The sequence below is a fragment of the Bradyrhizobium sp. LB14.3 genome, assembly GCF_040547985.1.
Lineage (GTDB): Bacteria > Pseudomonadota > Alphaproteobacteria > Rhizobiales > Xanthobacteraceae > Bradyrhizobium.
Map to the genome: position 1 here is coordinate 1 of NZ_JBEPQT010000024.1, position 56,705 is coordinate 56,705.

General features: G+C 63.6%; 51 protein-coding genes, 1 tRNA gene and 2 pseudogenes (1 of these 54 running past the window's edge). 24 read left to right on the forward strand and 30 right to left on the reverse strand.

Translation table 11 applies throughout. The features are described from left to right. Positions 1-132: 132 nt before the first annotated feature. The 4 genes from ABIB00_RS30440 to mobB form a co-directional block, all read right to left on the reverse strand. Positions 133-1,785 (reverse strand): OFA family MFS transporter, encoded by a 1,653-nt coding sequence (locus ABIB00_RS30440; protein WP_247347353.1) that lies wholly within the window; start codon positions 1,783-1,785, stop codon positions 133-135. A 317-nt stretch (positions 1,786-2,102) separates the two neighbouring features. After that, on the reverse strand, positions 2,103-2,366 hold the full coding sequence (locus tag ABIB00_RS30445; protein WP_354106901.1) for a sulfurtransferase TusA family protein: 264 nt from the start codon (positions 2,364-2,366) through the stop codon (positions 2,103-2,105). Positions 2,367-2,443: 77 nt separating this feature from the next. Further along, positions 2,444-3,700: a molybdopterin molybdotransferase MoeA gene (locus ABIB00_RS30450; RefSeq protein ID WP_354106902.1), complete on the reverse strand. Its 1,257-nt coding sequence runs from the start codon at positions 3,698-3,700 to the stop codon at positions 2,444-2,446. A gap of 9 nt (positions 3,701-3,709) precedes the next feature. Further along, positions 3,710-4,237, reverse strand: a complete 528-nt coding sequence (gene mobB, locus ABIB00_RS30455) for a molybdopterin-guanine dinucleotide biosynthesis protein B (protein ID WP_247347475.1) — start codon at positions 4,235-4,237, stop codon at positions 3,710-3,712. A 116-nt stretch (positions 4,238-4,353) separates the two neighbouring features. Here mobB and fdhD point away from each other — a divergent pair, with 116 nt between their 5' ends. Beyond that, the gene (gene fdhD / locus ABIB00_RS30460) at positions 4,354-5,244 is read left to right on the forward strand and encodes a formate dehydrogenase accessory sulfurtransferase FdhD (RefSeq protein ID WP_354047446.1); all 891 of its coding nucleotides are present in this window, start codon (positions 4,354-4,356) and stop codon (positions 5,242-5,244) included. Further along, complete coding sequence (gene mobA / locus ABIB00_RS30465) at positions 5,231-5,866, forward strand: molybdenum cofactor guanylyltransferase MobA (RefSeq protein ID WP_247347357.1); 636 nt, start codon at positions 5,231-5,233, stop codon at positions 5,864-5,866. Before fdhD ends, mobA begins: the two co-directional genes overlap by 14 nt. Before the next feature lie 7 nt (positions 5,867-5,873). On the opposite strand, the gene ABIB00_RS30470 is transcribed toward mobA, so the two are convergent. The 3 genes from ABIB00_RS30470 to ABIB00_RS30480 are packed head-to-tail and all read right to left on the reverse strand — an operon-like array spanning position 5,874 to position 9,831. Next, entirely contained in the window at positions 5,874-7,823 is a 1,950-nt protein-coding gene (locus ABIB00_RS30470; RefSeq protein ID WP_354106903.1) for a molybdopterin biosynthesis protein, read from the reverse strand. A 13-nt stretch (positions 7,824-7,836) separates the two neighbouring features. Continuing rightward, positions 7,837-8,943 (reverse strand): molybdopterin-binding protein, encoded by a 1,107-nt coding sequence (locus tag ABIB00_RS30475; protein ID WP_354106904.1) that lies wholly within the window; start codon positions 8,941-8,943, stop codon positions 7,837-7,839. A 54-nt stretch (positions 8,944-8,997) separates the two neighbouring features. Beyond that, positions 8,998-9,831 (reverse strand): ABC transporter substrate-binding protein, encoded by an 834-nt coding sequence (locus ABIB00_RS30480; protein WP_354106905.1) that lies wholly within the window; start codon positions 9,829-9,831, stop codon positions 8,998-9,000. A 95-nt stretch (positions 9,832-9,926) separates the two neighbouring features. On the opposite strand from ABIB00_RS30480, the pseudogene ABIB00_RS30485 reads away from it, so the two are divergent. Next, a pseudogene (locus tag ABIB00_RS30485) lies at positions 9,927-10,469 on the forward strand (substrate-binding domain-containing protein); the annotation flags it as partial. A gap of 101 nt (positions 10,470-10,570) precedes the next feature. Next, positions 10,571-11,800 carry an ABC transporter substrate-binding protein gene (locus ABIB00_RS30490; RefSeq protein WP_354106906.1) on the forward strand — a complete coding sequence of 410 codons (1,230 nt, stop codon included), beginning with the start codon at positions 10,571-10,573 and terminating at the stop codon, positions 11,798-11,800. Positions 11,801-11,908: 108 nt separating this feature from the next. Here the strand turns inward: ABIB00_RS30490 and ABIB00_RS30495 are convergent, their stop codons facing one another. Then, positions 11,909-12,886 carry a TAXI family TRAP transporter solute-binding subunit gene (locus tag ABIB00_RS30495; RefSeq protein ID WP_354106907.1) on the reverse strand — a complete coding sequence of 326 codons (978 nt, stop codon included), beginning with the start codon at positions 12,884-12,886 and terminating at the stop codon, positions 11,909-11,911. Positions 12,887-12,993: 107 nt separating this feature from the next. Between ABIB00_RS30495 and ABIB00_RS30500 the strand changes: the two genes are divergently transcribed. From ABIB00_RS30500 to ABIB00_RS30520, 5 genes are all read left to right on the forward strand, one after another. After that, positions 12,994-13,971 carry a Bug family tripartite tricarboxylate transporter substrate binding protein gene (locus ABIB00_RS30500; protein WP_354106908.1) on the forward strand — a complete coding sequence of 326 codons (978 nt, stop codon included), beginning with the start codon at positions 12,994-12,996 and terminating at the stop codon, positions 13,969-13,971. A gap of 350 nt (positions 13,972-14,321) precedes the next feature. Further along, positions 14,322-14,397 (forward strand) — tRNA-Ile (locus ABIB00_RS30505). Positions 14,398-14,547: 150 nt separating this feature from the next. After that, entirely contained in the window at positions 14,548-15,285 is a 738-nt protein-coding gene (locus ABIB00_RS30510; RefSeq protein WP_354106909.1) for a hypothetical protein, read from the forward strand. Positions 15,286-15,580: 295 nt separating this feature from the next. After that, entirely contained in the window at positions 15,581-15,904 is a 324-nt protein-coding gene (locus ABIB00_RS30515) for a hypothetical protein (protein WP_354106910.1), read from the forward strand. After that, the gene (locus ABIB00_RS30520; protein WP_354106911.1) at positions 15,901-17,010 is read left to right on the forward strand and encodes an ImmA/IrrE family metallo-endopeptidase; all 1,110 of its coding nucleotides are present in this window, start codon (positions 15,901-15,903) and stop codon (positions 17,008-17,010) included. Before ABIB00_RS30515 ends, ABIB00_RS30520 begins: the two co-directional genes overlap by 4 nt. Here the strand turns inward: ABIB00_RS30520 and ABIB00_RS30525 are convergent. After that, positions 17,007-17,942: an alpha-glutamyl/putrescinyl thymine pyrophosphorylase clade 3 protein gene (locus ABIB00_RS30525; RefSeq protein WP_354106912.1), complete on the reverse strand. Its 936-nt coding sequence runs from the start codon at positions 17,940-17,942 to the stop codon at positions 17,007-17,009. The genes ABIB00_RS30520 and ABIB00_RS30525 overlap by 4 nt on opposite strands. Continuing rightward, positions 17,923-18,981: a thymidylate synthase gene (locus tag ABIB00_RS30530; protein ID WP_354106913.1), complete on the reverse strand. Its 1,059-nt coding sequence runs from the start codon at positions 18,979-18,981 to the stop codon at positions 17,923-17,925. Before ABIB00_RS30530 ends, ABIB00_RS30525 begins: the two co-directional genes overlap by 20 nt. A gap of 746 nt (positions 18,982-19,727) precedes the next feature. Between ABIB00_RS30530 and ABIB00_RS30535 the strand changes: the two are divergent. Next, positions 19,728-19,946: pseudogene (locus ABIB00_RS30535) on the forward strand (SOS response-associated peptidase); the annotation flags it as partial. A 487-nt stretch (positions 19,947-20,433) separates the two neighbouring features. Here ABIB00_RS30535 and ABIB00_RS30540 read toward each other — a convergent pair. From ABIB00_RS30540 to ABIB00_RS30550, 3 genes are all read right to left on the reverse strand, one after another. After that, complete coding sequence (locus ABIB00_RS30540) at positions 20,434-20,817, reverse strand: PLDc N-terminal domain-containing protein (protein ID WP_247441105.1); 384 nt, start codon at positions 20,815-20,817, stop codon at positions 20,434-20,436. Between the two features lie 71 nt (positions 20,818-20,888). Then, the gene (locus ABIB00_RS39165) at positions 20,889-21,194 is read right to left on the reverse strand and encodes a glycine zipper domain-containing protein (RefSeq protein ID WP_502916532.1); all 306 of its coding nucleotides are present in this window, start codon (positions 21,192-21,194) and stop codon (positions 20,889-20,891) included. Positions 21,195-21,229: 35 nt separating this feature from the next. Continuing rightward, positions 21,230-21,439 (reverse strand): DUF3551 domain-containing protein, encoded by a 210-nt coding sequence (locus ABIB00_RS30550; protein ID WP_502917901.1) that lies wholly within the window; start codon positions 21,437-21,439, stop codon positions 21,230-21,232. Between the two features lie 344 nt (positions 21,440-21,783). Here ABIB00_RS30550 and ABIB00_RS30555 point away from each other — a divergent pair, with 344 nt between their 5' ends. The 3 genes from ABIB00_RS30555 to ABIB00_RS30565 all read left to right on the forward strand — a co-directional run bounded on the left by ABIB00_RS30555 (position 21,784) and on the right by ABIB00_RS30565 (position 22,792). Beyond that, entirely contained in the window at positions 21,784-22,251 is a 468-nt protein-coding gene (locus tag ABIB00_RS30555; RefSeq protein ID WP_354106916.1) for a universal stress protein, read from the forward strand. 72 nt (positions 22,252-22,323) lie between these two features. Then, on the forward strand, positions 22,324-22,452 hold the full coding sequence (locus ABIB00_RS30560; protein WP_018455653.1) for a hypothetical protein: 129 nt from the start codon (positions 22,324-22,326) through the stop codon (positions 22,450-22,452). Positions 22,453-22,492: 40 nt separating this feature from the next. Then, positions 22,493-22,792 (forward strand): hypothetical protein, encoded by a 300-nt coding sequence (locus ABIB00_RS30565; protein ID WP_354106917.1) that lies wholly within the window; start codon positions 22,493-22,495, stop codon positions 22,790-22,792. Positions 22,793-22,814: 22 nt separating this feature from the next. Here ABIB00_RS30565 and ABIB00_RS30570 read toward each other — a convergent pair whose 3' ends face one another. The 7 genes from ABIB00_RS30570 to ABIB00_RS30600 all read right to left on the reverse strand — a co-directional run bounded on the left by ABIB00_RS30570 (position 22,815) and on the right by ABIB00_RS30600 (position 29,316). Further along, positions 22,815-23,612: an adenylate/guanylate cyclase domain-containing protein gene (locus ABIB00_RS30570; protein ID WP_354106918.1), complete on the reverse strand. Its 798-nt coding sequence runs from the start codon at positions 23,610-23,612 to the stop codon at positions 22,815-22,817. Positions 23,613-23,771: 159 nt separating this feature from the next. Further along, positions 23,772-24,962 carry an adenylate/guanylate cyclase domain-containing protein gene (locus ABIB00_RS30575; RefSeq protein ID WP_354106919.1) on the reverse strand — a complete coding sequence of 397 codons (1,191 nt, stop codon included), beginning with the start codon at positions 24,960-24,962 and terminating at the stop codon, positions 23,772-23,774. 114 nt (positions 24,963-25,076) lie between these two features. Further along, positions 25,077-25,661: a HutD/Ves family protein gene (locus ABIB00_RS30580; RefSeq protein WP_354106920.1), complete on the reverse strand. Its 585-nt coding sequence runs from the start codon at positions 25,659-25,661 to the stop codon at positions 25,077-25,079. Between the two features lie 45 nt (positions 25,662-25,706). Then, entirely contained in the window at positions 25,707-26,222 is a 516-nt protein-coding gene (locus tag ABIB00_RS30585) for a hypothetical protein (RefSeq protein ID WP_354106921.1), read from the reverse strand. A 199-nt stretch (positions 26,223-26,421) separates the two neighbouring features. Beyond that, complete coding sequence (locus tag ABIB00_RS30590) at positions 26,422-27,576, reverse strand: ABC transporter substrate-binding protein (RefSeq protein WP_354106922.1); 1,155 nt, start codon at positions 27,574-27,576, stop codon at positions 26,422-26,424. Positions 27,577-27,602: 26 nt separating this feature from the next. Continuing rightward, positions 27,603-28,448 carry an amidohydrolase family protein gene (locus tag ABIB00_RS30595; protein WP_354106923.1) on the reverse strand — a complete coding sequence of 282 codons (846 nt, stop codon included), beginning with the start codon at positions 28,446-28,448 and terminating at the stop codon, positions 27,603-27,605. A gap of 25 nt (positions 28,449-28,473) precedes the next feature. After that, positions 28,474-29,316, reverse strand: a complete 843-nt coding sequence (locus tag ABIB00_RS30600) for a shikimate dehydrogenase (protein WP_354106924.1) — start codon at positions 29,314-29,316, stop codon at positions 28,474-28,476. Positions 29,317-29,880: 564 nt separating this feature from the next. Between ABIB00_RS30600 and ABIB00_RS30605 the strand changes: the two genes are divergently transcribed. Beyond that, positions 29,881-30,180, forward strand: coding sequence for a hypothetical protein (locus tag ABIB00_RS30605; RefSeq protein ID WP_354047485.1), 300 nt, complete (start codon positions 29,881-29,883; stop codon positions 30,178-30,180). Positions 30,181-30,240: 60 nt separating this feature from the next. On the opposite strand, the gene ABIB00_RS30610 is transcribed toward ABIB00_RS30605, so the two are convergent. Genes ABIB00_RS30610 through ABIB00_RS30620 form a run of 3 tightly spaced genes read right to left on the reverse strand, consistent with a single transcriptional unit; the run spans position 30,241 to position 32,327 of the window. Next, positions 30,241-31,086 carry an SDR family NAD(P)-dependent oxidoreductase gene (locus tag ABIB00_RS30610; RefSeq protein ID WP_354106925.1) on the reverse strand — a complete coding sequence of 282 codons (846 nt, stop codon included), beginning with the start codon at positions 31,084-31,086 and terminating at the stop codon, positions 30,241-30,243. A 1-nt stretch (position 31,087) separates the two neighbouring features. Then, positions 31,088-31,648: a carboxymuconolactone decarboxylase family protein gene (locus ABIB00_RS30615; RefSeq protein WP_247348916.1), complete on the reverse strand. Its 561-nt coding sequence runs from the start codon at positions 31,646-31,648 to the stop codon at positions 31,088-31,090. Further along, on the reverse strand, positions 31,626-32,327 hold the full coding sequence (locus ABIB00_RS30620) for a TetR/AcrR family transcriptional regulator (RefSeq protein WP_354106926.1): 702 nt from the start codon (positions 32,325-32,327) through the stop codon (positions 31,626-31,628). The genes ABIB00_RS30615 and ABIB00_RS30620 overlap by 23 nt, the downstream gene beginning before the upstream one ends. A gap of 107 nt (positions 32,328-32,434) precedes the next feature. On the opposite strand from ABIB00_RS30620, the gene ABIB00_RS30625 reads away from it, so the two are divergent. From ABIB00_RS30625 to ABIB00_RS30645, 5 genes are all read left to right on the forward strand, one after another. Beyond that, positions 32,435-33,637: an ABC transporter substrate-binding protein gene (locus ABIB00_RS30625; RefSeq protein WP_354106927.1), complete on the forward strand. Its 1,203-nt coding sequence runs from the start codon at positions 32,435-32,437 to the stop codon at positions 33,635-33,637. A gap of 4 nt (positions 33,638-33,641) precedes the next feature. Then, positions 33,642-34,535: an MBL fold metallo-hydrolase gene (locus ABIB00_RS30630; RefSeq protein ID WP_354106928.1), complete on the forward strand. Its 894-nt coding sequence runs from the start codon at positions 33,642-33,644 to the stop codon at positions 34,533-34,535. 10 nt (positions 34,536-34,545) lie between these two features. After that, positions 34,546-35,514, forward strand: a complete 969-nt coding sequence (locus tag ABIB00_RS30635) for a Bug family tripartite tricarboxylate transporter substrate binding protein (protein WP_354106929.1) — start codon at positions 34,546-34,548, stop codon at positions 35,512-35,514. 223 nt (positions 35,515-35,737) lie between these two features. After that, a complete protein-coding gene (locus ABIB00_RS30640; RefSeq protein ID WP_354106930.1) occupies positions 35,738-36,277 on the forward strand; it encodes a VOC family protein in 540 nt (179 codons plus the stop codon). Between the two features lie 95 nt (positions 36,278-36,372). Beyond that, positions 36,373-37,185 carry a class I SAM-dependent methyltransferase gene (locus ABIB00_RS30645; RefSeq protein WP_354047499.1) on the forward strand — a complete coding sequence of 271 codons (813 nt, stop codon included), beginning with the start codon at positions 36,373-36,375 and terminating at the stop codon, positions 37,183-37,185. A gap of 24 nt (positions 37,186-37,209) precedes the next feature. On the opposite strand, the gene ABIB00_RS30650 is transcribed toward ABIB00_RS30645, so the two are convergent. Further along, a complete protein-coding gene (locus tag ABIB00_RS30650; protein WP_354106931.1) occupies positions 37,210-38,772 on the reverse strand; it encodes a L,D-transpeptidase in 1,563 nt (520 codons plus the stop codon). A gap of 283 nt (positions 38,773-39,055) precedes the next feature. After that, positions 39,056-40,492, reverse strand: a complete 1,437-nt coding sequence (locus tag ABIB00_RS30655; protein ID WP_247348925.1) for a lipopolysaccharide biosynthesis protein — start codon at positions 40,490-40,492, stop codon at positions 39,056-39,058. Positions 40,493-40,798: 306 nt separating this feature from the next. On the opposite strand from ABIB00_RS30655, the gene ABIB00_RS30660 reads away from it, so the two are divergent. Next, complete coding sequence (locus tag ABIB00_RS30660; protein WP_354106932.1) at positions 40,799-41,866, forward strand: endo-1,4-beta-xylanase; 1,068 nt, start codon at positions 40,799-40,801, stop codon at positions 41,864-41,866. A gap of 12 nt (positions 41,867-41,878) precedes the next feature. Here the strand turns inward: ABIB00_RS30660 and ABIB00_RS30665 are convergent, their stop codons facing one another. The 5 genes from ABIB00_RS30665 to ABIB00_RS30685 all read right to left on the reverse strand — a co-directional run bounded on the left by ABIB00_RS30665 (position 41,879) and on the right by ABIB00_RS30685 (position 48,275). Then, complete coding sequence (locus tag ABIB00_RS30665) at positions 41,879-42,832, reverse strand: DUF6492 family protein (protein ID WP_354106933.1); 954 nt, start codon at positions 42,830-42,832, stop codon at positions 41,879-41,881. 109 nt (positions 42,833-42,941) lie between these two features. Beyond that, positions 42,942-43,544, reverse strand: a complete 603-nt coding sequence (locus tag ABIB00_RS30670) for a DUF6036 family nucleotidyltransferase (RefSeq protein WP_247441127.1) — start codon at positions 43,542-43,544, stop codon at positions 42,942-42,944. Then, on the reverse strand, positions 43,544-43,924 hold the full coding sequence (locus ABIB00_RS30675) for a hypothetical protein (RefSeq protein WP_354106934.1): 381 nt from the start codon (positions 43,922-43,924) through the stop codon (positions 43,544-43,546). The genes ABIB00_RS30670 and ABIB00_RS30675 overlap by 1 nt, the downstream gene beginning before the upstream one ends. Positions 43,925-44,016: 92 nt before the next feature. Continuing rightward, the gene (locus tag ABIB00_RS30680; RefSeq protein ID WP_354106935.1) at positions 44,017-44,808 is read right to left on the reverse strand and encodes a protein-L-isoaspartate O-methyltransferase family protein; all 792 of its coding nucleotides are present in this window, start codon (positions 44,806-44,808) and stop codon (positions 44,017-44,019) included. Further along, positions 44,805-48,275, reverse strand: a complete 3,471-nt coding sequence (locus tag ABIB00_RS30685) for an ATP-binding protein (protein WP_354106936.1) — start codon at positions 48,273-48,275, stop codon at positions 44,805-44,807. Before ABIB00_RS30685 ends, ABIB00_RS30680 begins: the two co-directional genes overlap by 4 nt. Positions 48,276-48,417: 142 nt before the next feature. Between ABIB00_RS30685 and ABIB00_RS30690 the strand changes: the two genes are divergently transcribed. The 4 genes from ABIB00_RS30690 to ABIB00_RS30705 all read left to right on the forward strand — a co-directional run. Further along, positions 48,418-54,870 (forward strand): non-ribosomal peptide synthetase, encoded by a 6,453-nt coding sequence (locus ABIB00_RS30690; RefSeq protein ID WP_354106937.1) that lies wholly within the window; start codon positions 48,418-48,420, stop codon positions 54,868-54,870. 142 nt (positions 54,871-55,012) lie between these two features. Then, the gene (locus tag ABIB00_RS30695) at positions 55,013-55,186 is read left to right on the forward strand and encodes a hypothetical protein (protein WP_354106938.1); all 174 of its coding nucleotides are present in this window, start codon (positions 55,013-55,015) and stop codon (positions 55,184-55,186) included. 232 nt (positions 55,187-55,418) lie between these two features. Beyond that, positions 55,419-56,150: a 4'-phosphopantetheinyl transferase family protein gene (locus ABIB00_RS30700; protein ID WP_354106939.1), complete on the forward strand. Its 732-nt coding sequence runs from the start codon at positions 55,419-55,421 to the stop codon at positions 56,148-56,150. Further along, a protein-coding gene (locus ABIB00_RS30705; protein ID WP_354106940.1) for an LLM class flavin-dependent oxidoreductase crosses the window boundary here: on the forward strand, positions 56,147-56,705 show its 5' portion. 422 nt of this gene lie beyond the right edge of the window; only the first 559 of its 981 coding nucleotides appear in the window; its start codon is at positions 56,147-56,149; its stop codon lies beyond the right edge, outside the window. Before ABIB00_RS30700 ends, ABIB00_RS30705 begins: the two co-directional genes overlap by 4 nt.

The following is a 56,705-nucleotide window of genomic DNA, read 5'->3' on the forward strand; positions in this document are numbered from 1 at the left end:
CCCGCCGCGTGCGGCACACTCCAGCTTCATCCCAAAACAAAAACCCCCCACACAACGCTAATTAATGTACCCCCCCCCCCCCCCCCGCCCCCCGCCCCCCCCCCCCCCCCCCCCGACGATGTGGGTTTGCGATTACAGGATCTTAACCGCGCTCTCGAGCGTCTTGTACACGCCCCACGCCAGCGGGACGCCGACGAACAGCCAGAACAGCGCAGCCTTGATATCGAGGCCGCCGGTGCCGATCCCGAACGAGCCCGTCTGAACCGTATTGGCGCCGGCGCCCGCCGCCTGCAGCTTCGCGACTTCGGCTTCGCTCATGTACCATTTCGAGTCGACCGGCTTGATCAGGTAGTTGCAGATGATGCCGGCGATCAGCATCGCACAGAGAATGTACATGGTCGTGTTGTAGAGCTGGTCACGCGGCACGCCCGCTGCGAGCTGGAACTCGCGGATGTAGTTCACGACAACGGGGCCGATGATGCCCGCGGTGGACCACGCCGTCAGCAGCCGGCCGTGGATCGCGCCGACGAACTGAGTGCCGAACATATCGGCCAGATAGGCCGGCACCGTGGAGAAGCCGCCGCCATACATCGACAGGATGATGCCGAAGCCGAGCACGAAGAGCATCTTCGAGCCCATCGCCGCAAACGTCGGCGCTAGTGCGTAGAGCACGATGCCGAGGATAAAGAACGTGTAATACGTATTCTTGCGGCCGATATAGTCAGACAACGACGCCCAGACGAAGCGGCCGCCGATGTTGAACAGCGACAGCAGGCCCGCGAAGCCCGCCGCGATGCCGGCGATGACAGTCTTCTGCTCGACCGAGAGCTGACCAAAGGCGAGCTCCGGATGGCCGATCAGCTTGCCGGCGAAGATCTCCTGCAGCATCGGAGAGGCCATGCCGATCACGCCGATGCCGGCCGACACGTTCAGGCACAGCACCCACCAGATCAGCCAGAACTGCGGCGTCTTGTGCGCGTTGTCGAGATGGACGTGATGCTCGGAGATCATTGTCTTCTTCTCGCTCGGCGGCGTCCAGCCGTCAGGCTTCCAGCCGGCCGGCGTCACGCGGTAGGCGAAAGCGCCGATTGTCATGAAGACGAAATAGACGATGCCCATCACGAGGAAGGACTTCCACACGCCGACATCGGTCGGTGTCTTGAAGTAGTTGATCAGGATGTTGGCAAACGGTGCGCCGATCATGGCGCCGCCGCCGAAACCCATGATCGCCATGCCGGTCGCCATGCCGCGGCGATCGGGAAACCATTTGATCAGCGTGGACACAGGCGAGATGTAGCCGAGGCCAAGGCCGATGCCGCCGATCACGCCGGACCCCAGCCACATCAGCCAGAGCTGGTGGGTGTAGATTCCGATCGCACCGAGGAACAGGCCGCCGCACCAGCAGATCGCCGCGACGAAACCGGCCTTGCGCGGACCAGCCCGTTCGAGCCAGCCGCCCCAGACGGCAGCGGCAACGCCGAGCACGACGAAGAACAGGGTGAACATCCAGCCGAGGCTCGCGACCTTCCAGTCGCAACTGGTGGTGAAGAGCTCCTGCCACAGCGACATATCCGGACAGGCTTTCGGCGCCGTGATGCCGATCGCGCGCGACAGCGGCAGCCAGAACACCGAGAAGCCGTAGGCCATGCCGATGCAGAGATGAATGCACAGCGCGGCCGGCGGCACCAGCCAGCGATTGAACCCGGCTTTGGCGATCGTGCGCTCGCGATCAAGAAAACCCGCGCCGGCGCCTGAAATCGTTCCAGCGCTCTCGATTGTCGTCATGCGTTCCTCCCCTGCGGACGCCCTTCTGAGCGGCCCGCCGCTAGATCCTGTTCCTCAGCCCATTGCGGTGCAGCCTGTCCCTGCTGCTCCGCACAATCACACGATGCGCGCCAGGATTGTCACGCACATCCAAACGTTAACCCCTCAACCCCGAGATCTATGCCCGACGCCGCGTTCAGGCTTCATGCGATGTCCCGCTGCTCCGCGTATCGCGGGCAAGACTCGACCTCCGCGTCTCGGCGGAGGAAGTCGATTGGGGCAGAAGTGATGAGCGATGTCGATAGACAAAAGGTAGGTATCAACCGAGTGACCGCTGGCTAAGTGGGCGGCGCACCATTGATTTTTTCTATCGGCCTATCGGTCTTCTCTATCAAAAACACGATGCGTGCGTCGTTGCGCTCGGTGATCTCCACCGTGCCGCCGGTCTCGCGGATCAGGTTCGGGATGTCAATCACCGACAAGGGATCCGTGCAGTACACCTCGAGCTGATCGCCCGGCTGCAAGGGTTTCAACGCCTTGCGCGTCTTCAGGGCGGGCAGCGGGCATTTCAACCCGGTGAGATCGAGCGTCGTTCTGGTCATGGGCGCAACATGGAGGGCTGACTTGATGGCGTCAACGCCAAGACAATGCCAAGACAACGCCAAGAGAACGCCAAGCCTCAGAGCAGATCGGCATAGGATAGGAAACCTACACCCTGCCCCGGCTCGACCTGGGTGATGTCTTCGCCCAGTTCAATGAGACCGTCGGTCTCGACCAGCGACGACAACAGGCCGGCGCCTTCGCGCGGGAACTTGATAGCCTCGAGTGCGCCGTCCTGTCCGCGCCGCAAGGACGCCCGAACATATTCGCGCCGCCCGATCTTTTTCTTGTAGGTGAATGCCGCGCGCACCGGGATCGGCAACAGCGGCTCGGCCAGGCTGCCCGCGAGCGCCAGCACCGTCGGCCGCACCACATGCACGAAAGTCACGAAACTCGCGACGGGATTGCCCGGCAATCCGATCAGCGGCGTGCCCTCGATGATGCCCATCGCCACCGGCCGTCCCGGCTTGATCGCCATCCGCCACAACACCAGCGAGCCGATGCTTTCGACCGCCGCCTTGACGTGATCCTCCTCCCCGGTCGAGACGCCGCCGGTGGTGAGGATCAGGTCGTGGCTGCTTGCCACCTGCTTCAAGCCATTTGCGAGCGCGTTGCGCTCGTCGCGCAATATGCCGAGATCGCTGACCTCGCAGCCGAGCCGGCGCAGCATCGCCATCAGCATGTAGCGGTTGGAGTCGAAGAGCTGCGAGGTCGCGCGCGGCTCGCCGGGCGAAGCCAGTTCGTCGCCGGTCGAAAACACCGCGACGCGGATGCGCCTGACGACGTCGAGCCTGACAAGGCCGAACGCCGCGGCGAGCGCGACATGCTGCGGCAGCAACCGCTGGCCTGCGCGCAGCGCGATGTGCCCTTCGGGAATGTCCTCGCCCGCAGGCCGGACATTGGCACCCGGCTTCAGTCCCGGCGGCAGCACAATCCGGCCGGAATCATCGATGCGGACATCTTCCTGCATGAAGACGGTTTCGGCATCCGGCGGCATCGGCGCGCCCGTAAAGATGCGCGCGGTGTGGCCGGCCTTGATCTGCGCCTGTGCAAGGCCGCCGGCCTGGATGCGGCCGTCGAGCGGGAGCGCCCGTTCCGCGCTGTCCGGAACATCTGCGTTGCGCACGGCGTAGCCATCGACGGCCGAGTTGGTGAACGGCGGCAGCGGCAGAGGCGCCGCAATGTCGCGCGCCAGCACACGCCCGTCCGCATCGACCAGCGCCACGGTTTCGAGATCGGCAATCGCGCTGACGCGCGTCGTGATCAGGCCAACGGCCTCGCCGACTGACATCATCGGTCCACCGAAGGCAAAACAATCGTCGGACAATTGCGCCATGGTGCCTCGTCAACGCATCGCAGCGCTTTTCGCGACCGCTTCCTCGACCGGCATCGCCGCGCGGAGCAGCAGCGCCGCAGCAGCCTCGATATCATCGAGATGGACGGTGGGCAGTCGCGTTTCAATGGCGACATCGGCCGCGATCCCGAAAATTCCGGGATCATCGGGAAACAGCAACGGCTTGTCGTTCGCGGCGCGATGCACCTCGATCTTGCGATGCGGCTCGCGCTTGAAGCCTTCGACCACGACGAGATCGACCGCGGACAGCTTGCTCAACAGTTCCGGCAGTCGCGGCTCCGCCGCGCCGCGCAACTCATGCATCAGGACCCAGCGATTTGACGAAGCCACCAGCACCTCGGCCGCGCCGGCCTCGCGATGGCGCCAGGAGTCCTTGCCGGGCACGTCGACATCGAACTGGTGATGTGCGTGCTTGATGACCGAGACGCGCAAGCCCTGCGCGTTGAAATGCGGGATCAGCCGCGTCAACAGCGTGGTCTTTCCCGCACCGCTCCAGCCTGCAAGGCCGATGACTTTCATAACAACGTGATCTCCGTCAGCCGTATCTGCGCTCGCAATGACGAGAAGAGACATTTTCGCTTTCCACCGCCTTGCTTATATCGGCTTGACCCCAATGTCATGCTAACCTCGCGGCCATGATGAAGATCGACAAAGCCCCGGTGCCCGTGATCGCGCCGAACCCGGACGACCCGCGCCTGACCCAGACCGTGACCGGGACCGACCAGTCCGGCGCCAGGATCGAGATCAAGGTGCCGATGGAGCGGCCGCTGACGCTCTACCTGAATTCGCAGGAAATCGTCACCATGATGACGATCGGCGACTACCCGGAATATCTGGCGCTGGGCTATTTGCTCAACCAGAACATGCTGAAATATAATGACGAGGTCACCGAGGTCGAATACGACGACGACCTCCAGGTGGTCGTGGTGCGCACCGAACACCACACCAATTTCGAAGCCAAGCTGAAGAAGCGCACGCAGACTTCGGGCTGCGCGCAGGGCACCGCCTTCGGCGACCTTCTCGAAGCGGTCGAGAGCGTTGCGCTGCCGAAGGCCGAGTTGCGCACCTCCTGGCTCTACCAGATGACCCAGACCATCAACACGATGCCCTCGCTTTATCTGGAAGCCGGTGCGATCCATGGCTGCGTGCTGTGCAGGGAGGGCGAACCGCTCTGCTACACCGAGGACGTCGGCCGTCACAACGCCGTCGACAAGATCGCGGGCTGGATGTACCGCCACGGTGTCGATGCATCCGACAAGATCCTCTACACCACGGGACGGCTCACCTCGGAGATGGTGATCAAGACGGTGCGCATGGGAATTCCGATCCTGGTGTCGCGCTCCGGCTTCACGGCCTGGGGCGTCGATCTCGCACGCCAGGTCGGGCTGACGCTGGTCGGACGCGCGCGCGGAAAACGCTTCATCGCACTCGCGGGCGAAGAGCGCATCGTCTACGACCAGAACCTCGCTTACATCGAGGAGGAATCGGCCAAGCACAAGCGCAAGGGTGAAGGTGGTGGAGACTAGCTTTCCGACGACGCAAGGCGTGCTGCTCGCCGGCGGCCTGGCGCGGCGCATGGGCGGCGGCGACAAGCCGATGCGGACCATCGGCGGGCGCACCATCCTGGAGCGGGCGATCGCACGCCTTGCGCCCCAATGCAGCGGACTGATCCTGAATGCCAACGGCGATCCCGCCCGCTTTGATTCATTCGGATTGCATGTCGTCGCCGACGATGTCCCCGGCTTTCCCGGCCCGCTCGCCGGCATCCTTGCCGCGCTCGACTGGACCGCAGCGAACCGGCCTGAGGTGGAGTGGGTGCTCAGCGCCGCCGGCGACTGTCCCTTCCTGCCGCGCGATCTGGTCGCGCGCTTGCATGAAGAGCGCCTCGCGGCGAATGCCGAGCTCGCCGTTGCGGCGTCAGGCGACCAGTCGCATCCGGTGATCGGATTGTGGCGCGTTGGCTTGCGCGACGAACTGCGTCACGCGCTGGTGGTCGAAGACCTACGCAAGATCGACCGCTGGACCGGGCGCTACCCGCTCGCGACGGTGACGTGGCCGACCGAGCCGCTCGATCCGTTCTTCAACGCCAATACGATCGAGGATATCGCGGAAGCCGAGCGGCTGGCCGCGCTGGATGCGGCGTCTTAATCCAGCTCTACGCTGGCCGGAAGCCGGCCCGCTCCAGCGCGGCGCGCGCCTCGTCCGAACCGAGTGCGGCGAGAAAGGCCTGCACCGCCGGCCGCTGCTTGCGCACTGTCACCAGCGCGAAATCATAATGCTCTTCCGCGAGCGGAATGAAACCGAGGCCGACCGCATGGGCGACCGGCGCAATGGTCATGCCCCAGTCGGCGCGGTGCTGTGCGACGGCCGCGGCCACCGCGCTGTGCGAGCGCGGCTGGTTCCAATACCCTTCCGGGCGCGCACCACCGAGCAGCCGGTCGATCAGGATGCGCGTGCCGGCGCCCTGGTTGCGATTGACCATGATGCAGACGGGATCCGAGAGCGCGGCGGCGACGGCCTGCTTCGCGTCCAGGCCTTCGAAACGCTTGTCGCCCTGGCGAAACACGATGCCCTGCATCCGGCGCCATCCCGGCACGAGCTCGAGTCCTTCGACGAGGTAAGGCGTATTGTAGGTCTCGCTCTTGTCGTCGAACAGATGGATCGGCGCCAGATCGCATTCGCCGCGCCGCGCCGCTGCAAGCCCGCCGAGACTGCCGACCGCGATCGAGCGCACGGTCAGGCCGGCGTGCGCGAGTTGCGCGGTGACGAGATCGAGGCCGGTGCAATGGCTGCCGACGATGACGAGATCGGGCACCCGCACATGCGGCGTAAACAGCGTCACCTCGGCCTCGGTCCCGGCCGGCATCTGCTCGGCGAGCGCGTCGATGCGCAAAAAACCGTCGGCCTGCGCGAACGATGTGATCGCACCGGAGCCCTTGCCGGAGGGATAAGCAATCAAGCCGTCCTTGCCTTCGACCAGCGAGACCATGACGAATTCGGTGCGGCCGAGCTCGGAAGCAATGCGCACCGGCACAGTCGCGTTCACCTTGGCATCGGAGCGTGGTGGCAGCCCGGCCATCTTGCGCAGCACCGGCACGATCATGTCGTGGAAGGTGAACATCGCCGAGGTCGGAAAACCCGGCAGGATCACCACCGGCTTGCCGTCGCAGACCGCAAGGCACAACGGCTTGCCGGGCTTGAGCGCAATACCATGCGCGACGATGCCGGGCTGGCCGAGCCGGCCGATGATGCGATGAGAGAGATCGCCCGCGCCTTTCGACGTGCCGCCGGAGAGCACCAGCATGTCGGCATCCGCAAGCGCGCTGCGCATGGCGGCTTCGAGCCTGGCTTCGTCGTCCGGAATCGCGCCGAGGAAAACCGCATCGCCGCCGTTCTCGTCGATCGCAGCGGTGACGATCGCGCCGTTGGTATCGTAGATCGCGGCGGGCGCGAGCACCTCGCCGGGCTGGACCAGCTCATCGCCGGTGGAGATCACGGCAACCCGCGGTTTGCGCGCGACGGTCACGTCTGCAATGCCGCAGGCCGCCAGCATGCCGATCTCGCGCGAGCCGATGATCGTGCCGGCGCGCAGCAGCGCCTCGCCGCGCGCGATGTCGGATCCTGCATAGGATACGAATTGCCCGGGGGACACCGCACGACGGACGTCGATCGCATCAAGGCCGGCCGGCTGGGTGTGCTCGACCATGACGACGGCATCGGCACCGCGCGGCAGCGGACCGCCGGTGGCAATCGGCGTTGCGGTTCCCGCCACCACTTGCAGCGCCGGTGCGGTACCGCAGTGGATGATCTCGCCATTCAACCCGATGCGAACCGGTGCGCCTTCGCCGGCCGCTGCAAGGTCCGCCGAGCGCACCGCAAAGCCGTCGACATTGGAACGGTCGAACGGCGGCACGTCGATCGGCGCGGTGATGTCTTCGGCGAGTGCCGCACCGAGCGCATCGGCAAGCTTGCGGCTTTCGCTTGGGATCGCGCGCGGGAACAGCGCGGCCTCAAAGCGTGCCAGCGCCTCCTCGCGGGACAGGATTTTGAGAAACTGCTCCTGTTCGAGGGTGCTGCGGACTTGCGATTGCGGGATCATTGTCATGCCAAAGCCCATATCATTCCCGCATCAGATAGGCATCGACCGGCGCGCCCGCTGCAAATCCCTCGTGGCTGGCGGGAACAAGCAGCCATGCATCGGCACGGGCAATTGCCTGGAGCGGCCATTCGCCTACCGCAAGCGGCACCCACGCATGATGTTCCTCGACCAGCAGGCCAATTTCGGCGATGCCGACGCTGGATGCGATTTTTCGCGCGAGCGGCAAGGTTATCCGTCGGCGCGGCAGCCGCGCCGACAGCCGGTCTACGAGCGGCAGCACGAGCGCGAGCCAGACCGCAAGCGCCTGATCGGCCGAGCCGGGCAAGGCGATGACGGGAACCTGTCCGAGCCGCCCGGCCGCCGCGGTGCGTCCGGGCTGGAGCGCAAGACCATGCGCGATCACATCACCACGCCGGGCCAGCGCCGTGACAGCTGCATCCTTGCGACCGACGCCGCTGCCGCCGACCGTCAGCAGGAGATCGTAGGTGGGAGCGTCGAACGCCTCCGCGATCGATGCCGCATCTCGCGCACTGGCCTCGTGAGTTTGCACATCCAGCCCTGCGGCGCGTGCGATGTCCGCAATCAGATGCATGGTCCCCGTTGCGCCTGGTACATTGACAATGCGCAGCCGCGGGCGGCGCACGCTCAGTCGGTCCAGTCCGGCGGCGCGCGCGAGCAGCAGAGCGGCAGGACCGACCGGATACCCCTCTGCCGCGGCAGGCGTGCCTCCGTCGATGTCACCTCCGGCGCGCCTGATGCCCTGCCCCGGCACGCCCTCCGCCAGCACCTGGGCGAGCGGACCGCACAGTTCGACTGCGTCGGCATCGAGCACACAGTCGCATCCCGCCGGCATCGCGTCCCCCGCATCGACCCAGGGCGGCGCCGTTGCGAGAGGCAGCGGTGAATAGGAGGACGCGCCGACCAGATCATTGGCGCATAATGCCCAGCCGTCCGCGGCAGCGACGTCGCGAGGCGGATGGGCCGCAAGCAGCGGCGTGCCCGCCGCGATACAGCCGGCCGCTTCAGTCAGTGGCAACTGCACCGGCGCGAGCGGATCAAGCCCCTTCAGCAACGCAGCGAGCGCGGTGTCGAGCGGCGTCAGCGATGGCGGCAGGCGCTGGGTCATGCGCCATGATGGACCATGCATCGCCAGGTTTGGCAACCGTTGGCGATACGAACGTCAGCCGCCTGACTTGTCCGCATTGGGGAAGAACAGCTGTTGTCCGTCGACCTTGTATCCGGCGATCGCCGCCTGCCCCTCCGGCGAGGTCAGCCAGTCGATGAAGTCTTGCCCGAGCTCCTTATTCACGTTCGGAAACTTCGCGGGGTTCACCAGCATCGCGCCGTATTGGTTGAGCAGCCGCTTGTCGCCTTCGACGAGGACGTCGAGATCGCCGCGCTCCCGAAATGCGATCCAGCTGCCGCGGTCGGACAGTACATAGGCGTTCGCCGTGCGCGCTGCGTCGAGGGCGGAGGTCATGCCCTGCTTGACCTCGCGATACCAAGCGCCCTTGACGCTCGCGATGTCGATACCGGCGACGATCCAGAGCGCGAGCTCTGCGGCATGCGTGCCCGAGCGATCGCCGCGCGTCACGAACGGCGCACCCTTGGCCTCGATCGCTTTCAGCGCGGTTGCGATGTCCTTGCCTTTCACGCCGGCGGGATCGCTCTTCGGCCCGATCAGCACATAGTCGTTGTACATCACGTCAAAGCGCTTCACGGCAAAACCGTCCGCAACGAATTTCTCCTCCTGCGGCCGTGCGTGCATCAGCACGACGTCGACTTCGCCCCTCCGCGCCCCGTCGAGCACCTCGTCGGCGCGCCGCGCGATCACCGTCACGTCGATGCCGGTCTTTTCGCGGAAGATCGGCAGCAGATAATCGAGCAGGCCGGACTCCTGCGTCGCCGTGGTCGTGGCCAGCACGATCGCGCGGTCCTCCGCGGATGAGGCCGCAACGCCCGCGGCGAGGCCGCAGAGAAGCGCGAGTGCAACGGACAGGCGGCGGACGGCCATGATCGGGTTCCAATTGGCTATGACGCGAGCATGATGATGATGGATTGCGCCGCACTCGTGACGCGTTTGCTCGTTCCGGCGCCCAATCGCTGCGCGCACGCTGGCTGGAGCGCCTGCAGCGCGACGAGGTGACGGCCGTGGCGGTGCACTTCCACAGCCTCGATGCCGACGGCAAATCTTGCCGCTGCAGCGAGTGCGACGGTGCTGCGTGACGCTCCGGACCTGCATGATGCATTGCTGGTCGCGTTCGTGCGCCGCGAGCAGGGTCTCGTGTTGCCGCCGGGCAATCCGAAACGGCTGCGCGGCCTCTCCGACGTGCTCGCGCTCGGTGCCAGAATGGCGATGCGGCAACAGGGCACAGGCGCGCAGATGCTGCTCGACGTGCTGCTGACGCGCGCCGGCGCCTCGACGCGCGATTTGCGCCGGATCGCGACGCGTGCGGCGGCGCGCTCGGCCGACCTCGATTTCGTGCCGCTGGTCTGGGAGAATTTTGACCTCGCGATGCGGCAGCGCAGCTATTTCCGCCCCACCATGCAGGCCTTGATCCGGTTCCTCAGCGAAAAAGGTTGCGGCAGCCCGCCGAGGAGCTGACCGGCTACGATCCCTCGCCGGCCGGACAAATCCGCTTCGCGGCCTGACATTGACGCCCGCCCCCAAATAGTTGCAAAAGAAACCAATTCAGCCGGGCCATACCCGGGAAGCAACACCGGCCAACGCGCCGGATCAGGGGAGGACACGCGTGAAGCCAACGAGATTTGGACTGCCGGTCGCTGCCGGCTTTGCAGCGACGTTCCTGGCGGCAACGCTGCTGCCGGGCGCCGCAATGGCGCAGGTTTCCGACGACATCGTCAAGATCGGCGTGCTCACCGACATGAACGGCCCGGCCTCGGCACCGACCGGCCAGGGTTCGGTGACGGCGGCGCAGATGGCGATCGACGATTTCGGCGGCACCGTGCTCGGCAAGCCGATCAGCATCGTCGTCGGCGACCACCAGCTCAAGGCCGACATCGGCGGCGCCATCGCGCGGCGTTGGTACGACGTTGACCAGGTCGATCTGATCGTCGACGTGCCGGTCTCCGCGGTCGGGCTCGCGGTGCAGAACATGGCCAACGAGAAGAAGCGGCTGTTCATCACCCACTCCACCGGCACCGCCGATTTCCACGGCAAGTTCTGCTCGCCCTACGCGATCCAGTGGGTGTTCGACACCCGCGCGCTCGCGGTCGGCACCGCGGACGCCGTGGTCAAGCGCGGCGGTGACAGCTGGTTCTTCATCACCGACGACTACGCCTTCGGCCATTCGCTGGAGCGCGACGCCTCGGCGGTCGTGACCGCCAACGGCGGCAAGGTGCTGGGCTCGGTGAAGCCGCCGCTGGCAACGCCCGACCTCTCCTCGTTCGTGCTGCAGGCGCAGGCCTCCAAGGCCAAGATCATCGGCATCGCCGCCGGTCCGCCCAACAACATGAACGAGATCAAGACCGGATCGGAGTTCGGCGTGTTCAAGGGCGGCCAGCAGATGGCGGCGCTGCTGGCGCTGATCACCGACATCCATGGCCTCGGCTTGCAGGCTGCCCAAGGGCTGTTGCTGACGACGTCGTTCTATTGGGACATGGACGACAAGACCCGCGAATGGTCGAAGCGCTACTTCGCCAAGATGAACAAGATGCCGTCGATGTGGCAGGCCGGCGTCTATTCGAGCGTGATGCACTATCTCAACGCCATCAAGGAAACCGGCACCGACGATCCGCTCAAGGTCGCGGCGAAGATGCGGGAAAAGCCGATCGAGGATTTCTTCGCCCGCAACGGCAAACTGCGCGAGGACAATCTGATGGTGCACGACCTCTGGCTGGTGCAGGTGAAGACGCCGGAGGAGAGCAAATATCCGTGGGACTATTACAAGATCCTCGCGACGATCTCCGGCGACAAGGCGTTCGGTCCGCCGGACCCGGCGTGTGCGATGGTGAAGAAGTGACCGCGTAGCGGTCATCCCGGGATGGTCCGAAGGACCAGACCCGGGATCTCGAGATTCCGGGTTCGATGCTCTGCATCGCCCCGGAATGACGGTCGCTTGTTGCGCCCGTCACTTCACCACTCCGATCTCGCGAAAATACTTCATCACGCCCGGATGGATCAGCTCCGGCTTCGGCGCGGCCGCGACCGTGTTCGCGGCCGTGGTCTCGCAGGCTTGCGCGAGCTGCTTGCAGAAATTTGCCTCGACGCCGTGCAGCGTCTTCGCCAGCCGGTAGGCGACATCGTCCGGCAGGTCTTCGCGCGTCAGGACAAAACTCCAGGATCCGAGCGAGGCGATCGGCTCGGATTGTTTTGGATAGCTGCCCGCCGGCACGGTCAGCGGCTTCAGGAACGCATGTTTGGCGCGGATGCGCGCGATCTCTTCGGCACTGGGCGCGATGAAGCGCGCGCCTGACGCGCTCGAGGCCACGGCCGCAAAGCCGGGCCAGCCGATGCCGGCGCCCCAGAGTGCGGCGACACGTCCATCCTCGACCATCGCGGGACCGTCGCCGGCGCGGTCGAGATAAACAGCCTTGAAATCCTCGTCCTGCTTCAGGCCGAGCCCATCCAGCACGTAGCGCGCCAGGATCGGCAGGCCCGAGCCTTTTGCGCCGAATGCGACGGGCTGACCGACAAGATCGCGAATCGTCTTGTACGGACTGTCCGCGCGCACCACGAACAAGCCGGGGTTGGAATAGATCGCAGTGAGAATCTTCAGCCGGACCGGCCCGCGGCCGATGCCGGCAAAGGCTTCATAGGCCGGCTCGCCCGCGACCAAAGCGAGATCGAGCTCGCCTTTCTCCAAGAGCGGAATGTTCTCGTTGCTGCCCTTGGTGTTGCGCGGGACGATAATGGCTTGCGGATCGGCCGCATTCATCGCTTGCGCGAAAGCGTTGCCATAGAGGGGAAAGCCGCCGCCGGGCGTCGCGGTGCCCAGGCTAATCGTAGAGCTGATTGTCGTGGTCGAAATGGGCTTGCCTCCGGTTTGAGCAGCGGCGGGGCTTGAAAGCAGCGCCGCGCCGAGAACAATGGTGATTGCGAATCTCATGGTCGGTCCCGGCGGGCCCGCGTCAACATCGACTTGCGACGATGTAGGCAGCGCCCCGATTTTGTGAAAGCATGCAGCCCAACGACAATAGAACAATGGGAGACTTCATGTTGCGAATTTTGCGTAGCAGTATTTTCGGGCTGGTTTTCATTTCAACGCTTTTTAGCGCCGCACCTCCCGCCTCCGCAGCCGGATATCCCGATCGTCCCGTGCACTGGATCATCGGCTTCTCCGCCGGCGGCCCGGTCGATATCGTCGCGCGGATCATGGCGCAATGGCTGTCGGACCGTCTCGGCCAGCAGTTCATCGTCGAGAACCGCACCGGCTCGGGCGGCAACATCGCCGCCGCGGCCGCGATCAGCTCGCCGGCGGACGGCTATACGCTGCTGTTCGTCGCGCCCAACAACGCGATCTCGACCTCGCTGTACAAGAAGCTGCCGTTCGACTTCCTGCGCGACACCGTGCCGGTCGCGAGCATCATGCAGCTCACCAACATGCTGGTCGTCTCCAACGCGTTCCCCGCGAAGACGGTTCAGGAGTTCATCGACTACTGCAAGGCCAATCCCGGAAAAATCTCCTTCGCCTCCTCCGGCAACGGCACCTCGGTGCACATGTCGGCCGAGTTGTTCAAGGTGATGACCAAATGCGACATGGTGCACGTGCCCTATCGCGGCTCGGCGATCGCCTTCCCCGACATCATCTCCAACAAGGTGCAGCTGATCTTCGACAACCTTCCGTCGGCGCTGGAGCAGGCCAAGGGCGGCAATGTCCGCGCACTCGGCGTGACCTCGCCGCAGCGCTGGCCGAGCGTGCCCGATGTGCCCGCGATCGCCGAAACCGTGCCGGGCTTCGAAGCGGTCGGCTTCTACGGCATCTCCGCGCCGAAGGGCACGCCGCCGGACGTGATCGATATCCTCAACAAGGCCGTCGGCGAAGCGCTGAAGGACCCGAAGCTGATCGCCCGTCTCGCCGAGACCGGCGGCATCCCCAAGCCGATGACGCCGGCCGAGTTCGGCAAGTTGGTCACCGACGAGACCGAGAAGTGGCGCAAGGTGGTGGAGTTCGCCGGGGTTTCGGTGGATTAGCGCCGTCCCGCGGACAAGGGGCTGTAGCCCGCCGGCAAAGACGTCAGGGGGAGCCGCGGGCCCCCCTCAAAGCAAAACCCGCGAAAACAACCCCATGCACAGTAGAAAGATCAAGTGATCACAAGGGGTTACGGCAGCGAAAAAATCGAGCCCTAGGCATGGCAATTTGACTTGTCGGGCAAAACAGGAGCATAAGGGCATCGTCGCAAGTTTCGGGTATTCAAAAATTTACCAGCGATGCTGCGCCGACGCTTCCATCCGCCAGAGCCAGCATTGCACCCCCGGCTCCATCCCTGTAAACGAACCGCGCACCGTTGCCGGCCACGCTTTCTCGCGGCCGTCTCGCGGCGGGGCCTGTAGCTCAATGGTTAGAGCCGGCCGCTCATAACGGTCTGGTTGCAGGTTCGAGTCCTGCCGGGCCCACCAGCCTTCGCTCGCTTCGCGAGCTTCGGCTCGGCAAGCCGGTGTGCCCTCTTAGACTTTTTGACCGAGGACCGCGGGTCTGCGCGCGTAAACTACCCTTGCCCTCGCGCAGCGGTTGCGCTTGCATCGACTCTTTCGGCGGGGGAATTCAGCGTGCGCATTTTAGTCTTGGTGGCGGCTTGCGCCGCGCTGACCGGTTGCATGACGGCGGGCGAAACGGTCTCGTTCAAGGCTTCTAATCCACAGCAACAAGCTCTCATGAGGGATGGCCAGCCTGCTCTCGTCTCGCGGCAAAAGAGCTCCCTGGTCCTCGTTCGGCCAGCGTCACGGCAGCTCCAAGCGAACGGCCGGCCCGTCTTCGTGGTCGGCATCAACAATCTCGGCCGCCAACCGGTCGAATTTCGAGTCGGGCAAGTTGAAGCCGTCCAGCACGCCGCGGGATCCGACTTCGAAATGAAGATCGTGACGTACGAGATGCTTGTTCAAGAGGAGAAGAACCGGCAGGTCGCGGCTGCGCTTCTGACCGGGGTCGCCGCCGGCGCCAACGCCTACGGCGCATCGCGAGCTGGATATGGCACCTATACGACCCCAGGCGGTCGCACCGGCACATTCTACAGCCCGACAGCCGCGGCGATCGCGCAAGGCAACGCGGCCGCACAAAACGACGCGATGATTTCGGGGACGATCGAAGCTGGTCAGCGCAACATGGCCGTGCTCGAGCAAGCGGTGATCAAGGACAATACGCTCCTGCCCGGCGAATGGTACGGAGGCCAACTGCACCTCGCGCCGCCCACTGATCAGAACGGCGCGCAAAAGAGCTATACTGTGGTGATCACCGTAGGATCGGATCGCCACGTGATCGATGTGGCGCAAGGAGCGCCAGGGGCGTGACAGGTCGAGCTTAATCGATATCGCGGGACTAGGATGACCGTGCACTCAATGGCGCCCTTCCGCCTTAATAGGCTACAGACGAGTTAAATGCGCTGTCACCGTAATACCCGGTCTAGCGATATAAGCTCCGATGTGGACAAACGATCGGTATTGATAGGATCCTACGGTGCTAATACTACTTCTAGCTCAAGATTTTGAATGATTCGCCTGGGCGACGGCGGGCAAAGGATAGCTTCCCGTTTGCCGCGGACGCTGCCATTGCAACAGAACTCAATAGCCGCCAGGTAAGTCTACCGTGGAACTGAGCTACCTTTCGAGCCGCATCCGCGAGGTCGCCATGGAGCACGGAATAGCTACTGAAGCGCTTGGCCCCGATCTAGCGCGAAGCCTTCGAAGTGTTATTGCAGACATGCGAGAGGCGATGTACCTAGGCGAGCTAGCTGACTTGCCGGAAATCATGATGGAGGGCGAAACCATTAAGCTGAGGTTTCATCTGGGACCAGGCACATGGCTCGTCGTTCAGCCGATCGGCGCTAATTCGATGACCAGCGACGGTTGGCGGCAATCCCACCGAATTAAGCTTCTTGATATTTGCAGGCAGGGGTTGATCTCAGCATGATGACGGATCCCAACTGGGCGTCGCCGCCAGGCGAGACTATTCGAAGACTGCTCGCGGCTCGTGAAGTGGCCCCGGAAGAGTTAGCAGATAGAATAGGTCTTCGAACCGATCAGTTCCAAGCTTTGATCTCGGGACAATCACGGATCACTTTGGTGATCGCTGAAGCGCTAGCAGAAACACTCGGTTCCTCCTCTAGATTTTGGCTTGCGCGCGACAAGAGCTACATCCGAGAACTTGCACGGCTGGGCGCTACCGGGCCTGCTGATGAAGAGTCCTGGGTAGCGACGATGCCGACCAAGAGCATGAAGCGATACGGCTGGTTGCCGCAGACTGCTCGCGGACAATCGCTGCGCTCACACTTGCTGGCGTTTTTTGATTGCGCAAGTATTCAAGATTGGGGCACTCGATACTCAACCGGCGTTGGCGAGGTCGCCTTCAGAACATCGTTAGTCTTCCCGGCAGACGGCATGGCAACTCTGGTGTGGTTGCGTGCTGGCGAAAAACAAGCCGACCTGTTGAGGCTCGGTAAATATGACCCACAAGGCTTCAAGACAATTCTACCTGCGCTGCGGAAGCTATCCGCGTTCAAGCACCCCAAGAGCTATTTCGCGCGCATCCAATCTGCCTGTAGCGCGGTCGGCGTAGCGGTCACCAGCTCACGGGCACCTGACGGCTGCCGCGCGAGCGGCGCGTCTTGGTTTAATCGAAACGGAAACCCGGTTATCCACCTTAGCTTTCGACACCTATCGGAGGATCACCTTTGGTTCACGTTCTTCCACGAAGCAGGCCATGTCGTACTACACGGACAAAGCCACATAGACGGTGAAGGCGCTAGCATCATAGCAGCCGATCAATCAGATAAAGAGACGGAGGCAAATGAGTTTGCGCAAAATGCACTGCTGCCGCTTCAGATTCGAGAGCGCTTGATGACCGCCCGACCTAGCCGCGCGGCCATTATTGCTGCAGCGAGAGAATCTCATGTGACGCCGGGCATTGTCGTTGGGCAACTAGAGAATGCTGGTGTTCTCCCACACGGCAAGATGTCGTTCCTCAAGCGCCGATACCATTGGGAAGAGGACTCGTATATTCCAACAATACGCGACTAGCCGCGAAAATATGCGTATCTGTCAGGTCGCTTTTGCCAGTTGCACAAACTGTCTTCGATCACCTGCTTTCCGACATTTAGATAATTGTCGAGGGCGTCCACTTTTGCCTGGAGAGCTTTCGAAGATACCGAGTGGGCTCTATCGTTGTGAAAGAGCAACTTCGCTCCAGCTAGCGGACCTGTAGCGCCGACAAGGTACGTACTACCAGCCTCAATCGGAGCTATATGAAGCTTGCTCAGCATCGTGAGGAAATCAAATTTACCGAGGCGCCCAAAACCAGACACAGCATCAAGCGACTTATAGAGAACGCCAAAGGCCTCACTCGGGTTTTGCCCATGCGCCTCGTGAACAGCTCTAATGAGCTGCGGAAAGCCACCTCTGGCGAATTGCCAATCGTAGAACGAGCGAAACGTTCGATCGATAATCTCTGGCGCTTTGCTTTGATATTGCCGATGGTTCGAATACCGTCCAGAACGTTTCATGTCCGACAATGCGTCTCGCTGACTCGTGAGCGTTGCAAGAAAAACACCGGGCGCTTGACCGTAGGCTTTCGCGGTCCAGATTGGCTCCGCCCCAAACGAGCCGAAAACGTTGGCCGCAAGCTTCCAGCCATCGTCCTTGTGCTTTCCAAAGTGCGTGGCAACGAACGTCAGCCAGACGGCCTCGTCTGCTTCTCCTCGCCTCATCAGGAGCGAAGCTCCCTTGAGAGGATCAAATGCGGCTTGATGCGGATCCAATCTACTAGTCGACACACCGCGATCTCTGATCGCGTGAACATAGGCAATCCGTCGTAGGCTCGAAACAATCTGCCTAATAAGCGTGTCTCGCCAAACGGGGCTCTTCAAGCCGGGAAGCTGACCATTTTCCTGTTCATACCTCGCAAGCGACGCAGCGATGTCGTCGGTATCACTCTTATGCATCCCGGCCGGCATCGACTTCCCCAAACAAATCGCCGTCTTGCCTCCTGGAGCCAGACTTCTTTGCGATTCGATCTAAAATATATAGCTGATACGTGGGACAGACGATATCGGCTAGCAGCTCCTCCAATTTGTTCGGCGGCTGACCGGTCTTGTCCATCGCAAAGGCTTTGATGAGCCTAATGAGATCTGCCCAATACGGATCTAGATCAGCTTCGATCTTATGATCGTGACGCGTGTTACGAATATTGCTTTCTGCCCTCAAGACTTGCCGGATCGCTGACCACGGGTTTCCCATCGGCATAGCAGGCATCGAAACGATCTCGTGTAGTCCCTCATCTAGATATTGCTGAGCCCGAAATCTTGAATCAAGCCTCTCGTTATCATCATAAAGATGCAGGCTGGCTACAGAATGAAGGTAACTCCCAAGCCCCACCCCAAGCTCACGGGCCGCGATCTCTTGAAGCATGGTAAAGGAGAAAATGTCATGCGGAAGACCGAGGAACGCATCGTTCGAACGCATGTGTGTGTGCAGTGAAACGTTGTTGTCTCGTATGACGAATTGAAGCGTACATGTGCAAGGAACGTCGTTGGTGCTGCGGGCCGCATCGTCGTTCGTGAAAATCTGTATCAGCGCATTCCTAGTTCCATTCCGTTTTCTCAAGGTCTCGATCATACGTTCCCATTGATCATTCGCGGGGCCCTCGCCGCTACCGCGTTCGACGCTGAAGATACGCGGTCCATAGGCGCCGTTTAGTGTGCAACCGTCATCAGAGAACTCGTGATAATCGCGAATGTAATACTGAATGAAGTCAAGGGAGTTACTTGCAGCAAGATACCACATCAACTCTCCAAGAGGGCTGAACACCCGGGCGCGGCCCATCGATCTACCAAGGCGCGCTCGCGGATTGGTCAGTTCGAGCAGCGCGCCGAACACCTCCGTGCTCTTGCCCTTGCGCGACGATACTTTGAAATTGCCAGTATTTCGGGATAGCAGGCGCCTGAAGACCGCTCGCATCAGGTCGTCAATACTATCTGCCTTCGCGTGAAACACGGTCTGTGAATCCTACTTAACTGCCCTCACACGAGGATGCGGGGGCGATGCGAAGACTGCACCTTCTTTCAGCTCAACCTAGTAGATACCCCCAGGATTCACTGCAACGCTTGCGACATCAGGGCCCGCGAAAAAGTGCCGCCTCTCGTGGGTACGAAGAGCCCTGACAGTTCGCGATGAAAATGCACGAAAGCAAATGAAACGCGACGATGTGCATGTTTGCGATAGAATGCAAATCTGCAAGTAATTGATTTTGGTACATTTTTTTAACCTGCGTACTGGACCGCTCATAACGGTCTGGTTGCAGGTTCGAGTCCTGCCGGGCCCACCAGAGCTTTCAAATATTTAGCTAGACGGCCCGCCGGTTGGCCTGCACTTGCGTATATGATCCCCCAAAAACACGAGATCACTTCCGCCCTGAAGCATCTACTAGTGAACATTTCTATGAAGTCTGGCGAACAGTCGGTGATCGACTGGGACGAAGATAAGCGCGAAGTGAACCTCTCCGACCCCTACTTGCGTTTTTTCCTTCGTTGGCAGATCCGGGGCCGTACCTAGTTTTTGCCCAAGCCCGACACCGCCTATCCGAACGTCGCTCTTGACGGACAGATGGTGTCTCCGGCCTCGGCCTCTGCAAACCCTAGCGACTTTTCTCAAGACCGCTTCGGCGCGATTATGCGCCGTGTCCCCTCGCATCATCCAGATCCCGCTCTCAGGCGGCGACCGAAAGGCCCAGGCCAAAGGCATCCAAACGCGCTGAAAAGCTGCAAGCCAAAGCAAAACGATCGACTTCAAGGAATTGCTCCGGATGGAGCCCGACGGCGGCACGACCAACATCTGCAACGTGAACAGCAAGCAACTGAACGCGCTGGCTGGGTCCGGAGCACCGCTGCGTGGTGCCGTTCAACAGCTTGCGCGAATTCAACACGGCCGAGGGCGGGGACATCTGGTTCGCGATGCGAGAGCGATCCGGTGGGCAACCTGCAAACCTGGAAGACGAAAATCTGCCTTCTAATTCCCTTTGGGCCCGGGCGGTCCGATCGGGCCTGCAGGTCCGGCCGGCCCTGGGGGACCCGCCGGTCCGGGGAGGCCGCAGTTCTGTATCACCACGTCTCTCGTATCCGGTCCGGACGTGATCTTTACGATACAAGTGGACGGAAACTCCGGTCCAATCCACCGAAACCCTCCGGTCGAAGTGCTCTCGACTTTCACGGTTTTGCTTGGACCGATCCTGATCTCCACGCTGGGCTCGCGGGGTCGTCTTACTCTTCCGACGATGACCAACTCGCCCTGCGATATGGTGGCGGTTGTTATGAATATTTCCGCATGCGCGCTTTCAGTCCACGCAATCGCAAAGCCAGCTATAAAAGCTCCAACGGTGCCAAAAGGCTTTGCGAGCATCATAGGCCTCCGTGCTTCCCTCACCGCTTCGCATGCGTCGCGCACCGACGGTTAAGAGACCAGCTTGGTGCGAAGGCGCCCGTACTCGATATCGGTTATGGATCCCGATTGTTTGAGCTGATCGAGCTTGGAAAGCTCGTCGGCGACACTAAAGCCGACGACGTGCCGTAATTCCTCGCGCGCCCGCTGAGCCTGCTCGGCGCTGCGTTCCGCCATCCCCCTGCCTTGGGTGATGAGGTAGGCAAAGATGCCCAGATAGGAGGTTAGAACCAGCGCGAGCACCCACAGTGCCTTGCCCCATCCGGAAATGTCGTGGCGCCTGAACAGGTCGCCATAGATGACGATGAGCAGCCAGAACCAGACGACAAATGCGAATACGGCAATCATATCCATCAGAAAATTTCGATATGTGAATCCTTCCTGAGCGAAGAACATTGCGATCCCCTATTGAGTTGCCGTTCTCGATCTTTGCCGCACGCCAGTCGCGCGACCCACTACGCGCTGGCTCAACGGCAGTACCGATGCGACACGCGGTGCGACCTTCCGCTGGTCGAGCGATGCCAGCAGCTGCCGTTCCTCCAATAATATCGATGCCAATGCTGATGTCGCCGGTGGGCGCCAGCGATGGCTCCGGCCGTAGCTCCTATGGCAGCACCGCGGCGACCACCGACAGCACCACCAATGACGGCGCCTCGAAGCGCACTCTGAGCAAATGATTCACTGGAAGGAACCATTCCTGCGAACGAGAGCAGGATGACGAACAGTGCAAGCTTTCGCATCGGGGGTTTTCCTTGATTGACCGCTTCTGCCATGCGGTAGCGCCGAATGGCTTAGCTCCGAGCGGTTATTAGCGTCGCCGCGAAGCGGCATAGCGCGGATTGATGCCGCAATATGCGTTCGTGCCAGAAGCGGCAGCCAGGCATTGCGAGCGGGTGGCGAACTGACAATTGCCCGGAAAGCCCCAATTGCGACCTCGCAGGCAGTATCGATCTGCCTCGGCAGCCCGGACCGGCTCCAAGAAAGCAAGGGATATAGCGGTGGTGAGTAACGCCAGCATCGGAACGAAGCGATGCATCTCGACCTCCATGGATAGATGGAGATGAATATACTGACGACGCGAGGCCAATCCAGCCAGTAAAACCCCTTGCCAGACGCTGGGGCGTTTATTGATGCTGCCCGGCGCGAAAAGTGCTCAGGGCGGCGGCGGCCGGCGAATTGACCCGTCTGGACGATGCAAAGAGCATGATGACGGCGCTAGCGAAGTTGAACCTGTAAGGTTTCAATAGCAATTCAGGCACGGCATCGCCGGCGCAAGCCAAAGAAAACGCGCGTGGACCCACGGCGCGTACCGGACCATATTGGCCAGGCATCACTTTGTTCGACAGGCAACGGAGCCACCACATGTACGCCAACATTCTCTTGAGCACGGATGGATCGGACGTCGCGAGAAAGGGCGTTGAGCATGGCATCACCCTGGCGAAGGCCTTGAACGCCAGGCTGACGATCATCACCGTGACGGAAGCGCTGCCGGTCGACTATGGCGGCGGGCACGACTCGGGATGGATTCCGAGCCAGGACGAGATCGATAGCTTTGACGCCGCCTGCAAGGCCCGTGCGGGCAAGGTGCTCGACGAAGCCCGCGCGATGTCGGAGCAGATCGGCACGCCTGCAGAACTTTTGCATGTTCCCAATGCGCACCCGGCGACTGCGATCATTGAAACGGCTAAGTCCAGGGGCTGCGACTTGATCGTCATGGCCTCCCATGGGCGTCGCGGCCTCAGGAAGCTGTTTTTGGGCAGCCAGACATCCGAGGTCCTGGTGGACGGAAGCGTGCCGGTGCTGGTGGTGCCGAAGCCGGCATCAGTGTAGGGCTTACGCGGCATCGCCCGGCTGTCCGCTGAACGGCCGCACAACACCGCCCTCTGGCGGCAGGAGAATTTCATGACGAATGAAAAAGGCCCGAACATCAAGAAGAAGCAGAAATGCAAAAATTGCGAGGGCAAAGGCTTGCTCAAGAAGGGCGACAAGGTGGTGAAGTGCCAGCGCTGCAAGGGCACGGGGGTGCGGTGATGTTGAGTTGCTGGCCTCTGTACTGTCGAGGTGAGGTCGATTGACCAATAGCCTGGGCTCCCCGGCCGGGCTCTCTCGAAATGCTGCGGCTGGTCCTGCGCCGGGCGGGCGCCATCTGCACGGGAGATTTGAAGCTGGCGCTCGTGTGCCGAAACTCAATATCGTCGTCATGTCCGGCAGCCTCACCGGTCCCCTGCCCGCCCATGCGACGTTCCTGCACAAGCGGTTTTCTCCGGTCTCCTTTCTCCCGGCCGTGCGGAAACTGCGCCTCGCGACCGTGCTGAGTACGGGACAGCGTGTGTATCAGTGCGTCGAATGCGATCATGTTGAAGTGGATTGACGCCGACCCTCGCGCAATCTCCTCACCCTTCCACCCTATAGAGCCTCCACCTTTCCGGCACGCCCTTGAGCTGGTGCACGCCGTGATCCCTGAAGCGGATCTCGGGCTGCGACACCAGTAGCTCCTTGACCGCGCTCGAGACCAGCACCTCACCGGCGCGCGCCTTCGCAGCGACGCGGGTGCCGATGTGGAATGCGAGGCCGACCGCCTCAGTGCCGCTCACCGTGTATTCGCCGGCATGCAGACCAACCCTGATCTCGAGGCCGAGCGTGCGCACGGCCTTCCGGATCGCGGTCGCGCAAGAGATGCCAGCGGCGGGCTTCTTGAACGTCGCCAGCACGCCGTCGCCCGTCGTCACGACTTCCTTGCCGCGCGAACTCTTCAGCTCCTTGCGGACCGCCGCGTAATAATGGCCCATCACCTTGGTCCAGCGGATATCGCCGAGCTTTGCCGCTTTTGCGGTGGAACCGACGATATCGACGATCAGGATTGTGGCGAGGGCTTGCTTGAGTTCGGTGTTGCCCCCCGCGGGTCGGCGCCGGAGCACGATCGCGCCAACCAGCGGCTCATAGCGATGGTTGCGGCGCCGCGCGATCGCGGCCTTTGCATAATCCTGGGCACGCTGCGCGCTGCCGCAGCGAATTGTTTTCTCCTGCGGCAGACGCGTCCAGTAGACCTTCCGGCCGTCGCCCGCGCCCTGGACCTCGACGGCGCCCCATTTCAGGAAGATTGCCGTGCCCACGCGCCGGACACACCACGCCTTCGACGTGTATCCGGATATGTTCGACTGATGGAGTCCGATGCGAAGGAATTTTGGCATGAACGTGCGGCCGATCGATCAAACGCTTGGGCGGGCCTGGCGCCAAGCGTAGTCACACAATCCTGCGTTGGCAACAGGACGCGCTTGGCGCGTGCGGCGAGACCAGCAAATCTTGCTTCCCGCGATTGGGGACACCTGCGTGGCCGCGGGCATCCCGCCTCAGCCGTGATACGCAAACAGCTCGATCGGCTCACTGAAGCCGCGCACCCCGTGCTCGCCCAAGCGCTCCAGATCGAACTGGCGATCGACCAGATCGGCGAAGTCGCGCGACAGCAGCACCGTCTTTCCCAATTGCTTGGTCAAAGCTTCGAGCCGCGAGGCCATGTTGACGGCGGGGCCGATCACGGTGAAGTCGAGCCGGGTGCTCGATCCGATATTGCCGTACATGACGTCGCCGACATGGACGCCGATGCCGTAGTTCAGCGGTGCGCGGCCGGTGCCGTTGTTGCGTTCGTTCAGGACGACCATGGCGCGACGGGCTTCGGTCACGGCATGCAGCAGGTTTGCGCAGGCGTTGGGCTCGCTGAGCGGGAAGATGGCGAGCAGGCCGTCGCCGATGAATTTCAGGATCTCACCGCCGTGCCGCGCGATCGGCTCCGACATCGCGTCGAAATAGTCGTTGAGCAGGTCGATGACGTCGTCGCGCGGCCAGTTGTCGGAGATTCTCGTGAACTCGCGCAGGTCGCAGATCATGATCGCGGCGCGTACCGTCGTGCCGGTGCCGCGCCTGGTGGCGCCGGCCAGGATGAGCTCGCCGGCGTGGGAGCCGACATAGGTCTCGAGCAGCGTCCGCGCCAGGCGGTTTTTGATGCGGATTTCGCTGACCAGCGACAGCACCGGCAATATGTTCTTGAGGGCGGCGATATGCGCGGCGTCGAAGCCGCCGGGCCGGTCGGTCGCGAAGGTGACGAGATGGCGCTTGCCGAGCGTGTGATAGAGCGGCCAGGCCACGTATTCGGTCAGGCCTTTCGCGCGCATCTCGTCGTAGAGGGCGTGCTTGCGGCCGAGCGAGGGGTCGCGTTCGAGATTCTCGCGCACCTCGGTTGCGCCGTCGAACATTTCGTTGGCGGGACTGCCGATGAATTCGGACCGCTCGCGAACGTCATAGTCGACCCGCGCGATCTCCGCCTCGCGCATGCCGTCGGACCACATGAAGCGGGCCCCGAGCCATTGCGGGTGCTGGATCAGCACGTGAAGCGTCGACCGCGCCAGCGGAATGCCGGCCTGCTGGAGCCGGATGCACATCTCGGCAAAGATGTTGTCGATGAAGCGCTGGTCGCGCGTGCCGTTGGTCAGCCAGTCGACGACGCCGTCGGACAGCGTGGCGGAGTTTTTGTCTGGCGCGGTCATATCCTGCCCTTCAGCGGCGGTCTGCATCAGGCCAGATATCGTGCTCCGACGCTGCGGCGTCAACCTGGCCAGATGCACGGATTGTGCGCATCGCTCGGTGGGCAGGATCGCCGTTCAACCGACGATCCGGATAGACCCCAGCACGGCCAGCCCCGAAACGAGCACGAGCGTCGATGCCCCAGTCAGTTCGACCTTCAACGTGTTTTCGTGCGAAATCGCAAAACCCACGCCGTCGAGACGAATGCTGCAATCGCCGGACACCGCATGGATGAGATGCGTGCCGGCGGCCAGTTGCCGCTCACCGGGCTCGCGGAGTGCCAACAGCTCGATCTCCGCCGCACCGCGCCGCGCCATCAGATTGACGACCTCGACCGGGCCGGCCTCGAGCTCGGTGACGATCTCCATCTCGCCGGTGAAGCGCACGGTCGTGAACGGCTCGCGCTCGTCGAACTCCTGCGCCTGGGCCTTGAGCACCAGCCCGCGCCCGCCGATCACCATCTGCAAGCGGTCGATGCCGGACATATGGGAGAACGGCCCGGGCGCCACGATCGGCGTGGACGCGAAGCGCCACAGCAGGCTATCCCAATCCTTCACCGCGCTGCCTGGGCGATGCGCATCCGCGATATCGGTAAAGATGCCGCCGCCGTTCTTCCAGGGCGAACGGGCGTAGTCTTCGGATTTCAGCAGTGTGGTTTTCATTTGTATGGGCGTCCGACGGGGATCACCCGCACATCATTAATCGTCTCACACCTTCGCGTCGAGCCTGCTGCTCAGCTCGTTGACGAGCGAATCCACGAACTGGTTCTGATAGGCCGAGATGCCGCTGAAATACACGGGGCCGCCGGCTTGCACCAGCATGCCGCCGCCGGAGATGGCGGCATCTTTGGCTCCGCCTTCGGACTTGGCATGGAGCTGGCCCATAGCGTCGTTGAGCTGCGCGGAGGTCTTGTCGTCCATCTCACCATTGGACTGAAGCGTGGCAAGCAGCGACTGATAGGCACTGCCGAGATCGGCTCCCGTACCGCTCTCGGCCGTGGCGGAGAAGGTGCCGTTGGTCTTGCCGGAATAGCTCTTGTAGGTCAGCGTCTCCGTGCTGGTGCCGTCGGCATTGGCTTTGCTGTCGAGCATCAGCTCGAACGCGCTGCCATAGGCTCCCGTCGTCAGCATGTTCGGATCGTTCGGATTCTTGTTCTTGCTCGCGCCTGACTTGTCGGAGCCTGCGGTCCAGTTCGGCGGGACGGTGTAGCTGACGCTGGTCACGTCGTCATTCCTGTGTTCATTGCGCGGAAACATTCAGCAATTTTTGTGCCAGCGAAGGATCAGTTGATTTGCCTCGACTTTCTTCTCCGGAGCTGGCGGGCAGACGTTGCCGCGTCGTGCAACGCTGCAAAAAATGCCCGGCAGTTTGATCCCATCGCGCGATTGCCCGAGGCTTGCGTCATTGCAGCGGGAGGGCTGCTCACTCGCCCTTGCCGCTCTTCAGCTTCGGCAGCGTCTCGACGATCTTCTGCTTGCCGTCGACGATCTCGGCGAGAAAACTGGCGCGGTCGATGTCGCCGTTCTGGTCCCAGCTTGCCTCCATCAGCATGCCAGGCGCCTTGTCCGGCGCCAGCGTCAGGCCCTTCATCGCGGCGCCAAACGCCTTGCTGTCGAACTTGCCGATTTTCTCGGTGACGTATTTGACGAGATAGACGGCGGTGTAGCCCTTGATGCCGTTATGGTCGGGCCGGTATTTGTAGCGCTCGCTGAACTTCCTGGTGAAATCCTCAATCGCCGGCACCGGTGCATCGGCGGAAAGGCCGACATGGCCGCGCACGCCGTTGGCGGCGGGACCGGCGAGCTCGACCACCTTCTGGCTGAGCAGCGTGGTCTCGCCGAACAGCGGCGTCGAAAGACCCTGCCGCTTCGCCTCGATCAGGAAGCGGGCGCTCTCCTCCTCGTTGGTGTAGACGAAGACGGCGTCGGCCTTGGCGCCCTTGAGCTTGATCACGTCGGAGCCGAAATCGACCTGGCCCTGCTCGGTGGAGATGTCGGCCGCGATCTCGATGTTGCGCGCCTTCATCTCCTTGGCGAAATTGTCGTGGCCGCCCTTGCCGAAATCATTGTTGACCCAGACCAGCGCAACTGTCTTCACCTTGAGCTTGTCGTGCAGATAGTTGGCGATCTTCGGCATCGAGAATTGCTGGCCGAAGGCGGTGCGGAACACCCAGGGGTTTCCTTGCGTGGTGATGTCGGCCGCCTCGGCGCCGACGATCTGCGGGATCTCGGCTTGTTGCGTCAGCGCCATGTTGACCTTGACCGAGCCGGAATAGATCGGCCCGAGCACGACATAGGGATCCCTGTCCAAAACCTTCTGCACCTGCGCACGCGAGACGCCGGGGTTGCTCTGGGTATCCAGATGCTCGGTCTGGATCTTTCGGCCCAGGATGCCGCCGGCAGTGTTGATCTCGTCAACGGCGAGTGCGACCCCGTCGCGCCAGTTGGTGCCCGACACCGCGCCGGGGCCGGAGAGCTCGATGACATCGGGGATGTAGACCGTGCTCTGCGCCTGCGCGCCATTTGCGCCTAGCGCTGCCGCGATCGCCACGACGGCCGTCCCTGCAAGGTGCCTCATGATGTCTCCTCCCCTTTGTTGTCTTGTTATGCTTGATCTGCCGCGCCGTCGAAGCCGAGCAGCCTTGCCGGCGTGCGCCAGAGCAGGCGGTGCTGGTCGTCCGGATCCGGAAACAGTTTTGTCAGCACCGCGAGCAGCGGCCCGTAGTCAAGCCGTTCGGCTGCGCGCAGGAACGGATAGTCCGAGCCCCAGACGCAGCGATCGAGCGTGAAGGCTTCGACCAGTGCGGCGATGAACGGCCAGGTGTCCTCATAAGGATGTGCCTGCTGCGAGAACTTGTAATAGCCGGACAGCTTGACATGCGCGTCGCGCTCGCGGCCGATCGCCAGCAGCGCCTGGAATGCTTTGCCCCTCACGCCCTGCGCGACCGAGGGACGACCGCAATGGTCGAACACCAGGCGCACATGTGATTTTTCGATCAGCGGCAGAAGGTCGAGCAACTGGTCCTGCTCGACCTGGATCTGGAGGAACAGGCCGAGGCTGGTCAGCTTCTCCAGCAGCGGCGCGGTGTCGCGATAATAATCGGCGCCGTGGAACGGCACGTTGAAGGCGACGCCGATCACGCCGGCCGCCTTCAAGCGTTCGAGCTCGCTGATACCGACGTCGTTCTCGACCACGGCGACACCCTTGAAGCGGCCGCCGCCCTGACTCAGGGTGTCGATCAGGATTCGGCTGTCGCTGCCATAACCGGTGTTGGTGGCGACGATCAGCGCGTGCTTGATGTCGAAGGCGTCGAACACGCGGATGAGCTGCGCCGCGGGCGCGATCTCCTGCCCGCTCGGACGGTATGGCGTGTCGTCCGAATAGGGAAAGCGGACGGGATCGATGGCGTGGACGTGGCAATCGATCCTGGGCGACGCCGGCAGTGTCATGGCGCAGAACTCCCCATTGTGCGTGTCAGAACGTCGCTTCGATCGCCTTGATCAGCGCGGGCGTCACGTCGGGCAAGATTCCGAACCAGGCCTTGAAGGCGAGCCGGGCCTGGTTGAGCAGGAGGCCGAGCCCGTTCACGGTCACGCAGCCGCGCGCACGGGCGTCAGCCAGGAACGGCGTCTCCAGCGGCGTGTAGATGAGATCGACGGTGAGCGTTTCGGGCCTCAAGCGCGACAGATCGATCTCCAGCGCGCTCTTGCCGACCATGCCACGATCGGTGCAGTTGACGAGGAGGGCGACATCGCCGAGCGCCGCGCCGCGATCGTCCCAGGCAACCGTGCGGATGGCGGAACCGAAGTCGTTTGCAAGGGCCTGCGCCTTCTCCGCCGTGCGGTTGGCGATGCGTATCTCGCGCGCGTCGTTTTCGAGCAGCGCCACGACCACAGCACGCGATGCGCCGCCGGCGCCCAACAAAAGGATCGGCCCGGCGTCGCCACGCCAGTCGGGCCTGGCATCGCGCAGGCTCTGGACAAAACCGTTGCCGTCATTGTTGAAGCCGGAGAGCGTGCCGTCTTCTTCGACGACGATGGTGTTGACGGCACCGATGCGCTTCGCGGTCTCGTTGACGCGGTCGAGCAGCGGCATCGCCGTCTGCTTGTGCGGCATGGTGACGTTGCATCCGCGGAAGCCGAGCGCGACAAGTCCGCGGAGCGCATCCTCCAGCCGCTCCGGCCCCACCGCGAGCGGGACATAGGCGCCGCGGATGCCGTGGGCCTTCAGCCAGTAATTGTGAATGACGGGCGAGCGCGAATGCGCGACCGGCATGCCGATCACGCCCGCCAAACCAAACCCATCCGCCTGCGGCATGCTGCGCTTCCACCCAAACCGCGCCCTTCGGCGCGCGACCATTTTATTTGGTCAATTGTACAAATCATTAGAGGGAATGGCTATCGCGCGCAATCTGAATCTCGGGATGGCGGTACGGATGGAAACTGACGTCGGCCAACTGAGGGGCCGCCTCCTATTGCCCTTGTCCGGCGGAATTTAGGTCAGAAATGCACCCCTTTTTGGTGCCTTGCACGAAGTTCGGAGTACCGTAATAATCCATACATTGGGTTATCCGTTCGCGCTTCGGCTAGGCAATTGCGTAACGCGCTCCTTTCAGTGGGAGAATTGCAATGCCCGTGTTGGACTTGCCGCACTGGTTGATGATTGCAGGCTCCGCGTTGGTATTGGGCGGGCTCATTGGCTTAGGGGTTAACCGCAACAAGCAAGTTGAGAGCGATCCCATTCTGCTCCCGGGCGACTTAACGGCATGGAGAGCCGAGGGATCAGAGACCTCGGGCATTGCGGCCGCCCGGGATTCGCACAGGTGAGCACTGACGACTTGCGCCCGTGGCCAATTCCGCGGAGCAAACTCTGGAGAGTCATATGGCCCTGCACTTTGCTCGCATCGATACTCCGGTGAATGAGCTTGAAATCTGGATGGCATGCAGCGGCGGATTTTCGTTTGTGATCAGTAACGAAAACCGCACCGGTCCTGGCCTTCACGGAAAGCCGGGCCTGGTCGCCTCATGGCGACCCGTCCAGGTGAACAAGTCCGCAATCAAACTTGGCGGCTCCCCCTTCAATACTTTCGCTGAAGCCGAGAAGGCGTGCGAGGCTCTCCTGAAAGCACTTGAGCAGATGAACGCATTGCAAACCCGGACGATTGCGGCCCCGCCGCAATGAAGAGAGGCCTCTGCTTCGGCGGGTGCGTCCAATTCCGCGGTGCAGGATTGCGCTTGCGTCTTACATTCCGCTCAAACCACTATCCACCGCGAGCGTTTGCGCGGTGACGTAGACGCTCTCGTCCGACAGGAAGAACAGCACGGCGTAGGCGATTTCCCAGGCTGTCGCCTGGCGGCCGAAGGGGACGTGGCCCTTGCCGCGATTGGGTCGGCTGGCGCCGGCCTCGCGGCCGTTCGGCGTGTCGACGAGGCCGGGATAGACAAGATTGGCGCGGATGCCGCGGCGCGATCCGAGCTGGGCGATGTTGCGCATCAGGCCGCCGAGCGCGGCTTTCGATGAATCATACACCGCCATCTGCGAGCCGGCCTTCAGTGCGGCGATCGAGGAGATGAACACGATGGCGCCGCCATCGTCGAACTTCGGCATCGCGGCGCGGCAGCACAGCATCGGGCCGCGCACGTTGACGTCGTAGATCCTGTTCCACTCCTCGGGGCTGACGGCATCGAGGCCGACCTTGCCGAAGGTGCCGATATTGAGCACCATGCCGTCGAGGCCGCCCATGGCGCGATGCGCCTCGTCGATCATGCGCACGACGTCGGCCTCGGACGTGACGTCGGCCGCAATCGCAAAAGCTTCGCGGCCTTCGTCCGTGATGCGCTTCACCGTCTGCTCGGCCGAGGTGTGGTTGAGGTCGGCGACCGCAACCTTCGCGCCTTCGCGGGCGCAAAGAATGCTCATGGCGCGGCCATTGCCGATCGGATCGGTGGCGGCGTCGAACACGCGTTGTCCACCGCCGACGATCAGGATGCGGCGCCCTTTGAGACGTCCCCTGCCCGGCGCTTCGCCCAATGACTCGGCGCTTGGCGGGCGGACGTAACGGTCCGGCTTGCTATCGGTATCCGTCATCTCAGGCGCCCGGCTTCTTGCCGCCGTCGTAGACTTTCATGCCGGCGGCAGGATCGAGATCGGTCTCGGTCGCCTCGGTGAGACGCGCCATCATCATGTAGAAGCCGAGGGCGACGATGGATTCGACGATCTCCTGGTCGCTGAAGTGTTTTCGCGCGGCAGCGAACGTGGCTTCGGGAACGCGGACGTTCTCGACTACCTCGCGGCCGAGCTTCAGCAGCGCGCGCTGGGCATCGCTTAAGCCGGCGGCATCGTAGTCGGCGCGTTCGACCGCATCGATCTGTGCTTGCGTGCAGCCGACGCCAAGCGCGATCGGCACGTGCTGGCGCCATTCATAGGCGCCGCCTTCGAGCTGCGCGGCCTGCAGGATCAGGAGCTCGCGGTTGACAGCGCTGAGCTTCTGCTTGTGCAAGATCGAATTGCCGAGCCGCATCGCCGGGATCATGTTGGCCTCGGCGTGGGCCATCATGCGGAAAATATTCAGCTTGACCGGCATGCGGTCGAACGAAGCGCGGATGTCGCCGCTGGTCGTCTCCGGATCAATCAGGGGCAGCCTTGCCACGATTCTCTCCCTTGGCTTTTCGTTTCTTGTTGTCCTGCGCCCCGCCATCCGCCGCGATCAGCGACAGGAAGAAGGCGAGATAGCGGTCGATCGCCTCGATCACCTTCGGCCGCGGCGACGGTGCCGCGCCCATCACGTAATGTTCGAGACGGATGTAGATGAGCCCGGCCGCGAACAGCCGTGCGGTCTCACGCGGATCCGGCGTCGAGACCAGGCCGGCGAGCGCAAAGCCGCGAAAATAATCCGTCATCATGCTCTGCTCGCGCGCGTAAAAATGATCGGCGAATTTAGCGCGGATGCCGGGCACGCGGTTGCGCTCGGCGGTGATGACCTTCTGGAACTGGTGCTCGCGCGGATCGGACCATTGCTCGACGAGGTCCAATGCAAACTGCCGGCAGAACGCGGCGGGCTGACGCGCGAGCTGCTTGTAGCGCGGCTCCTCCAGCCTGCTCGCCGAGCTGGCGGGACCGTGCTCGCTGACGATCGCCTCCAGGATCGCGGCCTTGCCGGCGAAGTGATTGTAGAGGCTGCTCTCGCGGATGCCGACGCGACGCGCGAGCTCGCGCATCGAGGCGCCGCCATATCCGCTGTGCGCAAACAGATCGAGTGCTTCGGCGAGGATGCGCTCGCGGGTGGTGGGCGCAGCCGCCTCTGCCGCGCTGGTGGTGTGGACAGCCATGGTGGCTTGACTAACGAACGATCGTTCGCTAGTCAACCGTACGAACGATCGTTCGTTTCAACTCCGCGCCTTGAGAAGCGGAGAGCAAATTTTGGGGAGACGACGTCATGGCGCGCTTCGCCCGCCTTCGCGCGGCCTGCATCCTGTTGCCGATGCTCGCAACAAGCACGGCTCAGGCCCAAAGCAAATACGATCCCGGCGCCGACGACAAGACCATCAAGATCGGCACCACCGCGCCGCTGAGCGGCCCGGTGTCGGCGTTCGCGCAGATCGCGAAATCGGCGGAGGCGTATTTCCGCAAGGTGAACGACGACGGTGGCGTCAACGGACGCCGCATCCAGATGATCATCGCGGATGATGCCTACAGCCCGCCGAAGACGGTGGAGCAGACGCGGCGGCTGGTCGAGAGCGAGGAAGTGCTGCTGATCTTCGGCGGCGTCGGCACGCCGACCAACAGCGCCGTGCACAAATATCTCAACGACCGCAAGGTGCCCCAGCTCTTCCTAGGGTCCGGCGCCGCCAAGTGGGACGATCCGAAGAACTTTCCGTGGACCGTCGGCTGGCAGCCGACCTATCGCGACGAGGCGATCGCTTACGCCAGATACATCAAGGCCAGCCATTCCGGCGCGAAGATCGGCGTGCTCTATCAGAACGACGATCTCGGCAAGGATTATCTGAGGGCGCTGGAGGAAGGCCTCGGCAGTGGCGAGGCGATCGTGGCGCGCGCGGCCTACGAGACCTCCGCGCCGACGGTAGACACCCAGATCCTGCAACTGAAGACCGCCGGCGCAGACGTGGTGCTGGTGGCGGCAACGCCGAAATTTGCCGCGCAGGCGATCCGCAAGATCGGCGAAATCGGCTGGAAGCCTGTCACCATCATCTCCAACGTCTCGGCCTCGATCAGCGGCGTGCTGGCGCCAGCGGGCAAGGACAATTCCACCGGCGTCATCTCCAGCCAATATCTGAAGGACGCGACCGACCCGGCGTCAAAGGACGATGCCGGCTACAAGGAATGGCTCGCCTTCATGGACAAATACCTGCCCGACGCCAACAAGAGCGACTGGCTCAACGTCTATGGCTACACCATCGCGCAGACGCTGGTCACCGTGCTGAAAGGTGCCGGCAACGACCTCACCCGCGCCAATGTGATGAAACAGGCAACGACCATGAAGGACGTGCGCCTACCAATGCTGATCAACGGCACCGCGGTCAACAATTCGCCCGAGCATTATACGCCGATGACGAGTCTCCAGCTGATCCGTTTCGACGGCACGCGCTGGGTGCCGTTCGGCGATCTCCTGAAGAACTGAGCAAATGCGGCAGGTCCGGATCGGCAGCATGCGGATCGATCTCGTCAGCGAGATCCCCGCGCTCGCGTTCGACAAGACCTGGCTGTTCGCGAACGTCACCGACGAGGTGATCGCGGCGAACCGGAGCTGGCTCGATCATCGCTATATCGAGCCGGAGACCGGCCGCTTCATCCTCAGCCACCATTCGTATCTCGTGCGCACGCCGCGCTGGACTGCCATCGTCGACACCTGCTGCGGCAATCACAAGCAGCGGCCGCGCGTCCCGGCTTGGAACAACCTCAACCAGCCCTATCTCGAAAACATGCAGGCGCTCGGCGTCAAGCCCGAACAAGTCGACTTCGTGATGTGCACGCATTTGCATGTCGACCACGTCGGCTGGAACACGCGCCTCCTCGACGGCCGCTGGGTGCCGACCTTCCCCAACGCGCGCTATCTGATGGGCCGAGACGAGTACCGGCATTTCGAAGCCGCGCACAATGCCGCGCCGAACAACCCGGTGAACCACGGCTCGTTCGACGATTCGGTGCTGCCGGTAGTCGCGGCCGGCCTTGCCGAGCTCGTCGAGACCGATCATCGCCTGTTTAGCGATCGCGATGCCGCCTTGCGCTTCGCGCCGGCGCCGGGCCACACCGCCGGCAACATGCAGATCCATATCGATGGCGGCCACGATCACGCGGTGATGTCGGGCGATGTCATCCATCATCCGATCCAGTGTGCTGCGCCGTGGCTGTCGAACGCCGCCGATGTCGATCCGGCCGCTGCGATCGCAACGCGGCTCGCGTTGCTCGAAGAGCTCGCGGATACGCCGAGCTATCTGCTCACCGGCCATTTTCCGGCGCCGACCGCCGGGCGCGTGATACGGCATGGCGAGGCATTCCGGTTTCGGTTCGAGGATTAGGGGAAACACCATGAAGCTGCGCACGATCACGCTCTCATTGCTCGCATTACTCTCGGCGGCGCTGCCTGCGCGCGCCGAGGATCCAGCCGCCTATCCCACGCACAAGATCAGGATGCTGCTGCCTTATGCGGCCGGTGGCGGCGGCGACGTGATCGGGCGGCTGCTCGGCGACAAGATGGGCAAGACGCTTGGACAGAGCGTCTATATCGAGAACCACACCGGAGCTGCCGGCACGCTCGGCACGCAGATGGTCGCGGCGTCGGCGAATGACGGCTACACCATCACTGTCGGCGGCATGACCACGCACGTGCTGGCGCCTGCGATCTATCCAAAACTGCCCTACGATTCGATCAAGGATTTCACGACGATCGGGCGCATCGGCACGTCCTCGATCATGCTGGTGGCGACCAAGGACTTTGCCGCCAACGACATCAAGGGCCTGATCGCGCTCGCCAAGAAGGGCGAACCGATCCAGTATGGAAGCTGGGGCGTGGGCTCGACCGGACAATTCTGCGCGGAAATCCTGATGCAGCAGACCGGAATCAAGATGGATCACGTGCCGTTCAACGGCATCGCTAAACTGGCCGGCGATTTGCTCGGCGGCCACATTTCGCTGGCGACGCTCGACATGGCGACCGCGACGCCGTTGGTGAAGGACGGCTCGATCAAGGCGCTGGCCGCCTGCGGCGAGCGCTCGCCGAGCCTGCCGGATGTCGCAAGCTACAAGGAGCAGGGCGTGCCGTTCGACCGCAGCCTGTCCTGGGCGATGTATGCCCCCGCGGGCCTTGCCGAACCGATTGCGAAAAAGCTGTCGGCGGCACTGAAGGACGCGCTCGCCGATGCCGAAGTGAAGGAGAAGCTGCTGGGGCTCGGCATCACGCCGCAATTCGTGCCGGGCGACGAGCAGCGTGACATCAACGCACGCGACATCGCGGCCTGGAAGCAGGTTGCCAAGGACGCGGGCATCGAGGTCAAGTGAGCAAGGAACGTAGCGGAAAGCTTGCGTGCGGCCATCCTTCGAGACGCCCGCCTGCGGCGGGCCCTCAGGATGAGGTCCCGTTTCGCGGCAAGGTATCAGACCCTCATGGTGAGGAGCCCGCAAAGCGGGCGTCTCGAACCATGCAGGCCGAACTCGCCCGACAGCGTCCCGCTGTCATGTGCGATAGTGCTGACGTGATTGGACTGACAAGGGGAGCGCTGGCATGAGCCGGATCTTCGGCGCGGTGCGCCAGAACGGATATGTGGTGCGGGACATCCACGCCGCGATGAAGCACTGGATCGACGTGATGGGCGTCGGTCCCTGGTACTACATGGACCGCGTCAAGACCGACTGGTTCCGGCATCGCGGCGAAAATTCCGCCGTCGAGATGAGCATTGCGCTGGCCAATTCCGGCGATCTCCAGATCGAATTGATCCAGCAGCGCAACGACGCGCCCTCGCTGTACAGGGAGTTTCTCGATTCCGGCCATGAAGGCCTCCAGCACATGTCCTACTGGAGTCACTACTACCAGGCGCTCTACGACAGAGCGCTCGGGCTCGGCTACAGGATCGGCCATGAGGGCCAGATCGGCGGCGGCAAGGGGCGCTTTGCCTATTTCGACACCCAGGCCCACCCGGGCACCGTGATCGAGATCTCCGACATCAGCGGCACCAAGGGGCCGTTCTTCGAGCGTGTCAGGCAGGCGGCGATGAACTGGGACGGCACGCGGCCGATCCGCGAGGTCGGCGGGACGAAATCGTAGGGCAGGTCACCGACCGGGTCCACCTCGCTGCTGGCGCGGTAGACGGCAATCCATGGTAACATGAGCCTCGTGTCCGAACCTTCAGCGAGGCAAGCATGTCCAACACTGACAAGGTTTTCGCCGGCTCGATCCCAAAACTCTACGACGAATATCTGGTACCGATGATCTTCGCCGTCTACGCGGAGGACATCGCAAGACGTGTCGCGGCCCGCTCTCCCTCCGTGCTGCTCGAGATCGCGGCAGGCACGGGCGCAGTGACGCGCGCCGTGGCGGCGGCGTTGCCGCGCGGCGTCCGTTATGTCGCGACCGACCTCAACGAGCCGATGCTCGCGGTCGCGGCGCAACGTCAGGCAGATGACGATCGCATCTCATGGCGCCAGGCGGACGGGTCGGCCCTGCCCTTCGGCGACGCCGCCTTCGACGTGGTCTGCTGCCAGTTCGGCGCCATGTTCTTTCCGGACCGCATCAAGGCTTACGGCGAAGTGAAGCGCGTCCTGAAGGGCGATGGCACGTTCGTGTTCAACGTCTGGGATCGCATCGAGGACAACGTGCTGACGCATGAGGCAACGGTCGCGCTCGAAAAGCTGTTTCCCGATGACCCGCCCCGTTTCATGGTCCGGACGCCGCACGGCTATTACGACAAGGCCGTGATCAGAACCGACCTCGAACGCGCAGGCTTCCATGACATTGCGATCGAAACGCGATCCGAGATAAGCCGCGCGCCGTCGCCCGAGTACGTCGCAATCGCCCTCTGCCAGGGCACGCCGCTGCGCAGCGAGATCGAGGCAAGGGATGCCAGCAAGCTTCAGGCTGCAACGGACATCGTTGCCGAGGCGATCCGGACGCGCCATGGGTCCGGAGCGGTCGAGGGCAAGATCCAGGCTATCGTGATCGAAGCGCGCCGGTAGCGGCGGGCTTCGGTCTGGCGCGCCTTACCAAAAACTCCGCTGCATCGGCTGTGCGGGCTGATAATACTGATACTGCCCGCCGCGCTGGCGGCGCGGATTGACCGGTTGCGGGGCCGGCTGCTGGAAAAAGAAACCAAAACCGTTGCCGCCATTGTCCCAGCCGTCGTCGCTTGCCATTTCCATCGGCGGCGCCGCAGTCGGCTTGCGCGTGATGAAGCCGCCCTGCGGATGGTTGCTCAGCACGGCAACGAACTCGGTTCGGTAGTTGGTCTCGGCGCTCAGCGGCTCGTCCGAGATGACGATCGACGAGCGCGGCAATGCCGTCGGCGCGATGCGATCCCACACCTCCTGCGGGATGGTGATGCGGTCGAGCGCGTCCTTGGCGTCGTCGCCGCTTTCGATCGTGACCACGCTCCAGCGCAGGCCCGTGTCGTTCTTCGCCATCGCCGTGAAAATATGTGTGCCGAGCGGCTGGTCGGGATTGCGGATGGTGACGGGAACCTCGATGCTGGTGTCGAACACCTCGCCGCCGCCATCCGGCGCCGGCTTGTGCGTGTTCCGCCGCACGTAGAGTTTCTGCGTCGCACGGCTGATGTAGACAGAGACCGGCTCGAGCGCGAGTTTTGCGTCGGTCGCAGCCTTCACGGCATCCGCCTTCTTCGTCGCCGCGACCTTCGCGGCTTCCTTGGTGGCGGCGACGGCGTCGCGCTTCGGCTGCGCGGCGGCCTTGGCAGCATCAAGCGCCGACGCGGCGTCAGCAGCCTTGGTGGCAACCTTCTGCTTCAGCTCCTCGGCCTGCGCCCGCGCCTGATCGGTCTTGGCAGTCGCGAGCTTCTTGTCGGCGAAGGCGAGTTCGGCGTCGGCGCGAGTCTTCTGCTGTTCCAGCTTGCGCAGCGATGCCGGGAGCGAGACGGCGTCTTTCGCGGCGGCCGAGGCGGCTTTCTTGGCATCATCCGCGGCGCGGGTGGCCTCCTCGGCCTCGCCGGAGAGCTTGTCGATCCGGCCGGGCGCGGCCGTGATGGCCTCCCGCTTCGGTACGAACAGCGAGGGGTGGGAGAAATCGACCGGGGCGGCGTCGTTCGGCGAGATGATCACCCGCATCCCGATGTTCGTCTTTTCGAACAGGCCTTCCGCGAAGCCAAAGGGCATGCGCACGCAGCCGTGCGAAGCGGCATAGCCGGGCAACGGCCCGCCATGCAGCGCGATGCCGTTCCAGGTGATGCGCTGCATGTTCGGCATCCAGGCATCGTCATACATCGTCGAATGGTGGTCCTTGTCCTTCTCGACGATGGCGAACACGCCGGCGGGCGTCTCGCGACCCGTGGTGCCCGTGGACACCGGCGCGCGAAAAATCCAGCCGTCGGCGTCGTAGAAGGTGACCTGCTGGCTCTTGATCGACACGATTGCCATGATCGGCTCGCCGGCCGCGCGCTGCGCCACCGCCTCGGACGGCTGGCGCGCCTGCTTGGCCGCGATGGCCGGGGACGCCGCCGCCAATGCGACAATCGCCGCCAAGGTCGCAATTCCGGGAGGCCCCCAACGCCGCATCGTCATGGTGGATTGCGTCGTTGTCAGTCGGTTTTTCATGCCATCCTCGGTCGAAATGCCAGTCCGTTGTGCCGTCACGTGTCAGATTGCGATCTTTACATTAAGAAATCGCAGCCGCCTTACGTTCCGTCTGTGGCGAGATTCGGCACGTTCCGGCGACAAAATCTCTCATATAGGACGGCTCGCGCAGGCGGAAGGGCGGCGTGCAGCCGTGGCTGGCCCGAAGCTGGCGGTCTAACTCGGCGGCAGAATGTCCGGGGTTCGGTGACGCAGCTGCCGCCAAGGCCTGGCGTCGGGCGCCGAGGCCCCCGACGGACGCATGCTAAACGCCCAGCGCCTTACGGTTGAAGGTTCGCAGGAAACGCAGCGACAGCGTCCGGACATTTGCGACATTCAGCAACCAGGCGCCAGCCGCATAAGCGAGGCCGCCGGCGAGGCTCACGACGACGAGCGGGACGAAGCCGGAGCCATCGACCTGCGATCGTGCAACGAGAATAGCAACCGCCATCGCCGCAGCGGAGGCGGCAACACCGGCGAGGCGGTGGAGATCGAACGGGAGCGGGTGGGCGCGATGCATCAGGACGACGGCAACAAGGAGGCCGATCGCCTCGGTCGCGAGCGTCGCCAGCGCCGCGCCGTAGAGGCCGTAGCCGGCCACAAGCGCGAACATCAACGCCACGCTGACGACCAGCGTGAGGAAAGACTGCGCGGCCAGCATGAACGGCCGTTCGGCGAGCTGGAAGCTGATCTGCACGTAGAATTGATTGGCGATGCCGAAAAAGCGCGCGAGCACCAGGGTCGGCAGCAGCGCCGACACGCCGGCGCGAAAGTCGACGCCGACGAGCGTGCCGGCGACCTGATCGGCTGCAAGCGCGAGCCAGACGGCGACGGGCGCGACCACGACGAGCAGCAGCTCGAGGCTCTCGCTCAGCCGGTCCCGTGTCGTCTCGTTGTTTTTCTCCGACAATGACCGGAACACCAGTGGCACGGTCGCCGCGGCGACGCTGGAGGCAATCATGACCATGAACTGGCGCGGCAGATCGGCGGCGACGCCAAAGATGCCGGCGGCGTCCTTGCCGAGTAAATAAGCGACAATGAGCCGGTCGCAGGCCGAATAGACCGCAACGGACAATCCGGCCAGCGTCAGCGGCAGGCCGTAGCGCGCAAGCTGCATGAACTGGCTGCGCTGGAACCGCGCGATCCTGCTGCGGTCGCCGACGAGGTTGAGGATGATCCCGGTGAGCGAACCCAGGCCGAATGCGGCGAGCAGCCCCAATCCACCCCAGCCGAGCCAGACGCCGAGCAGGCCAAAGCCGACGCTCGACACGCTGCGCACGATCGAGATCGCCGCAAACCTGTAGGGACGCAATTTGGCGCGCTCGAACTCCTGGCCGACATCGACGGCATTGGCCATGATCGCGACGAACATGCTGGCAAGCAGCAGCCCGACGCTGAGATCGCTGCGAAACAGAAAGACCAGCGGCGTCGTGGCGCAGAGGACGGCCACGGTGAGCCCGAAAGCAACCATCGCCGTGCCGCGGAAATCGATCTCGGCCGACATCGCCTGATAGCGCGACACCGAGAGCTTGATCCAGGCGAAGAAGATCGCGCCCAGAATGCCGGCCAGGCTGATGCCGACGACATAGACGCCGTACTCCGCCGGCGTCAGCAGCCGTGTGTAGGCCGTGACGGCGAAGAAGCCCACGGCCGCAGGCAGGATGTAGGCGACCAGATAAATCGAGAAATGGCGATTCAGCATGCGAGCACGGGACCGGCAACGATGTTGATAATGTGACGGCCGTTAATCAACCGGACCTTGGCGGGGCGAACGAACTGCGCCGCAGCATCTCTCAAGAGTGTCACATAAGTCTGGAGATCGGGCGGCAAATGAGGCTTTGAGGCCGCTTTCGCGCGGTAGCGTTAAATTTGCCCTTCCCGGAACGGGAGCGCGCGACCTCAAAAGGAACCATGTTTCGTAGACGGCAAAGTTAACCCAACGAGGGAAAACCCCGGCGTTGCAAGGCACCGCTTGGTACGATGGCGCGTGGGCTCGATAAGGAATGCCGTGACCAGGCTCGACAGACGCGAATTTCTCCTCGGCAGCGCCGCAGCACTCGCGGCGGGCACATCGGCATCCGCAGCACCGGCATCGAAACTCGCCCAGCGTCGTCCGGGATTTGGCGCCGCGGCCACGCTCTGGGACCTGCAAGCCGATCCGAGACTCGGCGAAGCCATCAGCACCTATTGCACGCAGGTGGTTCCGGTGCTCGAGCTGAAATGGCCGATGCTGCGCCCGGACGCGCACACCTTCGCCTTCGAACGCGCCGACGCGATCCTGGACTTCGCCCGGCAGAACGATCTGACGATGCGCGGCCACGCGCTCGCCTGGTATTACGACATTCCGGACTGGACCAAGCAGATCAAGGATTCCAAAGGCGTCGAGCGCGCCTATATCGATCACATCGGCACCGTCGTCTCCTATTATAAAGACAAGCTGACGTCGTGGGACGTCGTCAACGAGCCGATCCCGGACAATCCCCGCAGTCCAAAAGACCGGCGCGACACGTTCTGGACCCAGCACCTGGGCAACGGCTGGATTCCGCTGGCGTTCCGCACGGCGGCCGCTGCAGATCCTTTCGTCAAGCTCGCCATCAACGAATACGACATCGAGTCCGCGAAGGATTCGTTCATTGCGAAGCGCTCGGCGTACCGCAATCTCATCATGGACCTGCTCGACCAAGGCGTGCCGTTGCACGCCGTGGGGCTGCAATCGCATCTGCACGCCGAGCTCGATATCGACACCCATGGGCTCGCAGAATTCGTCACCGAGCTGCGCTCCTGGGGCCTTGAAGTGCTCGTCACCGAACTCGATGTCGACGACCAGAAGCTGACGGGAACGCCGGCAGAGCGCGACGCCGTCGTCGCCAAGCGCGTCAATGACCTCCTGACCGCGATCTCGACCAGCGGTCCGGTACGCTCGATCCTGACCTGGGGACTCTCGGATCGCTATAGCTGGATCAACGGCACCTTCGCCCGTGCCGACAAGGAGCCGAACCGTCCCCTGCCGCTCGACGGCGAGTTCAAGCCGAAGCCATTCATGGACGTGATCAGCAAATTTACGAGAGACGCTTAAGCGCGCTGTTCTTCAGCGCGTCTTGGTCGGTACTTCAAATTCAACCGCATCGCCCATGTGATCGGGCGACAGGCTCGGACCGCGACGGTCGCGCGAGTTCAGCCGGAACACATCGCGGATGTCGTCGATCGAGGTCGACGAATAGGACTGGATGCAGAGCGCGACCTGCTCGGGCGAAGCGGCGCGCATCATCGCTTCGATGGCCGGGCGGTCGAGGCGCGTGTCGTCCCAATGCGAGACCGCGATGCTGTCTTCGGTGACCCGATGGGCGGCCAGATGCGCGGGCGAGTTCGCGACGAAATGGCCGTACATGAGATATTCCGAGAACTTCTTCTTCCGGCACAGTGCCAGAACCCAGTTCAATCCCGTTGCCGACTTGATCGCGTCGGTCATCGCGCGCGCGGTGTCCTTGTCCCAGACCAGCGCGTTGCCGACATAATCGTCCGCGGGGAAGGACCTGTCCTTCACGCCGAGGAGTTGGTCGACCGTGCGCAGCCACAGGCCGTGCAGGGGCGCATCGGCGCTGATGGCCTTCGGGGTAACGAACAGCGGCGTCTTCTCGGCGCCGGCGTATCGACCGACGTCGAATTCGCGGAAGAACAGATTGTCCGAATCCAGGATGCAGACGCGCTGCTCCGGCGCATTGAGGACGCCGGCGATCTTGAGGATCTGCTGGATGTGCCAGCCATGGACGGGTGACGACAGCAGCGACAGCCAGACGCGCCGTTTGCTGATGAACTGGAGAGCCGGCGGCAGCGCCCAGAGCCATTTCGGCAAGTAATGCGAAGCCGGAACGATGACCCGCTTGTCGGAAGCGAACCGCGCGAACAGCGGCACATCCTCATCGTTAACGAGAACATAATGCCGCGTGTAGCCCGTCAACCAGGTGTCGATGCTCTCGCTGAGCAGCGAAAAGCGCTCGATATCCTTGGCGTAGCTGGCAGTCAGCAGGGCAACGGAATGCATGGGCACGCTCGAATGGCGATCAGGCCGTAGTCATAGCTGCATTGCGAGGTGCTGGAAACTCACGATTCAAATCAAGGTAAAGTGAAACAAAGCGCGACCGCGGAAAAGACTAGCCTCGAGATTTCAGGCTTCTGATGTAGGCGATCGCTCGCTCCGCTACAGCGGGATCAAGGTCCGTTTTACGGATCCTTTGCTCAATCAGCTCCAGGTCCAAAGGCCGCGCGCCATGGATCGCGCTGACGAACCGTTTGTCCCTCTCATCCAATCTGGCGACTTTGGACACGACGAGGTCTTCCGGCGCAGGCACTACGCCGGTCACCGTCCGTCCCGCGACCTCGGTTTGTACTCTAAGCGCTCGGCTCTGCCAGCCTCTCGGGAGCTTGGCCGTCGTCTCGTCGACACCATCGATGTAGAAGCCATAGGTGCGATGAAAGGGGCTTTCCGACCCGAAGAGGCCGTCAATATGTTCGGACGCTATCGGCTGCACTCCGTCACGCGTTCGCTTGGCTTCCGTCAATTCCCAGATTCTCGCATTTGCGGGAAATGCGTCGATTTCCGGCGATTCTCTCGCGGCCTCGGGGGCATCCGGCATAGAAGCCAGAATCGCCTGGCTACCCACCACAAACACGGTGTCGGTTTCGAATTCGTAGGCTAGAGCCCTTACGACCCTAAGCAGATCATCCAAGGTACGCCGCGGGCTGCCCTCGGACATCACGGCCCTCTGGAGGAAAGAGCGCGAGTGCCTAGGGCTCGTTCGGCCACACGTCTCGCCGCTCTCCTCAATCGAATTCTTGCGTCATAGTCGCCGAAATGAACACCTTCGACGAGATAGAACGGGGACGAGTTGCGCAGCCGCACCATCTCGCGATCGCGACTGGTCAGTCTTGACGCAAGTTCCCCGGTCGGAAGAGCAAGCAGTTCCTGCCATTCGCGTACGAATGGCCAATCGTAGAATTGATCGGCCTGACGCGCGTGAGCTGCCTTGGCCTTTTCCACGAGAGATGGGTCGCGACGAAGTCTCCGCACGATCAGCCGATGCATCATCAGCTTCGCGGTGTCGCCAACCAGGCCCTCGTTTAAGCCATCCTTCATGCGTTCATCCAGACCCAGCTCGAATATAAACGACCTGCCAGGAACAAAAAAGGGCGCAACTTCCCGATAGTTACCGCTTTGGCTCGGCGGACCTAATCCGATGGCAGCCCCTGCTCGATGCCGCAAAAGCGTAGCGGCGCCAGGGCGGAGGCCCGCTGCCACCAATCGGCGACGCGGTCGTCCAGCGCGGTCACACCTCGACCCTGGCCGGGGAAGATCCGGATCTGCTGCACCGCCTCGGCTTCGAACCCCTTGCCCTTGCGGGTGATCTTGAGGGCAGCGCCTTCGCGGTCCCGCTGGGTCAGCGGCACCAGAAGGCGGCCGCGGGGGCGGAGCGAGCGGAGCCAGAGCGGATGCGGAGACGAGAATCCGGCATGCACGATGATCACGTCGGCGGGTTCGCCGATGTCCTCGCATCCGTCACCATGGACGACCACGACGTTGCGATAGGCGCGAAGATAGGTCGCGGCGCGCGCCGCAAGCCGCGCGTCGCATTCGATTGCATGCACCCTGCCCTTGGGGCCCACGATCTCCGAAAGCACTGCCGAGAAATAGCCGAGCCCACAGCCGATCTGGACCACGCGGTCCTTCTCCCCGACGTCGAGCAAATCGATGAAGTGCGCCCACAGGCTCGGCAGTCCGGTATCGAGCTTGCGGCGCGCATCGATCGCGACCAGCACATTGTCCTGGAGACGAACGGGATCGGCATCCGGCGTCAGCCGATAGCCGCGCGCCGCCTCGCTCTTGATGCGCCAGGGTCCCTTCGCCAGAAACTGTTCGCGCGGAACGATGGCGAGAGCTTCGAGCAGGCGCTTGGAGGAGATCCGCTCGCGCTTTGCGATCAGCTCCACGTAACGCGCACGCGCGGCGGCGAGATCGCTCATCGCGCGGGATCGGCCTGTTCACGAACGGGCGCGTCCGCGCCGAGCTCGTTGACCAGCTGCATCGCCTGTTTCAGGTCCGGCGTGTAGAACCCCTCGCTGAACTTGCCGACGATCGGCGCGAGCAGCAGGCTTGCGTGCTCGCGCTTGCCGGCTTGGTGCGACAGCCGCGCGAGGCTGACGGCGGTGCGAAGCTCCCAGGACAGCGCGCCCTGCTTGCGGGCGATCTCCAGCGACAGGCCGAACAGCTCCTCGGCCTCCTGCACCGAGGCCGGATTCCTGTCCGACAGGGTGATCTCGCCTTGCAGGCGGTAGACCTCGGCGAGGTAGGAATGGTCGCCGGTCCGTCGCGCGGTCGCGAGCGCACCGTCCAGCGCGCGCAAGGCGGCGTCGCGCATCCCGACCTTGGCGTAGGCCTCCGCGAGCAGGCAGCGGAACCAGCAGCCGGCGAGCCAGGAATCCATCGCCTCGTATTCGTCGAGGCCGAAGCGCATCTGGCTGAGGCCTTCGTCGGCCTCGCCGAGCTGCGTCAGCGCCCAGCCGCGCAGGATCGCCGCCTGCTGCTTCCAGTGCAGGAAGTTGTGCTCGGTGGCGATGATCATGGCGCGGTTGGCGTGGTCGCGCGTGCCCTCGACATCGCGCAAATGCTGGCAGAGATAGGCGCCGAACACGAGCGCGAAGGCGAGCGTGAAGGGGTGGCGGATCTTCTCGGCGTTCGCGATCGCCTGCTCGCTGTGCTGGCGCGCCGCGTCGGGCCGGCCGAGGAACCACAGGAGATAGCCGAGATAGGACAGCGAGACGACGCCGGGATCGGTGCCGTGCCGCTCCATCAGGTCGGAGTGCAGATCGGGGCTGTAGAGGTTGATGCAACGGTGCAAATGATGCTGGGACGCGGCAAAGCGCCCGCGATAGAGCATGGTCATCGCGATCGAGCGGTGCGCCTCGATCAGATAGCCGGTCTGCTGCGCCGGCTGCGTCCGCTCGTTCAGCCGCTCGCGCTTGGCGAATTTCAACAGCTCGACACTGAGATCGTGCGCGCGGGTGAGATCGGCGCGGATGAAATGACAGACCCAGAGCCCGCGCGTGGCGGCGAAGGCCTTTTCGTCGTCGTCGAGCTGCTGGCCGAGTTCGAGGGCGCGGATGTAGTTCTCCTCGACCTCCTGCACGGCATAGCCCTTGGCGGCGATCAACGCGTTGCCGAGCGCGATGCGCAGCTCGAGCTCCATCTCGTCGGCGCCCTGCATGCGCGCATTGGCCTGGACGACGCTTAAGCCCCGGCGCAGATGGCCGATCGCCTCCAGATTGGCGCCGCTCTTGGCCGCTTGCTTGCCGGCCTTGAGCCAGAAGCTGGCGGCACCCTCGCTCTGGCCGGATTCGGTCAAATGATGGGCGAGCAGCTCCGGTTCGCGCTCGGTCTTCTCCGGATACATCTCGGCGAGCACCTGGGCGATCCGGGAATGCAGCTTGCGCCGCTCGCTGTGCAACAGGCTCGCATGCGCGGCGTTCTGGATCATCACGTGCTTGAAGGAGTAGAGCGCGTCCGGCGGATGGCCGCGGCGCATGATCAGCCCGGCCTCCTCCAGATGATTGAGCGCGGCCTCGATCTGTTCGGCGGGCGTATTGGCGACCGCGTGCAGCGTCTCGTAGGAGAATTCGCGGCCGATGGTGGCGCCGATCTGCGCGATCCGCTTGAACGGCCCCATCCGGTCCAGTCGCGCCATCAGCGAGTCCGTCAGCGTCGCGGGGATCGCGAGTTGCCGCCACGGGCCCGACAGCACGTAGCGCCCGTGCCGCTCGGTCAGGAGGTTGGATTCCAGAACCGTCTTGGTCAGCTCTTCCAGAAACAGCGGCACGCCGTCGGTCTTGACGATGATCTCCTCGACGACCTCCTTGGGAAGCTCGCGTCCCGCCACGCGCTCGACCAGCGTCGCGCGCAACTGCCGGCTCAACCGGTTCAGCACCAGCGTCGTAATGTGCGAATGGGCGCTCCAGCTCGGCTGGAATTCGGTGCGCGCTGTCATGATCACCAGGATCGGCCGGTTCTGTGCCCGGTCGACCAGGAGATCGATCACCTCGCGGGAAGTCGGGTCGATCCAGTGCAAATCCTCGAATGCGATCACCAGCGGCTGCTCGCGCGCAAGGCCGAGGAAATGATTGACCAGCGCGGCGACGGTCGCATCCTTTTGCTGCTGCGGCGACAGCTCGAGCGGCGGATAGCGGTCACCGATCGGAATGGACAATAGCGCGGCAAACAGCGGCGCAACCTGCTCGATGTCGCCATGAGCGGCGGAGATCGCGATCTCCAGATTCGCCAGCGACTGCGCGGACGCATCCTCACGATCGAGGCCAAGGGAGAATTTGAGCTGCTCGGCGAACGGATAGAACGCTGTGGAGGTGTAATAGGGCGAGCACTGGAACGAGACCTGTCCATGGCGGTCGCCCGCGATCCGCTCGAAGATTTCCTGGATGATGCGCGACTTGCCGATGCCGGGCTCGCCGAACTTGACCACGACCTGGCCGTCGCCCTCCTTGACCTGCTGCCAGCGGCCCATCAGTAGCGCGATCTCTTCCTCGCGGTTGACGAGCGGGGTCAGCCGCGTGCCCATGGCAGCGGCGAAGCGGGTCTCCACCCGCGACGCCCGCATCACGTGCCAGGCCTGCGCCTTGTCCGAGATACCCTTCAGCGCGTGGACGCCGAGATCGCGGTAGTCGAACTTCCCCTTCAGCAGCGACTGGGTCGAGGCGGAAATCACCACACCGTTGGGCGGCGCCAGACCTTGGAGGCGCGCGGCGAGATTGACGGTTTCTCCGACCGCGGAGTCGCGCTCTTCGGTGCCCTGTCCGACGAGGTCGCCAACCACGACGAGACCGGTCGCGATGCCGATGCGGACGGCGGGTGAGTGGCTGAGCGCACCACGCGGCTCGACCGCGCGCGCTGTCGATAGTACCCGCACGATCTCGAGCCCCGCGCGCACCGCGCGCTCGGCGTCGTCCTCATGTGCGGTCGGATAGCCGAAATAGACCAAAATACCGTCGCCGACGAAGCGAGCGGCAAAACCCTCGTAGTGCTTCACCACGCGGACACAGGTTTCGCGGAAGCTCGCGATCATGTCGCGCACGTCTTCGGGATCGAACTGCACCGACAGCGAAGTGGAATCCACCATGTCGCAGAACATGGTGGTGAGCTGACGCCGCTCGGCCCCGACTTCCGTGCGGGGTTGAGGGCGAGCCGCCGCGTCGGACCTCTCCGCTGTTTCGGCCCGGAACAACGCGGTCATGGCCCGCTGGAGCCGCTTCCGATCACCGAGCGGCAATCCGAGCTCGACCAGATCGGATTCGGTCAGATCTCCCATGACGTCGAGATCGAGACGGTGCTCTGCGAAGAGATCGGTATAGTGGCCGAGACCGACGCCTTCGAGCCAGCGCTTCAGCCCGCCTTCCGTTCCCGTGACCGGCTCATTCTCCAGCATGGTGATTTCTGCCCGACCATCACTCCGTCGAAGCGCTAAGGGCCCCTCAACCACAGATTTTGGGGCCAAAACTTCACCTCAGACTGGACGCGTTCCCTTACTTCTTGGAAGAATAGCCCAATCGGATCAAAAGGGAACGGAATTGTCGGACGTCACATTCCCAGCGCCGCAGGGGTCAGCCAGCACAACGGCCGAAACGAAGATATTCGCGGATATCGGCGGCCTTCTCGATTTCCATGCCCGCAAGGCGCCGGCGGCGCCCGCCCTCCTCGCCCCTGGCCGGCCGGTCCTCAACTACGGTGCGATTGGCGACCGGACGCAGGATCTCGTCCGTACGCTGCGCGGGCTCGGCATAGTCCCTTCCGACCGGGTTGCGGTTGCGCTGCCGCGTGGCGCCGACAGCGCACTGGCCCTGATCGCGGTCGCCTCGAGCTGCGCCTGCATTCCTGTCAATCCCGACCTGACGGCGGACGAGTTGCAACGCTATTTCAGCGAATTGAAGTTGACGGCGCTGATCATCCGGGCCGACACGAACTCGGCGAGCCGTGACGTCGCGAAAGCGCTCGATATCGCTGTGATCGATTTCATGCCGGGGCTGCAAGACGATCTCGGCGGCTGCACGTTCATCGGACCGGCGGTTGGGCCGGCAAACAACAGCGGCACCTCGCGCGGCGACGACGACGCGTTCATCCTGCTGACATCGGGCACGGCAGCGCGGCCGAAGATGGTACCGCTGACGCACCGCAATGTGTGCCTCTCCGCTTACAACGCCAGCCGCGTGCTGTCGCTGACGTCGCACGATCGCCTGCTCAACGCGCTACCTCTGTTTCACGCCCATGGTCTGATTTCCGGTCTGCTCACGGCGCTGGCTGCGGGCTCCAGCGTGATCTGCACCGACGGTTTCGACGCATCCTCCTTCTTCGGCTCGATGCGGCAGCTGCAACCCACCTGGTACACGGCAGTGCCGACCATCCATCGCGCGCTGCTGACGGCGGCGGAAGCGAACCCGGACCTCGCCCGATCGTCGTCGTTGCGCGTGATCCGCTCGGCCTCCGCCTCGCTTGCGCCTGCGATCCTCGACGGGCTGGAGGCGACGTTCGGCGTTCCCGTGCTCGAAACCTACGGCATGACGGAGGCGGCCTCGCAGATCGCGGCCAATCCGTTCGAGCTGCGCAAGGCCGGATCGGTCGGCCGCGCCGCGGGCCCCGAGATCGCGATCATGGATGAGACTGGCCGTACGCTCGCGAGCGGCGAGCACGGCGAAATCATGCTTCGCGGACCGAATATGAGCCGCGGCTACTATAATGACGAGGCGGCAACACAGGCGGCCTTCCGCAACGGCTGGTTCCGGACCGGTGATCTCGGCTATCTCGACGCCGACGGCTATCTCTTCATCGTCGGCCGTATCAAGGACGTTATCAACCGCGGCGGGCAGAAGATCTCGCCGCTGGAGGTCGAAGAGGTCCTGCTCAGCCATCCTGCGGTGCTGGAGGCCGGCGTCTTTGCCGTCCCGCACCAGAAGCTCGGCGAGAATGTCGCCGCGGTCGTGGTGCTGCGGCCGAATTCCGAGGCGACCTCGGATCAGTTGCGCCAGTTCGCGCGGAAACGGCTCGCGGCCTACAAGGTGCCGAGCCTGATCCGCAGCGTCGCCACGCTGCCGAAAGGCGCCAGTGGCAAGGTCAAGCGCAATACACTCGCCGAGCTGGTCGTGACAGTGGACGGCGGCGACGAGACGCGGCTGCCACGAACCGAACTGGAGACCCAGCTCGCGGGGATTTGGGCCGGGCTGCTGGAGCTGCCGCAGGTCGGCGTCGATCAGGACGTGTTTGCGCTCGGCGCGGACTCGCTCGCGGCCACACAGATGCGCTCGCGCCTGCGCGAACGTTTCAACGTCGTCTTCTCGTTCGAGGACATCTTTGATTGCGCCACGGTCTCAGCCCTGGCGGCCCGGGTCGAGACCGCCACAACCCATCGCGAGACGATGCTGCCGGCCTGGCGCAAAGCCGCGGAAACAGACGCGCCGCTGTCGTTCCAGCAGCAGCGGATGCACGTGCTCTCGCGGCTCGACCCAACGCGCTACAATTATAACGTCGTCGAAGTCGCGCTCCTCAAGGGCCAGGTCGACGTCGCCGCGCTTTCTGCCGCCCTCACTGCGGTCGCTGCGCGCAATGAGGCACTGCGGTCGGTCTTCGTCGAACGCGAGGGTGAGCCGGCGCAGCTTGTGCTGCAATCGCCGCCGCGGTTCGAGCGGATCAAGCTCAAGCCCTGCTCCGCGGACAAGCGAGCTGCTGTGATCAGGCGCGAGGCCCTCAAGCTCGCGCAATATCCGTTCGACCTTGCGCGCGAGCCGCCGCTGAAGGTCACGCTGCTGTCGTTCGACAAAAGCAGCCACGCGCTGGTGGTCAACGTCCATCACCTCGTCACCGACGGCTGGTCGCAGCGGCTGTTCTGGGAAGAACTCGCCGCCCATTATTCGGCAGCGCGCAAGAACGACGTGATGGCACCGCCTTCGCCCGCCTTCCAGTACCGCGACTTTGCGCTCTGGCAGCAGAGCTGGGCGCACACGCCGGCCGCCAAGGAGCAACTCGATTACTGGCGGGCGCAGCTCGACGGCGTCACCACGCTGCCGCTGCGGACCGACCGGTCAAGGCCGGAGGTCTGGAGCGGACACGGTGCCCGTCGCTATCTCGAGTTCTCCAGGACTCTGTCGGCCGACCTGCGTGCGCTGAGCCAGAACCAGGGCGTCACGCCCTTCATGACCCTGCTCGCGGTGTTCCAGTGCCTACTGTTCCGCCACACCGGACACGAGGATGTCGCGACGGGATCGCTGATCGCCAACCGTAACCAGATCGAGAGCGAGCGGCTGATCGGGCTGTTCGCCAACACCCTGATCCTGCGCAACCATTTCGGCGGCGATCCGAGCTTCGGCGACATGTTGCGACGGGTGCGGCAGGTCACGCTCGATGCCTACCGCAACCAGGACCTCCCGATAGAGGAAGTCCTGCGCGCGCTTCAGATCGCGCGCCGGAGCGACGGCAATCCGCTGTTCCGGATCATGTTCATCCTCCAGAACGCATCGATCGAGGCGGCACGTTTCTCCGGCCTGTCGACGCGGCGGATCGAGATCGATCCAAAGGTGGCGCGATTCGACATCACGCTCGAACTGGTCGAGGCCGACGGTCGTTTCACCGGATTCTTCGAATATGCCACCGATCTGTTCGACGCAGCGACGATCGAGGGCATGGCCGCTCAGTTCAAGACTCTGCTCAAATCCGTCATCGCCAATCCGGAGCAGCGCATCTCGCACCTGCCACTCCTGACCGCGGCGGAACGCCGGCAGCTGCTGGCGCAAGGCCGCGGCGTGCCGGCCAATGTCACCACGCGCGACAACCTAAGCGAACGCTTCGACCGTCAAGCCAGGAAAACGCCGAACGCGATCGCGGTGTCGGACGGCAGCACATCCCTGAGTTATCGCGAGTTGGCGCGCCGCAGCCAGGCGGCCGCGCGCTGGCTGGCCCGGGAGGGCGTTGGTGCCGAGGCCGTGGTCGCCTTGCTTGCGGATCGCGGGCCCGACCTGCTCGCCGCGATGATCGCCGTGCGGCGGGTGGGCGCGGCCTTCCTCAATCTTGATCCCGACCAGTCGCCGGCACGGCTCGCGACCATCCTCGGATCGAGCTGTGCCCGCATGCTGCTGACCGGACGCGCGCAGTCATCCATGGTCGAGGCGCTGCTCGAACCGCTGGTCGAGCGCATCCAGGTTGCCGCGCTCGAAGACGCGATCACGCCAGGGGTGACCAAGCCAGCCCGCGCGGCGCGGCGCACGGCTTCCAGCCTCGCCTATCTCATCTATACTTCCGGATCCTCCGGCGCGCCGAAGGGCGTCATGATCGAGCAGCGCGGGCTTTCGAACCATCTGGCCTCGCTCATCTCCGAGCTCGGCCTCTCGTTCCGGGACGTGATCGCGCAGACCGCGCCGCAGAGCTTTGTCGTCTCGGTGTGGCAGTTCCTCGCGGGGCCCATGGTCGGCGCGCGCGTTCATGTCTGCGGCAGCGCGACCGTGCGGGACCCGATTTTGCTCGCGCGGGAGATCGAGCGCGAGGGCATCACGGTGCTCGAGATCGTCCCATCGCTGCTGCGCGTGATCCTCGATCGCATGGACGAGGCACCGATCCGACGCGCCTTTGCGAGGCTGCGCCTCCTGATCTCGACCGGCGAGCCGCTGCCGGTCGATCTCTGCAAGGCCTGGTTCGCGCGCTGTCCGAAAGTGCCGCTGATCAATGCCTATGGCGCGTCGGAATGTTCCGACGACGTCTCGCTGCATCGCCTGACCAAGCCGCCGGCGACCACGACGGGCAATGTCCCGGTCGGCGCGCCGCTGCCGAACACCCAGCTCTACGTGCTCGACGCAGGCCTGCAGCCGCAACCGGTCGGCGTGACCGGTGAGCTCTGCATCGGCGGCGCCGGTGTCGGCCGCGGCTATGTCAACGACCCCGCACAGAACCGGCAGCGCTTCCTGCCCGATCCGTTCTCGCGCAAAGCAAGCAGCCGGCTGTACCGGACCGGCGACCTAGCCCGCCGCCGCGCCGACGGCACGATCGAATGCCTCGGCCGCGCCGACCATCAGGTCAAGGTTCGCGGCTACCGTATCGAGCTCAAGGAGATCGAGAACGCGCTTGCCGACCATCCGAGTGTGCGCGCCGGCATCGTCGAGCCGCGTCGCGAAGCAAGCGGCGATGTCAGGCTGATCGCCCATGTCGTCGCAAGGTCAGGCAGCCGGAGCAGCGCCAGCGAGCTGCGCGAATTCCTGAAGAGCCGGCTGCAGGGCCATGCCATCCCGTCCGCCTTCCTGTTCCTGGATCGGGTACCGCTCAACGCCCATGGCAAAATCGACCGGACCGCGCTGCTGGCGCCGGCGCAGCAGGAAGCGCCCGAACCTGATGCGGCCGTGCCGGCGCGGGGCTTCACCGAAAAGGTGCTGTCCGACATCTGGATCGACCTGCTGAAGGTCGAGAGCCTCGGCGTCACCGACAATTTCTTCGACCTCGGCGGCCATTCGCTGCTGGCGGGCCAGGCGATGGCGCGCGTCGCCCGTGCGCTCGGCGTGTCGCTGCCGATCAAGACCATCTTCGAGGCGCCGACGATCGAAGAGCTTGCCCGGCGGATCGACGAGGCCGCGGCGGCAAAGCCGCGCAAGCCGGCTGCAAGCGCAGCAAGATTGGCGAGAGCGAGCCTGGCCGAAAGCGGCCCTCCCGCGCTCTCGATCGCGCAGGACCAGATGCTCCGGATCGAGCAGAATCTTCCCAGACTGCCGCTGTTCAACCTGCCTTTCGCCTTTCGTCTCCAGGGGCCGCTCAATCTGGCCGCCCTGGCGCAGGCGATCGACGACGCCGTGCGCCGGCACGAATCGCTGCGAACCAGTTTCGGCTGGAGCGGCGGGGAGCCCGTCAGCCGCATCGCCGCGCCCGGCACCCTGGGCCGTGTCCTGACTGTCGAGACGATCGGCGAGGGCCAGCCCCACAACAACAAGCGGCGCAAGGCGCTGGAGCTCCGCAAGATCGATCTCCTGATCGAACAGGAGACCTATGCCCCGATCGACACCACACGCGCGCCGCTGCTGCGCGCCCGGCTGTTGCGGCTCCACGACGGCGATCATGTGTTGCTGCTGACGTTGCACCACGCAATCGTCGACGGCTGGTCGATCGGCGTGCTGTTCGAGGAATTGTCCAACCGCTATGCGGCGCTGGCCGGCTATCCGTCGGTGCCGCTGCCGAAACTGCCGCCGGCCTTTTCAGACATGGTGCGCTGGCAGCACTGGTGGTGCGGCACCGATGCCGCCCGCCGTCAGGCGGCCGAATGGACGGAGAATTTGCGCGGGGCGACACCCGTTTTCGACGGGGGATCAAGCCCGGGCGCGTCCACGGGACACCGTCCGGTCAGTCTCGAACGTGAGCTGATCGGCCGGCTCACCGCGTTCGCCGGCCAGCACAATTGCACGCTGTTCATGTGCCTGCTGACCGGCCTGAAAGCCCTGCTGCTGGCGCGGACCGGCCACAACGACATCTCGATCGCCACCGCCATGGCCAATCGCGCCCAGCCGGACACCGACCGGATCGTCGGTCCGTTCGAGAACACGGTGATCGTTCGCACCAAAATCACGCCGGAGCTGTCGTTCGTGCAGGCCCTGGCCCGGGTCCGTCAGAGCGTGCTCGACGCGTATGCGCGCCAGGAGCTGCCGTTCAACATCCTGGCCGATCATCTGGAGCAGGAGGGGGTCAATCCGGCCTCGCTGCTCCAGGTCTATTTCACGCTGCAAAATCCGCTGCGCCAGCCGCTCGATCTGCCCGATCTCACGACAGCGTCGATCGGCAACATCGCGCGCGAAGGCCAGCCGGTGCTGCCGATCGACCAGACCTGGCTGTCGCTGATGCTCAAGGAGCGGCCGACCGGAATCACCGGTTCATGCAATTACAAGAGCGAGCTGCTCGATGGCGCTACGGTCGGCCTGTGGATGGAGGATCTCGTCGCGCTGCTCGGGGCCGCCGTCGCTCAACCCAACGCGCCGCTCGGCCGATTGCTCAATCGCAGGGCGGGATGACCGGCCGCAAAGCACGGGCGAATACGGGTTCACTCGCCATAGCTGTGAATGACCAAGTTGCATCTTGATTATTTGGCGCCACCGCGCAAGATTATTCTCGCGTTTTGATTTGGACGATTATTTTCAACCGGGAGCGTTAGTTATGGGTTTCATCAAATTTACCAAGGGCGCCTCGTTGAGCGACAAGGACCGCAAGGCCCTGCAGAAGCTGCTCGGCGCCGAGAAGAAGAAGCTGCAGTCCGCGCTGAAGGACGTCGACGCCAGCATTTCGATGCTCGGCAGCTCCAAGAAGGCCAAGAAGAAGAAGAAGAAGTAAGGCTCGGCGGCCCGGACGCCGCTCGAAATCTTCAGGCTTCAGTTTCGGAAATGGGCCGCTCGCTTGCCGAGTTGGTGTCTCGCACAAGCTTGCGCCCGTAAACCGACCAGCAATCGACAAGGATTCGCCCGAGTGGACCGCTAGAAGCGGTCCGCTCAGTTGATTCTTGCTCAGTTGATTCTTCCGTCATGGCAGGGGATTTGGCCCCGGCCTGACGCCATGGGCCCAATTGATGGCAGACGACAGGATTGAACTGTTTGTCGGACTGATCGAGACTTTTGACGCGCCGGGTGCGGTCGATACGTGCCGGCGTTTGCTCTCGGTCGACGAACGGGTACGAGCCGACCGCTTCAAGTTCGAACGGCACCGGCGGCAGTATATTTTCGCGCACGCGATGTTGCGGCTTGCGCTCTCGCACGTCGCGCCGAATGTCGCGCCCACCGACTGGTCATTTGCGGCCGGGCGTTACGGAAGGCCGTTTGTCGCATCGCCCAAGATCTCGAGCGCGCTGCATTTCAGCCTGTCCCATGCCGATGGCTGCGTTGCCTGCGTCGTGTCAGGGCATGAGACCGTCGGCGTCGACGTCGAGACCGTGTCACGGCGGGTCGCGCCGCTGTCCACCGCGCTTCGGTTCTTCGCGCCGGAAGAAGTCGAAACTCTGCGCGGACTTCCGGAGCCCGCCGCGATCGAGCGCTTCTTCGACTACTGGACGCTCAAGGAGGCTTATTTGAAGGCCAGAGGTTTCGGCCTCAATTTGCCGCTCGACGCTTTCGCGATGCAGGTGTCGCGAGAGGCGATCGAGATCAGCTTCAAGCCCGATATCGCCGACGATCCGCAAGGGTGGCGATTCCAGCTACTCTCGCCGTCGCCCTCGCATCGCCTCGCGATCGCCGACGGCTCCCGCGCCACCGGCGGCCTGCCCATCACCCGCAATGCCTGGCCGCTCCAGGAAGCGGCTGAATGACGCCGCGGCGGCTGCGCGTCTTTCCGGCGATCTCGCGCAACCGCGATCCCGAGAAATATGTCGGCGAGCTGATGCGGGTGGCCCAGTTTGCCGACCGCAACGGCTTTGAAGGCATCCTTCTGTTCGAAGGCAACGACGTGTTCGTCGAGCCTTGGGCGATGGCCCAGCACATCATGGCAGAAACGACGCGGTCCTCGCCGCTGATCGCGGTCAATCCGGTCTACATGCACCCGTTCACGGCGGCGAAATTCGTCTCGTCCTTTGCGCAGCTCCACGGCCGCAAGGTCTATCTCAACATGATCACGGGCACCGCGGTCAGCGATCTGCAGGGGTTGGGCGACGAGCAGTCGCATGCCGACCGCTATGTCCGGCTCGGCGAATTCGTCGCGCTGATGCGCCAATTGCTGGCAAGCCCGCGGCCAGCGACTTTCGCGGGCCGGTTCTACCGCGCAAGCAATCTGCAACTGCGGCCGCGCCTGCCGCCGGAGCTGATGCCGGAATTTCTGGTCGCCGGCCAGTCCGAGCCGGCACAGCGCGTGGCGAAGGAGACCGGCT

Bases quoted from the DNA above. Each gene is read 5' to 3' on its own strand.
- ABIB00_RS30495 (WP_354106907.1), bottom strand. From the start codon at position 12,886: ATGAGATTCGCAATCACCATTGTTCTCGGCGCGGCGCTGCTTTCAAGC.
- ABIB00_RS30500 (WP_354106908.1), top strand. From the start codon at position 12,994: ATGTTGCGAATTTTGCGTAGCAGTATTTTCGGGCTGGTTTTCATTTCA.
- ABIB00_RS30450 (WP_354106902.1), bottom strand. From the start codon at position 3,700: ATGGCGCAATTGTCCGACGATTGTTTTGCCTTCGGTGGACCGATGATG.
- ABIB00_RS30600 (WP_354106924.1), bottom strand. From the start codon at position 29,316: ATGCCGCAGGCGGATGGGTTTGGTTTGGCGGGCGTGATCGGCATGCCG.
- fdhD (WP_354047446.1), top strand. From the start codon at position 4,354: ATGATGAAGATCGACAAAGCCCCGGTGCCCGTGATCGCGCCGAACCCG.
- ABIB00_RS30640 (WP_354106930.1), top strand. From the start codon at position 35,738: ATGAGCCGGATCTTCGGCGCGGTGCGCCAGAACGGATATGTGGTGCGG.
- ABIB00_RS30475 (WP_354106904.1), bottom strand. From the start codon at position 8,943: ATGACCCAGCGCCTGCCGCCATCGCTGACGCCGCTCGACACCGCGCTC.
- ABIB00_RS39165 (WP_502916532.1), bottom strand. From the start codon at position 21,194: ATGGCAGAAGCGGTCAATCAAGGAAAACCCCCGATGCGAAAGCTTGCA.
- mobB (WP_247347475.1), bottom strand. From the start codon at position 4,237: ATGAAAGTCATCGGCCTTGCAGGCTGGAGCGGTGCGGGAAAGACCACG.
- ABIB00_RS30695 (WP_354106938.1), top strand. From the start codon at position 55,013: ATGGGTTTCATCAAATTTACCAAGGGCGCCTCGTTGAGCGACAAGGAC.
- ABIB00_RS30670 (WP_247441127.1), bottom strand. From the start codon at position 43,544: ATGTCCGAGGGCAGCCCGCGGCGTACCTTGGATGATCTGCTTAGGGTC.
- ABIB00_RS30470 (WP_354106903.1), bottom strand. From the start codon at position 7,823: ATGACAATGATCCCGCAATCGCAAGTCCGCAGCACCCTCGAACAGGAG.
- ABIB00_RS30620 (WP_354106926.1), bottom strand. From the start codon at position 32,327: ATGGCTGTCCACACCACCAGCGCGGCAGAGGCGGCTGCGCCCACCACC.
- ABIB00_RS30540 (WP_247441105.1), bottom strand. From the start codon at position 20,817: ATGTTCTTCGCTCAGGAAGGATTCACATATCGAAATTTTCTGATGGAT.
- ABIB00_RS30680 (WP_354106935.1), bottom strand. From the start codon at position 44,808: ATGAGCGATCTCGCCGCCGCGCGTGCGCGTTACGTGGAGCTGATCGCA.
- ABIB00_RS30645 (WP_354047499.1), top strand. From the start codon at position 36,373: ATGTCCAACACTGACAAGGTTTTCGCCGGCTCGATCCCAAAACTCTAC.
- ABIB00_RS30685 (WP_354106936.1), bottom strand. From the start codon at position 48,275: ATGCTGGAGAATGAGCCGGTCACGGGAACGGAAGGCGGGCTGAAGCGC.
- ABIB00_RS30550 (WP_502917901.1), bottom strand. From the start codon at position 21,439: ATGCTGGCGTTACTCACCACCGCTATATCCCTTGCTTTCTTGGAGCCG.
- ABIB00_RS30525 (WP_354106912.1), bottom strand. From the start codon at position 17,942: ATGCCGGCCGGGATGCATAAGAGTGATACCGACGACATCGCTGCGTCG.
- ABIB00_RS30575 (WP_354106919.1), bottom strand. From the start codon at position 24,962: ATGACCGCGCCAGACAAAAACTCCGCCACGCTGTCCGACGGCGTCGTC.
- ABIB00_RS30520 (WP_354106911.1), top strand. From the start codon at position 15,901: ATGATGACGGATCCCAACTGGGCGTCGCCGCCAGGCGAGACTATTCGA.
- ABIB00_RS30560 (WP_018455653.1), top strand. From the start codon at position 22,324: ATGACGAATGAAAAAGGCCCGAACATCAAGAAGAAGCAGAAATGCAAA.
- ABIB00_RS30700 (WP_354106939.1), top strand. From the start codon at position 55,419: ATGGCAGACGACAGGATTGAACTGTTTGTCGGACTGATCGAGACTTTT.
- ABIB00_RS30635 (WP_354106929.1), top strand. From the start codon at position 34,546: ATGAAGCTGCGCACGATCACGCTCTCATTGCTCGCATTACTCTCGGCG.
- ABIB00_RS30665 (WP_354106933.1), bottom strand. From the start codon at position 42,832: ATGCATTCCGTTGCCCTGCTGACTGCCAGCTACGCCAAGGATATCGAG.
- ABIB00_RS30650 (WP_354106931.1), bottom strand. From the start codon at position 38,772: ATGAAAAACCGACTGACAACGACGCAATCCACCATGACGATGCGGCGT.
- ABIB00_RS30480 (WP_354106905.1), bottom strand. From the start codon at position 9,831: ATGGCCGTCCGCCGCCTGTCCGTTGCACTCGCGCTTCTCTGCGGCCTC.
- ABIB00_RS30555 (WP_354106916.1), top strand. From the start codon at position 21,784: ATGTACGCCAACATTCTCTTGAGCACGGATGGATCGGACGTCGCGAGA.
- ABIB00_RS30675 (WP_354106934.1), bottom strand. From the start codon at position 43,924: ATGAAGGATGGCTTAAACGAGGGCCTGGTTGGCGACACCGCGAAGCTG.
- ABIB00_RS30580 (WP_354106920.1), bottom strand. From the start codon at position 25,661: ATGAAAACCACACTGCTGAAATCCGAAGACTACGCCCGTTCGCCCTGG.
- ABIB00_RS30570 (WP_354106918.1), bottom strand. From the start codon at position 23,612: ATGCCAAAATTCCTTCGCATCGGACTCCATCAGTCGAACATATCCGGA.
- ABIB00_RS30590 (WP_354106922.1), bottom strand. From the start codon at position 27,576: ATGAGGCACCTTGCAGGGACGGCCGTCGTGGCGATCGCGGCAGCGCTA.
- ABIB00_RS30655 (WP_247348925.1), bottom strand. From the start codon at position 40,492: ATGCTGAATCGCCATTTCTCGATTTATCTGGTCGCCTACATCCTGCCT.
- ABIB00_RS30610 (WP_354106925.1), bottom strand. From the start codon at position 31,086: ATGACGGATACCGATAGCAAGCCGGACCGTTACGTCCGCCCGCCAAGC.
- ABIB00_RS30440 (WP_247347353.1), bottom strand. From the start codon at position 1,785: ATGACGACAATCGAGAGCGCTGGAACGATTTCAGGCGCCGGCGCGGGT.
- ABIB00_RS30445 (WP_354106901.1), bottom strand. From the start codon at position 2,366: ATGACCAGAACGACGCTCGATCTCACCGGGTTGAAATGCCCGCTGCCC.
- ABIB00_RS30605 (WP_354047485.1), top strand. From the start codon at position 29,881: ATGGCCCTGCACTTTGCTCGCATCGATACTCCGGTGAATGAGCTTGAA.
- ABIB00_RS30630 (WP_354106928.1), top strand. From the start codon at position 33,642: ATGCGGCAGGTCCGGATCGGCAGCATGCGGATCGATCTCGTCAGCGAG.
- ABIB00_RS30595 (WP_354106923.1), bottom strand. From the start codon at position 28,448: ATGACACTGCCGGCGTCGCCCAGGATCGATTGCCACGTCCACGCCATC.
- ABIB00_RS30625 (WP_354106927.1), top strand. From the start codon at position 32,435: ATGGCGCGCTTCGCCCGCCTTCGCGCGGCCTGCATCCTGTTGCCGATG.